The organism is Streptomyces griseomycini, from assembly GCF_014203535.1.
In the GTDB taxonomy this organism is placed as follows: Bacteria; Actinomycetota; Actinomycetes; order Streptomycetales; family Streptomycetaceae; genus Streptomyces; species Streptomyces griseomycini.
In genome coordinates, this window is the sequence record NZ_JACHJI010000004.1 from 345,851 (window position 1) to 403,521 (window position 57,671).

Here is a 57,671-nt window from a genome sequence, read left to right on the forward strand (position 1 = left end):
CGGCACGGCGGTGGTGGCCGTCGGCTGGTCCGGCTACATCCAGTCGCTCATGGGCAACGCGGGCTGGGAGATGCCCGAGGTGCTGGGCAGCCGGCAGGGCGCCGACGGCTTCGGGTTCGACATCCTCGCCGCCGTCCTGGTGCTGCTGCTCACCGTCATCCTCGTCCTCGGCATGAAGCTGTCCGCACGGGTCACCTCGGTCGTGGTCGCCATCAAGGTGACCGTCGTCCTCGTCGTGATCGTCGCGGGCGCCTTCTTCGTCACCGCCGACAACTACGACCCGTTCGTTCCGAAGGCGCAGCCGGTGGAGGCGGACCAGAGCCTGGACGCGCCGCTGATCCAGCTGATGTTCGGCTGGGCCCCGTCCAACTTCGGCGTGATGGGCATCTTCACCGCGGCCTCGGTCGTCTTCTTCGCGTTCATCGGCTTCGACATCGTCGCCACGGCCGCCGAGGAGACCAGGAACCCGCAGCGCGACATGCCCCGCGGCATCCTCGGCTCCCTGTTCATCTGCACCGCGCTGTACGTCGCCGTGTCCATCGTCGTCACCGGCATGCAGCACTACAGCGAGCTGTCCGTGGACGCCCCGCTCGCGGACGCGTTCAAGGCCACCGGGCACCCCTGGTTCGCGGGCTTCATCAGCTTCGGGGCCGCCGTCGGCCTGACGACCGTCTGCATGATCCTGCTGCTCGGCCAGACCCGCGTCTTCTTCGCGATGAGCCGCGACGGCCTGCTGCCCCGGTTCTTCTCCCGGGTCCACCCCCGGTTCAAGACCCCGCACCGGCCGACCATCCTGCTCGGTGTCGTCATCGCGGTCCTCGCGGGCTTCACCCCGCTGGAGGAACTCGCCGCGCTGGTGAACATCGGCACCCTGTTCGCCTTCGTGGTCGTCGCGATCAGCGTGATCATCCTCCGGAGGACCCGCCCCGACCTGCACCGCTCCTTCCGCACCCCCTGGGTGCCGTTCCTGCCGATCCTGTCGGTCGCCGCGTCGCTGTGGCTGATGCTGAACCTGCCCGCCGAGACCTGGGTCCGGTTCGCCATCTGGATGGCCATCGGCTTCGTCGTCTACTTCGCCTACAGCCGGGGCCACAGCCGCCTGGCCCGCGGCGAGGAGACGAAACCGGGGGAGGTCTTCAAACCGTCGGGCCCGGACTCACGTTGACGGACCCGTCCCCGGCACGGGCGTGCCGGGCCCGTCCTGCCGCCCTCCTCCGCCCCGGTCCGCCGGAGGTGCCCCGGCCGCCCACGGCGCGGGACGCGCACGGCGGGGAGCCGGTCGCCCCGACGCCGGTGGCCCGGCCCGCCCGCCACGTCGACGGCCGGGCCTGCCTGCCTGATCGCCGCTCCCGGGACGGCCGGGCCGTCCCGGCGGGCGGGGCCCGGCGCGCGGCCGGACACCCCGTGCCGCCGTGCACCCGCGCCCGTGTCGCGGGTCCGTACGCAGAGGCGCCGTGGGGCTCAGCGGGGCACGGACCGCGGGCCGGTGACGTCCGCTCCCAGGTCCGTCACCCTGCGGCGCAGTTCGCGGTCGGCCGTGACGACCAGGACGGGGCGCTCGCCGGCCCCGGCCACCAGGGCGACCATGTGGTCGTCGCCGCTGCCCGGGGCGGACTCCACCCGGACGCCCGGCACCGACTCCACCCCGCGGGCCGCGCCCTCGACCACCAGGACGATCTCCACCGGGCCGGGACGGCCGGGCAGACCGTCCGACGCCAGCCGGTCGCGCAGGCGCTCCGCGGCGCCCCGGCGGTCCCGCCACCAGCCGTCGGGCACCGACCCGACGACGTTCGCGGCGTCGACGATCACGAGCGGGGCGGTGGCGGCGTTCATCCCGCCAGGGTCCCACGGAAGGACCTGCGGCCGGGGCCCCGGGCCGTCGGACGCGGTTCCGCCTGCGTAGGGTGAAGCGGTGAACGGCGACTGGCTCCTCCGCGGCCGCGACGGCCGCCTCACCGTCTACCTGCCGTCGGACGACGCCGTCCTGTGCCGCGCGGAACTGGCCCCGGGCGGCCCCTGGGAGGCGCCGCGCAGGATCGGCGGCCCCCAGAAGCTGCGTCCGGGGACGGCTGTCGGCCAGGGCGCCGACGGCTACGCCCACCTCGTCGCCTGGCGGCCCACGGCGTCCGGCGAGTCGGACCTGGTGCACTCCACCCACTTCCGCCCGCGGCTCGCCCCCCTGGACTGGACCCCGGTCGGTCACCCCGACAAGAAGGGCGACCGCACCGGGACACCGGCGGTCGCCGTCGACGACCGGGGGCGCGCACACGTCTTCGTCCGCAACCGGGGCGGCGGGGTGAGCCTGCTGGCGCAGAAGGAGAAGGGCGGCTGGAACCCGTGGTGGGACCTCGGGGGAGAGGACGTCCGGGACGGACTCGCGGCCGTGACGGGGGAGTCGGGCCTGGTCGAGCTGTACGCGGCCGTCCCGGACGGGATCGCGCACTGGCGTCAGGAGGAGCCCGGCGGACAGCCGGTGCGGGGGGAGCGCGTCACCGTGCCCGTCCGGCCGGGCACCCTCCGCGCGCTGGCCACCTCCGCCGGGCACACCACCCTCTTCTTCACCGACGAGCGCGGGGAGTTGTGCGCCTGGCGGCCCGGCGGCGAGCCGGTGGCGCTCCTCGCCTCGGCAGGCCCCGGCCCGGTCTCCGCCGTGCGCTGTGCCGTCGAGGGCCACGACTGCACGGTGCTCGCCCAGCGTGCGGCGGACGGTCGTGCCGCCTTCGCCGCGTACCCCACCGAACAGGAGCAGGCCGGGGCCTGGTGGACCGAGTCGGGGCCCCGACTGCCCGCCGACGCCGTGGTGTCCGTCGCCCTCGACGAGCACGGGGAGGTCGTCGCGGCCGCCCTCTCCCCGTCCACCGGAGCGCTCCTCCTCACCCGTCGCAAGGACGAACCGGGCCTCGCCCTCCAGGCCTGGCGGGAGATCTGAAGGGCTCCCGCCGGGGGCGGGAACGCTCCCGGCGGGGCCGGCGGGGGAGCGCCGGGGCGACGTCAGGAAGTTCCGCCGCCCGCCGGGGACTTCTTCGCCGACTCCGGGATGTCCTGGTCGTTGCGGATCGCCTCCCACAGGGTCGACGCCTGCGGTTCGGCGGCCACCACCCGGTTCGGGTCGGTCTTGTCGTACGCGACCGGAAGCATGATCGTCTCCATGCCGGCCGGGTCGACGCCGTTCAGGCTGCGGCCGAAGTCCGTCAGCGCGGTGAGCGAGGCGAGCTCGGAGTCGGTGGTGAGGGCCGAGGTGAGGGTGTCCGCGATCTTGTACGTCTTGGTCGGGCTGCCCAGCAGGTCCTGCTTCTTGATCTCGCTCAGCAGGGCGACCATGAACTGCTGCTGGAGCCCGATGCGCCCGAGGTCGCTGCCGTCGCCGACGCCGTGCCGGGTGCGGACGAACTGCAGGGACTCGGTGCCGTTCAGGCGGTGGGTGCCGGCGGTCAGGTCGAGCCCGCTGGAGGGGTCGTGGATGTCCTGGTCGACGGTGACGGTGACCCCGCCTATCGCGTCCACCAGGTCCTTGAAGCCGGCGAAGTCGATCTCCACGTAGTGGTCCATGCGGACCCCGGACATCTTCTCCACCGTCTTGACCACGCAGGCCGGACCGACCTGGGAGTAGATGGAGTTGAACATCACGCGCTCGGCCGGGGCCACCTGGGAACCGTCCGCCTTGGCGCACTCGGGCCGGGTCACCAGGGTGTCGCGCGGGATGCTGACGGCGACGGCCTTGGTGCGGCCCTCGGGTATGTGCATCACCAGCGCGGTGTCGGAGCGCGCCCCCGCGACCCTGCCGGTGTTCAGCTCGGCGTTGTCGCCGGCGCGCGAGTCGGAGCCGAGGACCAGGACGTTCTGCCCGGAGGTGGGCAGCTTCTCCGGACGGTCGCCGCCGATCGCCTTGTCGATGTCGACGCCCTCGATGTTGCCGTCGAGGTCGTTGTAGAGCCAGTAGCCGGTGCCGGCCGCGGCGACGACGAGAACGGCCAGGGAGAGCAGGACCCACCGGCCGGTGCGCCGCCGGCGGCGGGGCGCGTCCTGCCGCGGGGACCGGTGGGATGGGCTCGGGCGGTCGATGGCCGGGGTCGTCATCGGGTGGGTGTCCTCGTCTGTGCGTGCTGCCGGATCTGCTCGTGCTGCTGGATCTGCTGGTGCTGCGTGCTCGGTGCTGCCCGGGTCCGCTGCGGCCCCGGCACGGACGTGCTCGGATGATCGGACAGACCTGCGACCCGCTCCTGGCGTTGTACGGCAGTGACCCACGTCACAAGTCACCCCGGACGAAGGGAGGGTGACGTCTCGTGAGGCCCGCTCTTCGCCGTGAGGTGTCGGGGGCGTGATCCCCGGACCCCCGGAGAGTGTATGCAGCGTGCATATCATGTGAGAATTCCAGGCCCCGTGTCCAGATCGGGTGAATTCTCCAGGGAGTCCGTCATGGTGATGCGGGACCGGTCCGCACGCGCGCCGCGGCGCAGCCGATCCGACGAGGTCGTCCCGGCCGCACAGCGTTCCCCCGTGACCGGTACCGCGGCGGGTTCCTGGCTGGTGCGCGGCAAGGACGGCCGACTCACCGCGTACGCCCCGTGCGGCGGCGGCCTGCTGCGCTGGACCGAAACCCGGCCGGGCGGTCCCGAATGGTCGGGCCCCGACTTCTTCCCCGTCGCGGACCTCACCCACCTGAGCGTGGCCCAGGGCGTCGACGCCTACGTCCACTTCCTGGGCCGGCGCGAGCGGCGCCGCGCGGACGGCACGGTCCAGGTCGACGTGGTGCACGCGATCCAGTACCAGACCGGGAGGCCCGTCACCGAGTGGCGCTCCCTGGGCAATCCGCACTCCGAGCCGGACCTGGCGGTGCGGTTCGGAGCTCCGGTGGCCGCGGTGGACGCGGCCGGCACCGTCCACGTCTTCGTGCGCAACGCGGGTGGCGGGCTGATGATGCGCCGGGAGGGGCGGGGCGGCAAGTGGGAGCCCTGGGCGGATCTGCGGGGCAGCGACCTCCAGGACGGTCTGGTCGCGACCGCCGTGTCCACCGGGCGGGTCGAGGTGTTCGCTCCGGCCGGCGGCGCGGCGCTGCACTGGGTCCAGCCGGAGCCGGGCGCCGCGCCGCAGCGCTCCCCCGATGTGCGGCCCGGCCCGCTGCCCGGGTCGGTCGCCGTGCTGGAGACGGCGCCCGGTCGGCTCACCTGGTTCTGGACCGACCCGGCCGGCGCCGGCCTGGTCTGCCACCGGCCCGGTGGCTGGTCCGTCCCGCTGGGCGGCACGCCCTCGGACGGGGCCAACGCGGTACTGCGCGCCTCCCTCGACGGCTACGACTGCACGGTGATCGCCCACCGCGGTGCGTCCGGCAGCCCGCTGGTCGGGGTCTGCGGTACGGAGGCCGAGGCGTCGGGGCTCTGGTGGGCGGACACCGGGCGGGCCTGCGCGGGCGATCCGGCCCTGGTGCACGACGCGCACGGCCGGGTGGTGCTCGGCGCCTTCGATCCCGACGGCGCCCTGTGGGTGGCGCGGCAGGAGTCCGGGCCGGGGCTGGCGTTCACGGACTGGCTGCGTGTCTGACCGTGCCATCGCGCCCGCGGAGTCGGCGATCGCCGAAAAGGTTGTGCGGATGTGTCGTGTGTGACAGATGGCCCCAGAAACCGATTACTCCTGGACATCTCGCGTGGTTGCGATGTAAACATTTTGTTCGATCGGTAAGCGTCAGGTGAACATCGGCCGTGTCGTCGGTGAAGGGGAGGGCGGTCGCGACCGGTCTCGGCGAACCCCGCGCGCGGTGGCGTGCTCGCCGGTCAGGGTGGGGATCAGTTGCCGGGGCGGTCCGCTCCGGCCTCGACGTGGATGGTGCGAAGTCTGGTGAGCCTCAACAATCCCGAGGCGAGCGCGCTCGTGTCGACCTATCGATCCCTGGTGCCCGTGGGGGCGCGGCGCCGGATCGTGCGTCGGGTGCCGGGGTCCCTGCGCAGCTCGGTGAAACGCTCGCTGGCGTCCGCCGACGCCGTGCGCTCCGCCGTGGTGGTCCAGGCGCTGGGCGGGAACCGGAAGGCCGGCAAGCACACGTCCGACCTGCCGGTGCGGGTCGTCCGTGCGGCCGGCCGGCACCTGCGGGCCGTGGAGGTGCCCGGAGCCACCGCCTGGGCCGCCCGCGCCCGCAACCTCCACATGCTCGTCTCCTTCCTGGAGGAAGCCGGGATCGACTACTTCTGCGTCCGCGGCACCGGCTCCCCGGCGCCCTGCGTGGCGGTCCCCGCACGGTGGCGTGCCGACGTCGAGGAACTGCTGCGGCTCGCCTGCGCGGACAACCCCGGTTACGTGGGTGCCGGCGCCCAGGGCCAGCCGCGTCCCGGTGCCTCCCCGGCCTGCTGGCGCGCGCTGCGCGGACGGTCCGTGCTGCGTGTGACCTGGGTCGTGTGCGACCCCACCGGGCACCTGGTGTTCGGCCCCGAGTACGGCTGCGACCTCGAGTTCTGGGCGGAGCAGGACGGCCGGCTCGTCGCGCCCCGCCCCAACAAGGTGGTGACCGACATCCCGGCGGACGCGGGTCGCTGCCAGGTGGAGCAGAAACGCTTCAGCCCCGTTCCGGCCATCTACAGCACCGGCCATGCCCGCACCCTGCCCGAGTTCGCCGCCGCGCTGCCCGACGACCACCTCTTCCCGATCGACGTCGTCTACACCTGGGTGGACGACTCCGACCCGGAGTGGCGGGCGAGCAGGGACACCGCACGGTGGCAGCTCACCGGGGCCTCGGGCGGCGGCCTGCACGAGCAGGCGGCCAACGACGCCCGCTACACCAGCCGCGACGAGCTGCGGTACTCGCTGCGCTCGATCCACCAGTACGCCCCGTGGGTGCGGAACATCTTCCTCGTCACGGCCGGACAGGTGCCCTCGTGGCTGAACACCGAGTTCCCCGGCCTCCGGGTGGTCGACCACCGGGAGATCTTCTCCGATCCCGGCGCGCTGCCGACGTTCAACTCGCACGCGATCGAGAGCCAGCTGCACCACATCCCCGAACTCGCGGAGCACTTCCTCTATTTGAACGACGACGTGTTCTTCGGCCGCCCCGTGCAGCCCGGGCAGTTCTTCCACGCCAACGGGCTGACCAAGTTCTTCCAGTCCAAGGCGCTGATCCCGTCCGGCCGGGCGAGCACCGAGGACCTGCCCGTCAACGCGGCCGGCAAGAACAGCCGCGGCCTGATCGCCCAGCAGTTCGGCACCGTCATCTCCCAGAAGATGAAGCACACCCCGCACGTCCTGCGGCGCAGCGTGCTCGCGGAGATCGAGCAGGTCTACGCCAAGGCGCACTGGGTGACCCAGCACTCCCGGTTCCGCTCGCCGAGCGACGTGCCCATCGCCTCCTCGCTGCACCACTACTACGCCTACCACTCGGCCCGCGCCACGGTCGGCGACATCCGCTACGTCTACATCGACCTCGCCGACGACCTGGCGCAGCGTCGGCTGAACAACCTCCTGGCCCGCCGCAACTTCGACACCTTCTGCATGAACGACACCGTCACCGCCCGTGACCCGGAGGCCCAGTCACGGATGGTCGCCGACTTCCTGAACGCCTACTTCCCGGTGCCCAGCCCCTTCGAGAAGGGCTCCGGCATCGCCGTACCACGCCGATCGGCCCGGTCGGCCGAACGTCTGGCCGAACTGGGGCACGCCGGCACATGAGCCCTCGAACCAAGAGCCCCGCCGCGGCGAGCGGCGGGGCGGGCCGCCCGCGCCGCGGTCTGCGCCCCCGCGCCGCCGCCCTGCGCAACCGGCTCATGCAGCGCTTCTTCCTGCCCCTGCGCCGCGGCCGCGCCGCCCGACTCCACTACGCCGCCATCCTCGACGGCCAGACCGTCAACCTGCACGCCCAGCTGCCCCCCTCCGTCCGGCTGCCCGAGCGCGCCGAGGTCGTCCTGCGCCGGGGCCGCCGCCGCTTCGCCACCGAGGCCCGCGTCTACGAGGGTCCGGCCGACGAGGTCCTGGTCGACGCCGTCGTCCTGCTCGGCGCGGACGTCGGCGGCGCACCGGTCGGCCAGGGCCGCTGGCGGCTGCGGCTGCGCCTGCACTCCGGGCGCCGCTCCCGCACCCTCCCCCTGCTGCTGTTCCAGCCGCCGGTGCCCTACGAGGGACCCACCAAGCCCATGACGGCCTCCCCGGTCACCGGCGAGCGCCACCGGATCGGCCGCTCCTTCCGCGGCAGCGCCCGCGTGATCAGCACCGGTGCCCGCCCCTCCGCCGAGGTGGCCAAGGTGCACCTGACGCACGCCGGGGTCACCGTCGACTTCCGGCTGCTGGGCACCCGGGCCGAGGAGCCGTGGGCCGAGTTCGTCGCCTCCGGGCGCCGGATCGAGCAGCCCGTCACCCCGCTGGCGGCGGACACCTACCGCGTGGAGGTCCCGCTCGACCAGATGCCGCCCCGCGGCTCCCGGCCCGACCACTGGGACGTCGTCCTGTGCGACCCCACCGGACTGTCGCTGCGGCTGGGGCGCCGGCTGCACGACGTGCGCAACCCGCTGCGCGTCTTCGCCATGCGCAGCCTCGCGATCACCCCGTCCGGCCGTCCCCCCATGATCGTCCAACCGCGCTACACCCCCGCAGGAAATCTCCGGGTCACCTGCACGCGCATGCCCGAGGCAGGCTGAACCGACCGATGAGAATCACGTTCCTGCTGACCACGGCCGACGCGGTCGGCGGCACCGAACGGGCGGTGTTCAACCAGGCGTCCGAGCTGGCCGCCCGGCACGACGTCCGGGTGCTCAGCGTCTTCAAGAGCAAGCGCGAGCAGTTCTTCACCCCGCACGAACGGGTCCGCCTCGACTACCTGATCGACCTCACCTCCGCCACCCCCCGCCCGCTGCGCCCGACCCGCGTCGACGACGCGGTGTGGCCGGGGCTGGCCGCGCAGCCCAGCCGGATCGTCGACCGCTCCTGGGAGGCGGCGTTCAACCGGCTCTCCGACCTCGAGCTCGAACTCGCCCTCCAGGACACCGACACCGACGTCCTGGTCACCACCACACCCGCCCTGATGGCGCTCGCCGTCGAGCTGGCCCCGGCGCACGTCATCACCGTCCACCAGGAGCACCGGGTCTCCGAGCTGCGCGGTACCAGCGGCGAACCGCTGCGCTCCCACGCGGCCCGGCTGGACGCGCTCGCCGTCCTCAGCGAGCGGACCCGGGACTGGTTCGCGGAGACCCTCGGCGACGCCGCGCCCCGTCTCGAGGTCGTGCCCAACGCCCTGCCCAGCGGCTTCCGGCCCCGCTCCACCCTGCAGACCCGCACGGTGGTGATCGCCGGACGGCTCGTCGCGGAGAAGCAGATCGACCACGCCGTGACCGCCTGGGCCACCGTGGCCCGGCACCACCCGGACTGGCAGTTGCGGATCTTCGGCGACGGACCGCTCAGCGGCGCCCTGCGCCGGCAGATCGACATGCTCGGGCTGCACGACTGCGTCCAGCTCAACGGCAACTCCAAGCACCTGGCGGAGGAGTGGGCCAAGGCCAGCATCGCCACGCTCACCTCGCGCAACGAGGCGTTCGGCCTGGTGCTCGCCGAGGCGCACGCGGCCGGCGTCCCGGTGGTCTCCTACGACTCGCCCAACGGCCCGCGCGAAGTGGTCATCGACGGGCAGACCGGGATCCTCGTCCCGCCCGGCGACACCGACGCCCTGGCCTCGGCCCTGATGTTCCTGATCCGGGACGCCGAAGCGCGGCGACGGATGGGCGCGGCGGCCCTCGCGTCCGTCAACCGCTTCTCGCCCGCCGTGGTGACCGCCACCTGGGAGCGGATCTTCCACGAGCTCGTGGCCGAACGCGACAGCGGACGCCGTGCCGCGGCCAAGGCCGAACGCCAGGCCGTGCACGCCTTCCACAGCGGCCCCGACGGCATGGTGCCCGCGGCGGCCGCCGCTCCGGCCACCACCGTGCGCTCCTCCGACCAACGCGCGCTGGAAAGGGAGCTGCTCAAGCGACGCGGCCTGGTGAGCGACGGCGGCCAGGTCTGCCGCCTGCTGGACTGGGAGTCCCCGTGGGACGTCGTCCAGCAGAACCTGGCGCTGGTGGCCGACGTGCTCGAAGCGGCCGGCATCCCCTACTTCGTGGTCCGCGACCACCTCGTACGGCACACCGTCGCCGTGCACGCCGTGTACCGGGAGGCGGTCTTCAAGGCCCTCGCCGAGCGGTACGCGCGGGAGCCGGTGTACGCCGCCGTGCTCAACGAGGGGCAGAAGACGGTGGCCACCGTCTTCGCCGGTCTCGTGGCGCCGTACGCCGACATCCCCTCCTCCGGCGTCCGGGTCTACCAGAACCTGGTCTCCCACTCGCGCACCCTGCGCCTCGGCGCCGTCTACGGCTGCACCGTCTCCTTCTGGGACACCGACCCCGACGACGAGAGCCAGTCCCACCTCAAGGCCCCCACGCGCACCCTCATCGGCGACCGGGTGCCGACCAGCGCCCTGCACCGGACCGCCCTCACCCTCGGCAACCGCCAGTACCCGACGATCAACGCCTTCCGGAACGTGCTGCACGGAGACGTCGGTTTTCCCGTGGACGCCGTCTACACCTGGGTGAACGGCGCCGACGTCTCCTGGCTGGAGCGCAAGAACGCCGTACTGGCCTCGATGGGCTTGGAGACCGAGGACGCGGCGACGAGCGCGGCACGCTTCCGGGACCGGGACGAACTGAGGTACTCCCTGCGCTCCATCGACATGTACGCGCCCTGGATCCGGAACATCTACATCGTCACCGACCAGCAGGTGCCCCACTGGCTGGACCTCTCCCATCCACGCGTACGCGTCGTGGACCACACCGAGATCTTCGGCGACCGCGGTGCGCTGCCCACGTACAACTCCCACGCCATCGAGAGCCAGTTGCACCACATCGAGGGCCTGGCCGAGCACTTCCTCTACTTCAACGACGACGTGTTCGTCGGGCGGACCCTCATGCCCAGCGTGTTCTTCCTGGGCAACGGGCAGGCGAAGCACTTCATGTCGCCCACCTCCATCCCGATGGCCCCGCCCTCCCACGAGGACGAGTTCAACATCACCGCCGCGAAGAACAACCGCGCCCTGATCGAGCGGGCCTTCGGGCAGACGCTGGTGCACTCGTTCCTGCACGCCCCGCACCCGCTGCGCCGCAGCGTCCTGGCCGACATCGAGGAGTACTACCACGAGGCGGTGGCGACCACCGCGGGCAACCAGCTGCGCAGCCGCAGCGACGTGTCGGTCGCCTCCTCGCTGCACCACTACTTCGGCTTCCACACGCAGCGCAGCGTGCCCGGCAGCATCTCGTGCGGTTTCGTCAACGTCGGCCTGAGCGAGCACGCCCCCCGGCTGAACCGGATCCTCACCGTGCGCCCGCACGACGTGTTCTGCCTGAACGACTACCACGACGGCGACGTGCCCGAGGACGAGCAGGACGCCATCCTCGCCGCGTTCCTGCCCAGCTACTTCCCGGTGCCGAGCCAGTTCGAGACCGGATCAGCGCGCAATCGGCAGGCCCACGCGGGCTACCTGCCGGATTGGCCGCTGTGACCACACCGCATCCCGCCGTCGGGAGGAGCAACACCGTGAACAGTCCCGCGTCCGTGCTGCAGATCGTGGCCCACCCGGACGACGACCTGTACTTCATGAACCCGGCCACGTTCCACGGGCTCAAGGCCGGTGCGCGCACCACCACGGTGTACCTGACCGCCGGTGACGCGCTCGGCAAGAACCCGAGGCCGTGGCAGACGGAGCCGGTCGCCGAGGATCGGGAGGCCTACGGCAAGGCACGGCAGAACGGCATCAAGGCCGCCTACGCGGCCATGGCGCTCGGCGACCGGACGGCGGCCTGGAAACCGGCCACCCTCTCCACGGTGGCCGGCACGGTCGCGGAGGCGTACTCGCTCGCCGACGCGCCCTGGGTGACGCTGATCTTCCTCAACATCCGGCAGCACGGCACACCGGAGGGGCCGGCCCGCAGCCTGCACGTGCTCTGGCGCAACGAGGTCGAGTCGGTGCCGACCCTGGTGCCCAGCGGCGGCCTGGTGCACGAGGCGTACGGGTACACGCGGACGGGCCTCGTCCAGACCATCGTGCAGATCATGGACCTGGTCCGCCCCACGCTGATCCGCACCATGGACCCGGACCCCGACCGGCTGGTGCACGACGACAAGTTCCCGCAGCGGCACGACTACGGCGACCTGTCCGACCACTGCGACCACACCGCCGCGGCCCTGTTCAGCGTGCTCGCCCTGGACCACTACCAGGGACCCGCCCAGAACGGCACCTACACCGTGGAGTCCTACCGCGGGTACTACAACGAACGCTGGCCGCACAACCTCGGCCCGCAGGCCGTGTCCCTCAAGGAGTTCTTCCTCAACGTCTACGGAGCGGCGGACGGCTACGACTGCGGCGATCCGGCGGGGAGCGGCGACTACTCGGTCGGCCTGAACTCCCGGGGGACCGGGTGGGTGCAGAGCACCGCGCCACGCCATCCGGTCGGCGCCCCCTGGCTGCTGGCCGACCGGCGGGGCCGGCTGGCGGCCTTTGCCGTGGTCGACCGGCAGTGCGCGGTGTGGCTGGAGGCGCAGCCCGGCAGCGACCAGTGGCGCGGCCCGTTCTTTCTCGGCGGTGGCCCTCTCGCCCCCGGCCTCGCCGTCGGTCTCACACCGGACGGCCGCTGGCAGATCTTCGCCGAGCGGTTGTCCCACCTGGCCGCGGACGACGGCCACGTCCGCGAGATCGTGCTGCTCGAACAGGCCGAGCCCGACGGGGCGTTCTCCGGCTGGATCACCCTGGGCAACCCCTCGGCGGGCGACCCGCGCCGGGACCGTCACCTCGGCACGCCGGTGGCGACCCGCGACGGCAGGGGCCGGCTGCACCTGTTCGTCCGCAACGCCGGTCAGGGGCTGCACAGCCGGATCCAGGAGACGGACGGCACCTGGGGCGAGTGGACCGACCTGCGCGGCTATGACCTCCAGGAGGGACTCGCCGCGCTCACCACACTCAACGGCCGCGTGGAGGTGTTCGGAGCCAGCCGTGAGGGCGTCTTCCACTGGGCCCAGGGGTCGCTCGACGAACCGCTCACCCGGGCCCCCAGGTTCCGGCTCGCTCCGTCCGCCGGCCCCGTCGCCGCGGTGCTCCAGCCGAGCGGCAAGGTCATGACCGTCTACCGGCAACCGGACACGGGCCGTCTGCTCATGGCGGAGGAGGACGCCCCGGGTGGTCGCTGGGCCCAGCCCGCGTCCTCGATCGGCGGACGCGGCGGCTTCGGCGCGGTCGGCCTCGCCGCGGGCCCGACGCCCGAGTCGGGCACCCTCGTCGCCTGCCGCAGCGACCTCGGTGGCGTGGCCTACCGTTTCCTGCCCGGCGACCAGCCCTGGCGGGAGCTGTCCGTCGCGCCCCTGGGCGGTACCTTCGCCGGCGCTCCCGCCGCGGCCTTCGACGCCCTGGGCCGCGCCACGATCGCGGTCATCGGCGCGGACGGACGTCTGGCCGTCGCCCGTCAGGCCGCCCCGGGATCCGCGGAGTTCGGGACCTGGACGATGGTCGGCTGAGTCGAGCGCGCGACCCGCGCCGGACGGGACGACGACGAGGAGGGCCTCCGCACCACGCGGAGGCCCTCCTCGCGCACCGGTTCGGCGTTCCGCGTCACGCCGGGAGGCCGACCGTGCCCGGGGCCGGGAACCGTTTGCCGTTCACGCGCCCGGGGACGCCCTCGCGCTCCGGGTACGGCAGGACGTCACCGGGGCGGAACGTCCGGCCGACGCCCGTGATCAGGCACAGCCCGGTGTCCTGGACATCGGTGACGACGCCCTCGTCGAGCACGAGCCCGACCTCCTGCGCCACCGCACCCGGCCTGCCGGCGGCCAGGCCGGCGAGCGCCTGGCCCTCCTGGATGAGCACGAGGAGACTGTCGCGGCCACTCTCCGACAACTCCCCTCGTCACAAGGGCGGGTGGGCACCGGGGCGGTGACGGGCCCACGAACCGCGCCGAGCACCGCGGGGATGCGCACGTGACAAGGCGCACGCGAGTGAGCGGGGTTGAAAAAGTGAGAATCCTGTTAACCTCCCGGGGGTCGTTCGTATTACTCGGGTGATGAGTGCTGCCCGGAACCGGCCCGTCCGGGCCGTGCAACGGGGGGCTGGGGGAAGGGTGCCGTGAACAAGTCCTCCACGGTGGATCTCGTCGTTGTCGGATTAGGCTACGTGGGGCTGCCCTTAGCGCGTTCCGCCGCTGCCGCCGGGTTACGTGTGGTGGGTCTCGACCGCAGCCGCACCGTCGTCGAGGGTCTGAACGGGGGCCGCTCCCACGTCGACGACATCACGGACGCCGAGGTCGGCGCGATGCTCGACCAGGGGTTCCGGGCGTCCGACGGCCCCGAGGTGATCGCGGACGCCGCCGCGGTCGTCATCTGCGTGCCCACCCCGCTCACCGAGCACGGCTCCCCGGACCTCGGCGCGGTGCACGCGGCGGTGGCGGACATCGCCGCCCACCTCACGCCCGGCACCCTCGTGGTGCTGGAGTCCACGACCTACCCCGGCACCACCGAAGAGGTCGTACGGCCCCGGCTGGAGGCCGGCGGCCTGAAGGTCGGCCGGGACTTCCACCTCGCCTTCTCGCCCGAGCGCATCGACCCGGGCAACGCCTCCTTCGGCCTGGAGAACACCCCCAAGGTCGTCGGCGGCGTCACCGCCGACTGCACCAAGGCCGCCCGCGCCCTCTACGAGCGCTTCGTGACCCGTGTGGTGGAGGCCAAGGGCACCCGCGAGGCCGAGATGGCCAAGCTGCTGGAGAACACCTACCGGCACGTCAACATCGCGCTCGTCAACGAGATGTCGATGTTCTGCCGGGAGATCGGCGTCGACCTGTGGGACGCGATCCGCTGCGCCTCCACCAAGCCGTTCGGCTTCGCGCCGTTCTACCCCGGCCCCGGCGTCGGCGGGCACTGCATCCCGATCGACCCCAACTACCTGTCGTACAAGGTGCGTTCGCTGGGCATCCCGTTCCGCTTCGTGGAGCTGGCGCAGGAGATCAACCAGCGCATGCCCGTGCACGTGGTCAACCGCGCGGCCGATCTGCTCAACGACGAGGGCAAGGCCGTGCGCGGCTCCCGCGTCCTGCTGCTCGGCGTCACCTACAAGCCGGACATCTCCGACCAGCGCGAGAGCCCGGCCCTGGCCGTCGCCCAGCACCTGCGCGCCCGCGGTGCCGAACTGGTCTACTTCGACCCCCACGTCGACGACTGGACGGTCGACGGCGCCCCGGTCGAGCGTGCGGACGACTACCTGGCCGCCGCCGAGACCGCGGACCTGACCGTCCTGCTCCAGCCGCACCGGGAGATGGACCTGGGCCTGCTGGCCGACCGCGCCCGCAAGCTCTTCGACACCCGAGGCAGGTCCGCCGATCACCCCCGGGTGGTCAAGCTGTGACGGCCCAGGGGACGTACATACCCGGAGCCGTCGACTCCGGCGGAGGCCGGGGGCACCGCAAACGACGGCACCTGAAGGTCTCGTACCTCTTCTTCGCCGCCATCGCCGCGCTCATCGCCACCCGGCTCGACTCCGACTCGCTGCACCTGTACTCGACGGGCGCCATGGGCCTGCTGGCCCTGAAGATGTTCGGCGCCCTGTTCTACCGCCCCGCCAAGGCGGGCCGGGAGGAACTGGAGTACCTGGAGCAGTGCTGGGTCACCGCGGTCATCCCGATCTACAACGAGGACCCGGTGATGTTCGAGCAGGGCATGCGCAGCCTGCTCGCGCAGTCCCGGCTCCCCAACGAGATCCACATCATCGACGACTGCAGCGCCGACCCGGGCGGCATCCGGGCGGCGAGGAGGCTGCGGCCCGAGTTCGAGGCGAAGGGCGTCAAGTACACCGTCAGCGTCCAGCCCGAGAACAAGGGCAAGCGCGAGGCGCTGGCGCGGGGCTTCGAGGCGGCGCCGTACTCCGACATCTTCCTGTGCGTGGACTCCGACACCGTGCTCTCCCGGGACACGGTCCGCGAACTGCTGCTGCCGATGGCCGACGAGAGGATCATGGCCTCCACCGGCATGGTGCTGGCGCTCAACCACGACAGCAACGTCTTCACCCGCCTGCAGGACCTGCGCTACGGCAACTCCTTCCTCTTCGAACGGGCCGCCTACTCGCGGCTGAGGTCCGTGCTGTGCTGCTGCGGCGCCCTGTCGGCGTACCGCGGCACACTGGTGCGCAAGTACCTGCCGGACTTCCTCAACCAGCAGTTCCTGGGCAAGCCGGCCGTCTTCGGCGACGACCGCCGCATGACCAACTACTGCCTGATGGAAGGCCAGGTGGTCTTCCAGGAGACCGCCGTCGGCTACACCGCCGTCCCCGAGAAGCTGCCGCACTTCCTGCGCCAGCAGGTCCGCTGGAACAAGTCGTTCTTCCGCGAGTCCCTGTGGGCCTTCCGGCACCAGAAGAAGTACCGGCCCGCGTTCTGGCTGACCTGCATGGAGCTCGGCCTGTGGCTGGTCTTCGGCTCGGCGATGTTCTACTCCATGGTCATCCTGCCGATCACGGAGCCGGCCCGGTTCCTCGACCACATCGGGGACTACGCGCTGTTCATGGTCCTCATGGGCTATCTGCGCAACGTCCGCTACCTCGACTTCCCGCGCCGCGGCATGGGCTTCGTCAAGCGGTTCGGCATGTTCCTGCTGGCCCCGCTGTACGGCCTGATCCAGCTCTTCCTGCTGACCCCGCTGCGCTTCTACGCCCTGCTCACCCTGCACAAGGGCAGCTGGGGCACCCGCCAGGCCGGTGTCGAGGTGTCCGTGGCCGGCGATCACGAGGCCGATGTGACGGAGATCTTCGAGGAGGAGGACCCGTACTCCGACAAGAAGGTCACCGAGACGCTCCAGCTGATGCGCCTCGAGGGCGTCGCCCTGCGCACGCGGCCCCGCACGGCCACCATCCCCAGCCGGCCGCAGCCGCTGCCCGGCTACGACGAGCAGCACCACCAGAACGTGCCCCAGCAGCCCGTGAGCTGGGGAACACCCGCACCCGCGCCCGCTCAGGCGCCGGCCGGTCACGGCGGGCAGCAGTGGTACGGCGGCGCACAGCAGCAGTGGCAGGGCGGCGGTCACGGCGACCCGTACCACCCGCAGCAGCAGCCGTACCCGCCGCAGCAGCAGCCGTACCCGCCGCAGCAGCCGTACCCGCAGGGCCACGGCCGTGACGGGTACCAGGGCGGCCACCCGGACCCCGGCCGGCCGGGGGACGGCCGGGGCGGCGGCCGGTAGGCACGCCGGCACGTGCGCGGGAGGGGGCGGCCGCACGGCCGCCCCCTCCCGCCGCGTCCCGCGGGCCTACTCGTAGTGGGCCATCGCCTCCTCGACCGTCACCACCGGGATGTCCCGGTCCGCGATCTCCCGCATCAGCGTGGTGAGGCCGGCCGTGCCGATCTCCGTGCTGGTCCTCGGGGTGCCGTCGACGATCCGGTGCAGACAGAGGATGAGCCGGTCACCGCTCTCCGCGCACCGGTCGAGCCTGCCGCCGTCCTCCGTCAGCCGCGTCAGCGGCGTACCGCCGATGCCCGTACCGTCGGTGATGCCGGTCAGCGACTTCAGGCGGTACGGGTCCGCCGGGGCGAACGACTCGATCGTCTCGGAGATGATCGACCGGGCCGTGGTGAAGTGCCGGCTCGCGATCAGGTCGACGGGCACACCGTCCGAGGTCTTCCGGAACGCCCCGTGCGGATAGGCGAAGTGCTCGCTGGTGAAGCCGTTGGGCACCAGCCGCTCCCGCAGCCTGCGGAAGTCCTCGTCGGCCTGCTCCGCGGTGAGCTGGGGGTAGCCGGCGGTGTGCGCGGCGTTCGCGTAGGCGTGACCGCCCACCTCCCGGCCGGAGAAGTTCTGCATCGAGCGCATCTGCTCGACCGTCATGAAGTTCCCGGTCCCGATGGCGTCGGCGATGTTGTACGACGTGCCGGGGAAGCCGGAGGAGTCCATCACCGGGCGGGCCGGGTCGTGGATCGACCTGTGGGAGTCGTCGAAGGCGAGGGAGACGACGCCCTTGGGGAAGACGTCGGAGGTGTCCGGTACCAGCTCGACCGCCCGGAGCCGGTGGGTCACCGGCCCGGCCGCGTCGTCGTGCACGGCGAACGACACGTCCGTGAAGCCCGTCGTGGTGGACGGCTCGCCGTCGGCGGAGATCGCGTACGTGCCGGACGCGCTCCTGACGTCGGCCCACTGCAGGTGGACCGTCACCCACTCCCCGGACCGGACGCAGTTGGCGGCGGTCTTCGAGTGGACGTGGAACGTCCAGGAGAAGTGGTTCCCGAACGAGCCGCTGCCCAGGTAGAAGACCATCCTGGACAGGTTCGCCACGTCGTCGACGCGGAAGAGCAGCCGGATCGTCTTGCCGGTCAGGTCCATCGCCGTCATACCGGACCTGCGGACGTACGACTGCTTGCCGGTGCCGTTGGTGGTCACCCGCACCGCTTGCGTGCCGCGCACGAACCGCGTCGCGTCGTTCGCCTCGGCCGACGCGGTCCCCGCGCCCCCGGCGCTCCAGCCGTGGGACGCCTGGAACTGCTGGGACCAGGTGGCCCGGCGGTTCTGGGGCCGGCGGCCCGACGGGGCGTAGGGCGGCGGCGGGCCGGGCGGCGACACCGCCCGGCCAGGCGCCCCCACCCGCCATCGCGACACCGCCCGTGGACAGCGCGGAGCGCCGGCTCACCGCCGGCTTGCCGCTCGCAGCGGCGCGGCCGTGCGCGCCGGACCGCCTCCTGCCCGCTCAGGATCCCCGGACCGTGTCGAAGTAGTTCATGCCCTCGTCGGTGAAGCCCTCGACCCGCTCCTGGACCTGTTCCGCCGACAAGGTGTCGTTCGCGTTGTAGTAGAGCCAGTCGACCTTCATGTCCCAGGCGCGGTCGCCCTTGAACGGCAGGTCCACGAACCAGTGGTTGAAGTTCACCGACATGTCCGTGCGCGGGGAGTACTTCCCGTTGCTGGCGAAGAGCTTCTCGCCGTCGAGCCAGTAGGAGACGGCGTCGTCCTTCACCCTGATCATCACGGTGTGCCAGCCGGCGAGGCTCTTGTCCGTGGTGGTGTAGACCCGGTCGTTCGTCCTGTGGTCGTACCAGGTCACGGTGTCGAGCTTCGGGCCGGGACGGCCCCAACCGCCGTTGGGCATGTACTCGTTGTCCAGTTCGCTGTACGCCGAGCCCTTGCCGCCGATGGTGTAGAAGGTCTGGTTGACGTGGTCGCCCTTCTCACCGGTCGTCGGCTCGTCGCTGAAGCGGATCCGGGCCGCGTAGGTCCCCTCGCGGAACTTGCTCGCGGCGGTGCCCAGGCTGGCCTGCCGGGTGCCCGCCTCGGTGCCGTCCGTGCGGGCGCGCAGCTGCAGCACCTGACCGCCCTCCAGGGCCTCCTCGTCACCGGGGAAGGTGACGCCGTCGGCCGACCAGGTGTCCTCGATGCCGGGGCCGCCCTCGCTGGTGCGGACCAGCCAGCCGTGCTTGAAGAGGGCGGGGTCCTTGGCGCCGAGGTAGTCGAAGGTGTCGAACAGCACGCCGTCGGGGGCGGCCGGCAGCGGGTCGGGGGCGGCGGCCCCCGCCCCCTTCCCGGCGTCGGCCGGCTCGGTGCCGTCCGGCTCCTCGCCCCAGGCGAGGACGCCCCGCTTGTACGCGGTGACCTTCTCCGCCTCCTCGTAGCTGGTCGTCCCCGCGTCGAAGGAGCGGTCGTCGGACTGCTCCAGCTCCTTGTGGTCGGTGCGGAACAGCTGGAGGTCGATGCCCTTGCTGTTGGCGCCGGGCTCCAGGGAGCCGGCGGCCTCGGAGAAACGGATCTCCAGGTAGTGGTCGGCGGTGTCGGTGGGCCGGTCCAGCTTCACCACGCGACCGGCGAGGTGCGAGCAGCCGAAGACGGCGTTGACGCAGTTGAAGGCGTACCCCGGGGAACCGGCGCCGTCGTCGGCGGTGAACCAGTACCGCAGCGAGACGTCGCTGAGCGGCAGCGGCTCGTCGGTCTTGTTGAAGACCTCCAGCGACGGCTTGGCCACCGCCGAGGTGGCGGGCGTGTCGGTCCGGTAGCGGACGAGGAGGTCGGGCGGATCCGGGTCCGCCGACTTCCAGACGGGGTAGAGCGCCGTGGCGCCGGCGGCGACCACGGCTGTCAACAGCAGCAGCCGGATCGTGGGCCATATCCGGCGTCGGGGCGGGCGGCGGCGGGTGGACGCCACGGGAACTCCTCAACGGGCCGGTGACACGCACCAGTGGACGAGTGGTCAGGTCGCGTGGAGATCCTATCGGTACGCCTGTGACGAAAGGGGGTGGGCGGCACGGATCGTTACCGTGCGGCCCACCCCCTCGTCAGGGACGGCCGGTCACGCCGGGACGCTCGCCACGCCCGGGGCCAGGAACCGCTTCCCGTTCACGCGCTCGGAGACGCCCTCGCGGTCCAGGTACGGCGTGATGCCGCCCAGGTGGAACGGCCAGCCGGCGCCGGTGATCAGGCACAGGTCGACGTCCTGGGCCTCGGCGACGACGCCCTCGTCGAGCATGAGCCCGATCTCCTGGGCCACCGCGTCCAGGACGCGGGTGCGGACCTGCTCCTCGGTGAGGACGGTGTCGCCCTGCTTCAGCAGCGCGGCGACCTCCGGGTCCAGCTCGGGCTTGCCGCTGTCGTAGACGTAGAAGCCGCGCTTGCCCGCCTCGACGACCGCCTTGAGGTTCGGGGAGACCGTGAAGCGGTCCGGGAACGCCCGGTTGAGCGTCTCGGAGACGTGCAGGCCGATCGCGGGGCCGACCAGTTCCAGCAGCACCAGCGGGGACATCGGCAGACCGAGCGGCTCGACCGCCTTCTCGGCGACCTCGACCGGGGTGCCCTCGTCGATGACGTTCTGGATCTCGCCCATGAAGCGGGTCAGGATGCGGTTCACGACGAACGCCGGGGCGTCCTTCACCAGCACCGCGGTCTTCTTCAGCTTCTTGGCGACGCCGAACGCCGTGGCCAGCGAGGCGTCGTCGGTCTTCTCGCCGCGGACGATCTCGAGCAGCGGCAGGACGGCGACCGGGTTGAAGAAGTGGAAGCCGACGACCCGCTCGGGGTGCTTCAGCTTCGAGGCCATCTCCGTCACCGACAGCGAGGAGGTGTTGGTGGCGAGGATCGCGTGCGCCGGGGCGACCGCCTCGACCTCCGCGAACACCTGCTGCTTGACGCCCATCTCCTCGAACACGGCCTCGATGACGAAGTCCGCGTCCGCGAAGCCCTCGGCCTTGTCCAGGACACCGGTCACCAGCGCCTTGAGGCGGTTGGCCTTGTCCTGGTTGATGCGGCCCTTGCCGAGCAGCTTGTCGATCTCGGCGTGGACGTAGCCCACGCCCTTGTCGATGCGCTCCTGGTCGATGTCGGTCAGCACGACCGGCACCTCCAGGCGGCGCAGGAACAGCAGCGCGAGCTGCGAGGCCATCAGACCGGCGCCGACCACGCCGACCTTGGTGACCGGACGGGCCAGGCTCTTGTCCGGGGCTCCGGCCGGGCGCTTGCCGCGCTTCTGCACGAGGTTGAACGCGTAGATGCCGGAGCGCAGTTCGCCGCCCATGATCAGGTCGGCGAGGGCCCGGTCCTCGGCGTCGTAGCCCTGCTGGAGGTCGCCGTTCTTGGCGGCGGCGATGATGTCCAGGGCGCGGTAGGCGGCCGGGGCGGCGCCGTGCACCTTGGAGTCGGCGACGAAGCGCCCCCTGGCGACGGCCTGGTCCCAGGCCTCGCCGCGGTCGATCACCGGACGCTCGATCTCGATCTCGCCCTTGAGGACGGCCGCCGTCCAGATCAGCGACTGCTCCAGGAAGTCCGCGCCCTCGAAGATCGCGTCCGCGATGCCGAGTTCGTGGACCTGCCGGCCCTTGAGCTGCTTGTTCTGGTTGAGGCTGTTCTCGATGATCACCGAGACGGCCTTCTCCGCACCGATCAGGTTCGGCAGCAGGGTGCAGCCGCCCCAGCCGGGGACCAGGCCGAGGAAGACCTCGGGCAGGGAGAACGCCGGGAGGGCCGCGGACACCGTGCGGTAGGTGCAGTGCAGGCCGATCTCGACGCCACCGCCCATGGCCGCGCCGTTGTAGTACGCGAAGGTCGGCACGGCCAGCTTCGACAGCCGCTTGAAGACGTCGTGGCCGCCCTTGCCGATGGCGAGCGCGTCCTCGTGCCGCTTGAGCAGCTCGACGCCCTTGAGGTCGGCGCCGACGGCGAAGATGAACGGCTTGCCGGTGACGCCGACGCCGACGATCTCGCCGTCCGCGGCCTCCTTCTCGACCTGGTCGATGGCGGCGTCGATGTTCGCCAGCGACTGCGGGCCGAGGGTGGTCGGCTTGGTGTGGTCGTGACCGTTGTCCAGCGTGATCAGCGCGAACCGGCCGGCGCCCAGGGGCAGGTCGAAGTGGCGTACGTGCGCGCTCGTGACGACCTCGCCGGGGAACAGCTCGGCCGCACCCTTCAACAGCTCTGCGGTGGTGCTCACTTGTCCCCCTCGAAGTGCGGGTTCTCCCAGATGACCGTCGCGCCCATGCCGAAGCCGACGCACATGGTGGTCAGGCCGTAGCGGACCTGCGGCTGCTCCTCGAACTGGCGGGCCAGCTGCGTCATCAGACGGACGCCGGAGGAGGCCAGCGGGTGACCGAAGGCGATGGCGCCGCCGTACTGGTTGACGCGCTCGTCGTCGTCGGCGATGCCGTAGTGGTCCAGGAAGGCCAGGACCTGGACGGCGAAGGCCTCGTTGATCTCGAACAGGCCGATGTCGGAGATGGACAGGCCGGCCTGGGCCAGCGCCTTCTCCGTCGCCGGGATCGGGCCGTAGCCCATGACCTCGGGCTCCACGCCCGCGAAGGCGTAGGAGACCAGGCGCATCTTGACCGGCAGCCCGTTCTCGCGGGCGAAGTCCTCGGAGGCGATGACCGAGGCGGTGGCGCCGTCGTTCAGACCGGCCGCGTTGCCGGCGGTGACCCGGCCGTGGACGCGGAACGGCGTCTTGAGGTTCGCCAGGTTCTCCAGGGTGGTGCCCGGACGCATCGGCTCGTCGGCGGTGACCAGGCCCCAGCCGGTCTCGCCGCCCTCGGGATTGGTGCGGCGCACCGAGACCGGCACCAGGTCGGCCTGGATCTTGCCGTTGGCGTACGCCTTGGCGGCCTTCTCCTGCGAGCGCACGGCGTACTCGTCGGCGCGCAGCTTGGTGATCTGCGGGTAGCGGTCGTGCAGGTTCTCCGCGGTCATGCCCATGAACAGGGCGGACTCGTCGACCAGCTTCTCGCTGACGAACCGCGGGTTGGGGTCGACGCCCTCGCCCATCGGGTGGCGGCCCATGTGCTCGACGCCGCCCGCGATGGCGACGTCGTACGCGCCGAAGGCGACGGAGCCGGCCACCGTGGTGACGGCGGTCAGGGCGCCGGCGCACATGCGGTCGATGGAGTAGCCCGGGACCGAGGTGGGCAGGCCCGCGAGGATGCCGGCCGTGCGGCCGATGGTCAGGCCCTGGTCGCCGATCTGCGTGGTCGCGGCGATGGCGACCTCGTCGATCTTCTTGGGGTCGAGACCCGGGTTGCGGCGCAGCAGCTCCCGGATGGCCTTCACGACGAGGTCGTCGGCGCGGGTCTCGTGGTAGATGCCCTTCGGGCCCGCCTTGCCGAACGGGGTGCGGACGCCGTCGACGAAGACGACGTCCCTGACGGTACGAGGCACGATGGCTCTCCTCCAGGGTGCGGGATGGCACTGCTGCGTTGCGCTGAGCGCGCGCTCAGGACCCATGCTACTTGTGGGTAACGTAACAGCCCAGTCCCCCCGCCCCAAGCGGCGAAGGTCACACCCCCGGCGTCACGCCCTCGACGTCACGCCTTCGGGGGAGCGGTCGAGCCGCGCGGGGTGAGCACCGGGGTCGGCACGGGGTGCGAACCGGGCCCCTCCCCGCTGATCACCCCGAACAGCGTGCGCGCCACGTCCGCGCCGAACCCGTGCACGTCGTGGCTCATCGCGGAGAGCGTCGGATGGGTCAGCCGGCACAGCTGGGAGTCGTCCCAGGCCAGCAGGGACACGTCGGCCGGGACCCGCAGCCCCATCTCCGCCGCCACCGAGAGACCGGCCACCGCCATGATGTCGTTGTCGTACACGATCGCCGTCGGCCGCTCCGGCGGCGCGGCGGCCAGCAGCGAGCGGGTCGCCCGCGCGCCCGCGTCCCCCGAGAAGTCGGTGGCCGTCTGCCAGGCCCGGGCGGGCGGCTCCAGCGCGCGGACCGCCTCGTCGAAGGCGGCCGTGCGGATCGAGGTGTGGCCGAGCGCCGCCGCGCCGCCCACCCGGGCGATCCGCCGGTGCCCGAGCGCCGCCAGATAGCGCACCGCCTCGGTCACGGCCGTGGCGTCGTCGGTCCACACGGAGGTCAGCCCGCCGGTCAGCGAGGGGTGCCCGACGGCGACCGCCGGCAGCCCGAGCCGCCCGGCCGCCGCCGGGCGGGGGTCGTCGGCCCGGAAGTCGACCAGGATCGACCCGCCGATCTGCCGCCCCCGCCACCACGACTCCAGCAGCCTCACCTCCTCGTCCTGGCCGCGCACCAGCCGCAGCAGCAGCGAGCAGGACCGCTCGACCAGGACGCTCTCCACGCCGGAGACGAACTCCATGTAGAAGGGCTCCAGGCCGAGCAGCCGGGCGGGCCGGCACACCGCGAGACCCACCACGTCCACGCGCGAACCGGCCAGCGTCCGCGCCGTCGAGCTCGGCGCCCACCCCAGTTCCCGCGCCGCCCGGAAGATCCGCTCCCGGGTCGCCTCCGACAGGCCCGGCTTACGGTTGAAGGCCAGGGACACGGCCCCTTTGGACACGCCGGCGCGCGCGGCGACGTCCTTGATGGTGACGCGGGGCGTCGGGGTCGCCGTCATCGGGTGGGCTCCACGCAGTACAGGGCGCGGCGGGCGCTGTCCGGGTCCGGAGTCTTCCAGCCCCGGACCCCTATCGTCACCCGTTCCCCGGGCAGCAGGGTCACCAGCCCCCGGTCGGCCCGGGCGTCCGGATCCAGCCGGTCGGCCTGGAGCAGCAGGTCCCGCACCAGGGTGCGGGCCGTCACCGTGATCCCGCCCGGCGCGAGGGCGACCTCGAACTCCGGCCGGGGGTAGGCGACCTCCCGGTCCGGCACGGGGAAGTGCAGCGCCCGCAGCCCGTCCGTGTCCGCGTCGGCGACCAGGAACTCCTCCGGGCCGGCCGGCACCAGCCCCCCGGGGACCGGGATCTCGGCCACGGTCCGCCCCCCGGCGGCCAGTGCCGGACTCGCCTCCGCGATCACCGTGCCCCCGACCGACATCCGGCGCAGCCGCAGCGTGCCGTGCCAGCCCTCCGCGGACTGGTTGACCGCGGCCAGCGTCAGACCGTCGGCGTGCGCGCGCAGGGTCAGCAGCCGGTCCGCGTACAGCCGCCGCAGCTCGTGGTACAGCGGCTTCTCCCGTCCGTCCCCGTCGATCGCGGCCCAGGACGTCACCGGCCAGCAGTCGTTGAGCTGCCAGACCACCGTGCCCGCGCACACCGGCCAGTGGGAGCGCCAGTGCTCGATCCCGGCGGCGACCGCACGGGCCTGGTTGACCTGCGCCAGGTAGTGCCAGCGGTCGAAGTCCCCCTCCGGCACGGCGAAGTGGCGGCCCAGGCCGCGCTCCAGCTTGCCGTTGCCGTCGTCCGCCTTCTGGTGGTGCAGCATGCCGGGGGAGTCCGGTGCGAGCTCCTCCCCGGGCAGCGCCCGCCGCAGCGTGGCGTACGCGGGCGGCGCCTGCCAGCCGAACTCGGCGACGAAGCGCGGCACGTGGAGCCGGTAGTCGGCGTAGTCGGCGCGGTTCCACACCTCCCAGGAGTGATGGGTGCCGTGCGCCGGGTCGTTCGGGTGGTGGCGCCAGGACCCGGACCAGGGGCTGCCCGCCGTGTACGGCCGCGTCGGGTCCAGCTCGGCCACCACGCGCGGCAGGACGCCCAGGTAGTACCCCTCGCCCCAGGAGTCCCCGGCCAGCCCAGGCTCCCAGTCCCAGTCCCGGAAGCCCCACAGGTTCTCGTTGTTGCCGTTCCACAGCACCAGCGAGGGGTGCGGCATCAGCCGCACGACGTTCTCCCGGGCCTCCGCCTCCACCTCCCCGCGCAAGGGCTGCTCCTCGGGGTAGGCCGCGCACGCGAACGGGAAGTCCTGCCAGACCAGCAGCCCCAACTCGTCGCAGGCGTCGTAGAAGTCCTCGCTCTCGTAGATCCCGCCGCCCCAGACGCGGACCAGGTCCACGCCCGCGCCGGCCGCCTGCTCCAGCCGCCGCCGGTACCGCTCGCGGGTGATCCGGGACGGGAAGACGTCGTCCGGGATCCAGTTGACGCCCCGGGCGAACAGCCGCTCACCGTTGACGACCAGGGCGAAACCGGTGCCGTGGGCGTCGGGCGAGGTGTCCAGCCCCACGGTGCGGAACCCGATCCGGCGCCGCCACCCGTCCAGCGGCTCCTCGCCGTGCAGCAACGTCAGCTCGAGGTCGTACAGCGGCTGTTCGCCGTACCCGCGGGGCCACCACAGCCGTACGTCCGGCACCTCGAGGCGTACGGTCCCGTGCGTCCCGTCGATCCCGGCGCGCACCCGCACCCCGCCGACGCTCGCCTCGACGGTGAGCGGCGCCTCGATCCGGGCGCGCTCCACCTCGACCGCCAGCTCCACCCGGCCCGCGCCGCCCTCGACCGTGACGAGCGGGCGCACCCGGGCGATCCGGGCCGTGGACCAGTGCTCGAGCCGCACCGGCCGCCAGATCCCCGCCGTCACCAGCGTCGGCCCCCAGTCCCAGCCGAACGAGCAGGCCATCTTGCGCACGTACGGGTAGGGCTCGGCGTAGGCGCCGGGCCGCTCGCCCAGTCTGCCGCGCACCGCCTCGGCCTCGGCGTAGGCGGAGGCGAACCGCACGGCGAGCCGGCCGCTCAGCCCGGTCACGTCGAAGCGGTAGGAGCGGTGCATGTTGCGCACCCGGCCCAGCGGCCGGCCGTCGAGCAGGATCTCGGCGACGGTGTCGAGACCGTCGAAGACGAGGTCCGTCCGCTCGTGCGCGCCCGGTCCCGCGGCCAGCTCCGTCTCGTAGGTCCAGTCCCGCCGGCCCACCCACGCCACCTCGGCCTCGTTCCGGCCGAGGAACGGATCGGGTATCAGCCCGGCCGCCAGCAGATCGGTGTGCACACACCCCGGCACCACGGCGGGGAGCGGGTCCCCCGTGCCGTCCGGATCGCGCAGAACCCATCCGTCGGTGAGCGGTGTGACCTGACGCATGCACACTCCCTAAACCGGTCGACCCAGCTCCTGGGCAACCTTTCGGCATCCTTGGCGCAATAGAGACTTTACCGGTTCAGTAGGGGGTGTCAGAGTGCCGAACCAGCCAACCCACTCGTGCTCGACCGCCCCGTGAACGGAGCTGGTGCACATGAACCGCCGCACGGCACTCGCCGGACCGATCGCCGTCCTCGCCCTCCTGGCCTCCGCCTGCACGGGCACAGGGGGCTCCTCGAAGGGCGCGGACGCCGAGGCGCCCGACGACCCCTCCGGGGTCAGGGGTTCCCTCACGGTCCTCACCCACCGGACCGACCTGGTCCAGGACGGGACGATGAAGAAGTACGCCGCCGAGTTCAACAAGACCTACCCCGGGGTGAAGGTCGAGTTCGACGCCCTCACCGACTACGAGGGCGAGGTCAAGATCCGGATGAACACCGAGAACTACGGCGACGTCCTGATGATCCCCGCGGTGATCGAGAAGAAGGACTACCCGAAGTTCTTCGCCTCCCTGGGCAGCGAGGCGGAGCGCAGCGCCAAGTACCGCTTCACCGACTACGCCACCGTCGGCGGCAAGGTCTACGGCCAGAGCCCGATCGGCGTCGTCCCCGGCTTCATCTACAACAAGAGGGTGTGGAGCGAGGCCGGCGTCACCGACTGGCCCACCACCCCCGACGAGTTCCTCGACGACCTGAAGGCGATCAGGGCGAGGACCGACGCGGTGCCGTACTACACCAACTTCAAGGACATGTGGCCGCTGACCCAGTGGACCAACGTCAACGGCTCCGTCGGCTGCGACCCGGACGCCACCACGCGACTCGCCGAGGGCGACCCGTGGGCGGAGGGCGCCGACCTGCGCGTGGCCGACACCCTGCTGTACGACATCGTGCGCGGCGGCCTCGCCGAGAAGGACCCGACCACCACCAACTGGGAGGCGTCCAAGCCGAGGCTGGCCAAGGGCGAGATCGCCACCATGTGGCTCGGCTCCTGGGCGGTCGTCCAGATGCAGGACGCCGCGAAGCAGGCCGGCACCGACCCCGCCGACATCGGCTTCATGCCCTTCCCCGCCCAGAAGGACGGCGCGTTCTGCGCGGTGACCTCCCCCGACTACCAGCAGGCCGTCAACGTCCACTCCGACGACAAGGCCGCCGCCCGCGCCTGGATCGACTGGTTCACCGACGAGTCCGGCTACGCGCAGGCCAATCTGGCGCTCTCCCCGCTCAAGGACGCCCCGCTGCCCGAGGTGCTGAAGCCCTACGGGGAGAAGGGCGTGAAGCTGATCGACCTCGACGACGCCAAGGGCGGCGAGGTGAAGACCATCGACAACCAGTCCGAGGTCGGCATCTACAAGCCCGACTACCGCCAGGAACTCGTCGACCTGGCCCGCGGCGCGCGCAAGGGCAGCCTGGACGACTTCCTGGGCGACCTCGGCGAGCGGTGGGCCGAGGCGCGCGACTCCCTGGGGTCCTGATGACGGACACCACCCGCAAGGCGACGCGGCCGGCGCCCCCGGCCGCGCCCGCCGGGCCGGAACGGGCGCCCGCCCCGCGCACCGCACGGACCCGGCGCCGCCTCACCCCCTGGCTGTTCCTGATCGCACCGCTGGCCCTGCTGCTGACCTTCACCTACGCGCCGATCGCCAACATGGTCGCGTACAGCTTCACCGACTGGGACGGCGTGAGTCCGGAGCTGAACTACACGGGCACCGGGAACTACACCGAACTCCTCACCCGGTCCGAGCTGTTCGAGGTGTTCTTCGTCAGCGGCTACTACCTCGTCGCGTCCGTGGTGCAGATCGTCCTCGCCCTCTACTTCGCCACGGTCCTGAGCTTCAACGTCCGCTTCCGGAACTTCTTCAAGGGCGTGCTGTTCTTCCCGTACCTGATCAACGGGGTGGCGATCGGCTTCGTCTTCCTCTACTTCTTCCAGGACGGCGGCACCCTCGACTCCGTGCTGCGCCTGCTCGGCGCCGAGACCGACCACGCCTGGCTGGGCACGCCGTTCTCCGCGAACACCTCGCTCGCCGGCGTCTCCGTCTGGCGCTACCTGGGCCTGAACTTCGTGCTGTTCCTCGGCGCCATCCAGTCCGTCCCGGGCGAGCTCTACGAGGCGGCCGAGATCGACGGCGCGAGCCGCTGGCAGCAGTTCCGGCACATCATCGCGCCCGGCATCCGGCCCGTCCTGGGCCTCAGCGTGATCCTGTCCGTCTCCGGCTCGCTGTCCGTCTTCGAGATCCCGTACATCATGACCGGCGGCGCCACCGGCACCGAGACCTTCGTGATCCAGACGGTGAAGCTGGCCTTCCAGTTCAACAAGACGGGGCTCGCCTCGGCCGCCGCCGTCGTGCTGCTGCTGATCGTCCTGGCGGTCACCTGGGTGCAGCGGCGCATCGTCCCCGACGAGAAGGTGGACCTCGTATGACCCGCCGCACCGTGGCCCGCGCCCTCGTGTACCTGTCGCTGGTCCTCGCGACACTGGTCGTGCTGCTGCCGCTCACCGTGGTCTTCCTGACCTCGCTGAAGTCCTCGGAGGAGATGGCGAACGGCAGCGGGGCGCTCGCCCTCCCCGACGACCCGCTGAACTTCGGCAACTACGTGACGGCGTTCCGCGACGGCCAGATGCTCTCGGCCTTCGGCAACACGGCGGTCGTCCTGGTCGTCGCCGTCGGCGGCACGATCCTCATCGGCTCGATGACGGCGTACGCGATCGACCGGTTCCACTTCCGCTTCAGGAAGCTGGTCGTCGCCCTGTTCCTGGTCGCCGCACTGGTCCCCGGGGTGACCACCCAGGTGGCGACCTTCCAGATCGTCAACAGCTTCGGCATGTTCGACAGCCTGTGGGCGCCGATCGCGCTCTACATGGGCACGGACATCGTGTCGATCTACATCTTCCTGCAGTTCATCCGCTCCATCCCGATCTCCCTGGACGAGGCGGCCCGCCTCGACGGCGCGGGCGCCTTCACCGTCTACCGCAAGGTGATCCTCCCGCTGCTCAAGCCGGCGATCGCGACGGTGGTGATCGTGAAGGGGATCAACGTCTACAACGACTTCTACATCCCCTTCCTCTACATGCCCTCCGAGGATCTTGGCGTGATCTCGACGTCGCTGTTCCGCTTCAAGGGCCCGTTCGGGGCGCACTGGGAGACGATCTCGGCGGGCGCGGTCCTGGTCATCCTGCCCACCCTGATCGTCTTCCTGTTCCTCCAGCGCTTCATCTACAACGGGTTCATGCGGGGGGCGACGAAGTGACGGCAGGCCCCCGGAGCGGGCCGCGGACGGCCGTGACCGCCTACGCGCGCCAGTAGCCGCGGCGGAACAGCACCGCCAGGGGAACGATCTCGACGCGACCGAGGAGCATGAGGACGGTCAGGATCGCCTTCGACGCCCCCCCGAGCGGTGCGTAGGACCCGAACGGGCCGAGCTCGCCGAACGCCGGGCCGACGTTGCCGAGGCAGGCCGCCGCGGCGCCGAGCGCGGTGAACACACCGGTTCCGGCCGCGCCCGCCTCCGCGTCGAGGGCGAGGCCGAACGTCCCGAGCGCGAGGGCGAGCAGGTAGAGGAGGGCGAACAGGAGCACCGAGCGGAGCACGGGGTTGTCGACCACCCGGCCGCTCACCCGCACCGTGAGAACGGCGTCGGGGTGGACGGCCTGCTCCAGCTCGTGGCGGACGAAGCGGACGAGGACGAGATGGCGGACGACCTTGATCGAGCCGCTCGCCGACCCGGCGCAGGCCCCGACGAACATCAGCGCCAGCAGGGTGAGCGTCGCGAGCGTTCCCCAGTCCGACCAGTCCAGCGTCGCGAAGCCGGTGGTGGTCATCACCGAGACCGTCTGGAAGGCCGCGTGCCGGACGGAGCCGAGCCCGGTCACCGCGCCGGCGGCGAACAGCTCGACGGCCATGACGGACGTGCCCACGACGAGCAGGCCGAGGTACAGGCGCAGCTCCTCGTCGCGGGACACGGCCCGGATCTGACGCAGTGCGGCGAGGCGGTACAGCCGCAGCAGGTTCACCCCGGCCACCACCATCAGCCCGCACAGCACCCACTGCGTCACCGGCGCGAGGCCCCGGGCCGAGTCGGCCTCCGGAGCGAACCCGCCGAGGGCCACGGCGGACGTCGCGTAGGAGAACGCCTCGAACAGGCCCATCCGCCGGTCCAGCCCGGCCCACCCCAGGGCGGCCAGGACCAGGAAGCCGACCGCCGTCACCACGAGGTAGACCTTCCAGAGCCGTCGGGCGGTTCCGCGGACGGTCGCGCCGAGCGACTCCATCTCGACCGGTCCCGGCAGCTCGGAGCGCAGGAGCTCGCGGCCCCCGATGCGCAGCCGGGGCAGCACCGCGAGCGCGAGCACGATGATCCCCAGACCCCCCAGCCAGTGGGTGGCCTGGCGCCAGAACAGCATGTCGGGTCCGAGCGCGTCCACGTCGGTCAGGACCGTCGCGCCGGTGGCGGTGAACCCCGACACCGCCTCGAAGTAGGCGTCGACCGGGTGATCGAGCTGCGGGACGCGGCCGAGCACGAACGGCAGCGCGCCGAACGCGGGCACGAGCAGCCAGACGGCGACGACGACGAGGAACCCCTCCCGGACGCCCAGCGGGGGCCGCCTGCCCGTCAGGCGCTTGAGCGCCAGACCCGTCGCGGCCACGGCGAGCCCGGTGACGGGGAAGGGCCACGGGGGCTCGCCGGCGGCGAGCGCGACGGCCGTCGGCGCGACGAACGCGACCGCGAACCACGCGAGCAGGGCACCGACGACGCCCAGCGCGGTCCGCACGTCGACGCCGGTCCTCCCGCGCGGACGCCACCGGCGCGGACGGACCGGCGTCGAGCGCGACGGCCTCACAGGTCGCGCTCGATCGCGGGGACGTGCTCGGGCTCGGTGAGGAGGACGGCGCGGTCCCCGGGGCGCAGTTCGTCCTTCCCGTCGGGGAAGAACACGGCGCCGTCGCGCACGATCGCGCCCACAGCGGCCCCGGGAAGCGCGTCGACCGGGCCGTGCGCGAACCGGCTGCCGGGCCGGACGGCGATGTCGAGCACCTCGAAGCGGTCGTCCTCCAGCATCGCCATCTGGTGGGTGCGCTCGTCGAACGTGAAGCGGGCCATCTTCTCGGCGGTCTCGTCGCCCGGGTCGATCGTCACGTCGACGCCGACGGCCTCGAAGACCTCGGCGGCGGCGGGGTCGTCGAGGACCGTCATCGTCAGCCCGACCCCGTGGAGCTTCGCGAGCACCGCCGCGTGCAGGTTGCGCGAGTCGTCCTTGCCGGCGAACACCGCCGCTCCCGCCGTGTCGATGCGCTCGCGGTGCAGGAACGCCGGATCGAGGCCCGTCGCGTGGAACACCCGCGCCCGGTCGAGGGCGTCGGCGGCCGCGCGCGCCCGTGCCGCGTCCGGCTCGACGATCCGCACGGAGACGCCTCTGTCGAGCAGCACCCGGGCAATGGCCGTCCCCATGCGCCCGGCGCCGAAGAGCGCGACGTCGTCGACGGGGTCGGCCCCGGTGACCAGACGGCTCCACGCGCGCGCCGCCGCGGGCGACGCCATCACGATGGCCTCGTCACCGGGCCGTACCACCTCGTGCGCGGTCGGTCTGATCCAGTTCCCGTCGCGCACGACGGCGACCACCCGCGAGGCCGCGGGCAGGCCCGCCTCACGCAGGGGGCGGCCGGCGAGCCACGGCGACTTAGCCTCACGGACGTCGATGCCGAGCACGACCACCTCGCCGCGGGCGAAGAGGTCCACGTGCCGGGCACCCGGCACGTGGAGGACCCGTTCGACGGCGCTCGCGGTCTCGAACGCCGTCGAGACGAGGAGGTCCACGTCGAGATCGCCCGCCCGCCAGGCCTCCAGGTACTCCGTTCCGGTGGCCCGCACGACCGTCCGCGCCGATGACAGCCGGCGGGCGAGCATGGCGGTCACCAGGTTGACCTCGTCCCGCGACGTGCACGCCAGGACGAGCTCGGCGTCGGCCGCACCGGCTTCGAGGAGCGTCTCGCGGCGGGTGCCGCTGCCCCGCGTGATCCGCACGTCGTAGGCGTGCGACACGGCCTGCAGACGCGCCTCGTCGACGTCGATCACCGTGCACTCGTGCGCCTCGGCGAGTGACTTGACCACGGTGTGACCGACCTGGCCCGCACCCACCACGACGACCCGCATACCGGCATCGTGGCACGCGGGCCGGGCGTTCGCCCGGCACCCGCACGCGCGCCGGCACCGAACCCGGCCGCCCCGCCCCGGGCCTGTCGACGGGCCGGGACGGGCGCCGCCCCCGGGGCGGGGCGCGGCCCCGACCGGGCCGTCCACCGCATCGAGCACTGGCGCGGCACCCCCGCCCGTCACGACGGGCGGCCCGGCCGCTCCCTCGCCGTCGTCCCTCCGGTCGGCTCGACGCCTGAGCGTCAGGACGCCGTCCGGGGCCTTTCGTCCGGATCGGGCCGGATCGGGGAGCGGGGTCCGGTGCCGTGCGTCGCGAGGCGGAGGAGGTCGGCCGGGCGGGGCCGGGCGCGGGGGAGCGGTGCCGGGGCCCGCGGGCCCGGCATGAGCCGACCCCGAAGGACCCTAGGCGCCCTGGCCGGCGGCGGAGGCCAGCGCGGCGACCAGGACCGGCGTCACCTGCTCGACCTGCCAGGCCCGCGCCCCGTACCCCGTCAGCACGGCGGCGACCGACTGCGCGTCGGCCGGCCTCGGCGGCTCCCAGCACACCCGGCGCACCGTGTCCGGTGTGATCAGGTTCTCCGGCGGCATGTTCAGCTGCTCGGCGAGCGCGTTGACCCCCGTCCGGGCCGCGGAGAGCCGGGCGGCGGCCGCCGGGTCCTTGTCGGCCCAGGCGCGCGGTGGCGGGGGACCGGTCACCGGCTGGCCGGGCTGGGGCAGCTGGGACTCGCTCAGCGCCTTCGCCCGGTCGACGGCCGCCTGCCACTGCTCCAGCTGGCGCCGCCCCGTGCGCTGCCCGAACCCGTTCAGCGCGGCCAGGGCGTGGACGTTGGCCGGCAGGGCGAGCGCGGCCTCCACGATGGCCGCGTCCGAGAGCACCTTGCCGGGGGAGACGTCCCGGCGCCGGGCGATCCGGTCGCGGGCCTGCCACAGCTCCCGTACGACGGCCATCTGCCGGCGCCGGCGCACCTTGTGCATGCCGGAGGTGCGCCGCCAGGGGTCCTTGCGGGGCTCCGGCGGGGGCGCCGAGGCGATCGCGTCGAACTCCTGCCGGGCCCACTCCAGCTTGCCCTGCCGGTCCAGTTCCTTCTCCAGCGCGTCCCGCAGGTCGACCAGGAGCTCGACGTCGAGGGCGGCGTAGCGCAGCCAGGGCTCGGGCAGCGGGCGGGTGGACCAGTCGACGGCGGAGTGCCCCTTCTCCAGCACGTAGCCGAGCACGTTCTCGACCATCGCGCCGAGGCCGACCCGGGGGAACCCGGCCAGGCGTCCGGCGAGCTCGGTGTCGAAGATCTCGGTGGGCACCATGCCTATCTCGCGCAGGCAGGGCAGGTCCTGGGTGGCGGCGTGCAGCACCCACTCGACGCCGGACAGCGCCTCGCCCAGACCGGACAGGTCGGGGCAGGCCACGGGGTCGATCAGCGCGGTCCCGGCGCCCTCGCGGCGCAGCTGGACGAGGTAGGCGCGCTGCCCGTAGCGGTAGCCGGAGGCGCGCTCGGCGTCCACGGCGACGGGGCCGGTGCCCGCGGCGAAGGCCGCGACCACCTCGGCGAGGGCGGCCTCGTCCGCGATCACGGGCGGGATGCCCTCGCGCGGTTCGAGCAAGGGGGTCGGCGCCTCCGTAGCAGAAGATCCGCCGTCGTCCGGAGGGGCGCCTCCGGTGGTTCGCAGTGAACTGTCTGCTGCGGTGTCGTGGGCGTCGGTCACCTGTCAAGGGTATCCGTGCCGCGGAGGCGCCCGCCGACGGAACGTTCCGTCGGCGGGCGTCGGGGGGTCGTGAATCGGTCAGGACGGTGAGGGACCGGGGCCGCTGACCCGTGGGAGAGCGGGCCGGGAGCCGCGGCCGTCCCGTTCACGGCGGTGAATCGTCCAGCGGGGACGCGGGACGAGGGGAATGGGGCGATGGAGTGACGGGGCGATGGGATGACGGGTGATGGGGTGACGGGCGAGGGGGTGACGGGCGAGGGGGAGGTCAGTGGATGATGCCGGTGCGCAGGGCCACCGCCACCATTCCGGCGCGGTCGCCCGTGCCGAGCTTGCGGGCGATGCGGGCGAGGTGGCTCTTGACGGTCAGCGCGGACAGGCCCATCGAGACGCCGATCGCCTTGTTCGACTGGCCCTCCGCCACCAGCCGCAGCACCTCGACCTCACGGCCGGACAGTTCGCGGTAGCCGCCCGGGTGGCTCGGAGCACCCGGGGGGCGGCGGTGCAGGCGCGCGGCGGCGGCGCCGATGGGGGCGGCACCGGGTCGGGTGGGGAGCCCGAGGTTGGTGCGGGTGCCGGTGACGACGTAGCCCTTCACCCCGCCGGCGAGGGCGTTGCGCACGGCGCCGATGTCGTCGGCGGCGGACAGGGCGAGGCCGTTGGGCCAGCCCGCGGCGCGGGTCTCCGACAGGAGGGTGAGGCCGGAACCGTCCGGCAGGTGGACTTCGGCGACGCAGATGTCGCGGGGGTTGCCGATGCGGGGACGAGCCTCCGCGACGGACGAGGCCTCGATGACATCGCGCACACCGAGCGCCCACAGGTGGCGGGTGACGGTGGAACGGACGCGGGGGTCGGCCACGACCACCATGGCGGTCGGCTTGTTCGGGCGGTAGGCGACCAGGCTTGAGGGCTGCTCGAGGAGAACGGACACCAGGCCTCCTGGGGTGCGGGACGGGGCCGGCTCGTGGGGGGTGAAGCCGGGACTAACCGTGCTTTCAAGGTCACAGTCGTCTTCGGCAGCAAACCTGGTGTCCTTTAGGGAATGATCACGATCTGGTGAGTAACAATCCGTACAATTCGGACGCGCGATCGATCATTCGAAGACCGAACGGTTTCGGTCTGCGTCGCAACGCTTCCGAAAGTGGCCGTATCGACAAAGAGATCGGCAAGGAGGCCGGCGTCGACGACCGCCGGGAACCCCGGAGGGGGCTCACCGCGACTGCGGCCCCCTCCGCTGCGGCAGCGTCACCACGGAGGCGTCCCCCGGGGAGGCCGGCGGCAGCCCCGCGACCTGGGCCAGCAGATCGCACCACGCGGCCAGGTGGGCGGCCGTGTCCGGCGCCCCGCCCAGCCCCTCCCGGGGCGTCCAGGACGCACGGATCTCGATCTGCGAGGCGGCCGGCCGCTCCGACAGCCCGCCGAAGTAGTGGGAGCTCGCGCGGGTCACCGTGCCGCTCGGCTCGCCGTACGTCAGCCCCCGTGCCGTGAGCGCGCCGGTCAGCCAGGACCAGCACACGTCCGGCAGCAGCGGATCCGCCGCCATCTCCGGCTCCAGCTCCGCCCGCACCAGGGTCACCAGGCGGAAGGCGCCCTGCCAGGCGTCGTGTCCGGCCGGGTCGTACAGCAGCACCAGCCGGCCGTCGGCCACGTCCTGCTCGCCGTCGACGACCGCCGCCTCCAGCGCGTACGCGTACGGCGCGAGCCGCTTGGGCGCGGGGGCCGGCTCCACCTCGATCTGCGGCCGCAGCCGCGCGCCGCACAGCGCGTCGACAGCGGTCCGGAAGGGGGGTGGGGGCGCGCCCCCGTGCCCGGGATCCGTCCCGGTCTCCTTCGGTTCGTCCATTCCGCCAGCGCCGTCCGACAGTCGTCCCTGAGCCGCAGCCATGCGGGGAAGATTAAGCGGAACGGGCGCCCGGCGCGGGGAGGGACACCCGTGCCGCCCCGCGGTGTCCGGATCGTGTCCCGCGGGCCCGGTGCACCGGATGCCCTGCGGTGCGGGGGGCGCCGGCGGACCGTGCGAGACTTGCCGGTGTGAGTGCCAACGTGAGCCCGACGGCGGGGATGCAGCCGACCGCGACGTACGACAGTGCCTTCCTGAAGGCGTGCAGGCGCGAGCCCGTGCCGCACACCCCGGTGTGGTTCATGCGGCAGGCCGGACGCTCACTGCCGGAGTACCGCAAGGTGCGCGAGGGCGTCGGGATGCTCGAGTCCTGCATGCGCCCCGAGCTGGTCACCGAGATCACGCTCCAGCCGGTGCGCCGCCACCAGGTGGACGCGGCGATCTACTTCAGCGACATCGTCGTCCCCCTCAAGGCCATCGGCATCGACCTCGACATCAAGCCCGGCGTCGGCCCGGTCGTCGAGCAGCCGGTCCGCACCCGCGCCGACCTCGCCCGGCTGCGCGATCTCACCCCCGAGGACGTCTCCTACGTCACCGAGGCGGTCGGCCAGCTGACCCGCGAGCTCGGGTCCACCCCGCTGATCGGCTTCGCGGGCGCCCCGTTCACCCTCGCGAGCTACCTCGTCGAGGGCGGCCCGTCCCGCACGTACGAGAACGCCAAGGCGATGATGTACGGCGACCCCGAGCTGTGGGCCGACCTGCTCGACCGCCTCGCGGACATCACCGCCGCGTTCCTCAAGGTCCAGATCGAGGCCGGCGCCTCGGCGGTCCAGCTGTTCGACTCCTGGGCCGGCGCGCTCGCCCCGGCCGACTACCGGCGCTCGGTGCTGCCCGCCTCGGCGAAGGTGTTCCGCGAGGTCGCCGGCTACGGCGTCCCGCGCATCCACTTCGGCGTCGGCACCGGCGAGCTCCTCGGCCCGATGGGCGAGGCCGGCGCGGACGTCGTGGGCGTCGACTGGCGCGTCCCGCTGGACGAGGCCGCCCGCCGCGTCGGTCCCGGCAAGGCGCTCCAGGGCAACCTCGACCCGACCGTGCTGTTCGCCGGTCGCGAGGCCGTCGAGGCCAAGGCCCGGGAGGTGCTGGAGCAGGCCGCCGACCTGGAGGGCCACGTCTTCAACCTCGGTCACGGCGTGATGCCGTCCACCGACCCGGACGCGCTGACCCGCCTCGTGGAGTACGTCCACACGCAGACCGCGCGCTGACCCGCGCGCACGCGCCGCCGCGCGTCGGAACCCGGGTGCGGGGTACTGGGCATACGCTGCCCACCACGTCCGCTCCCGGGTCCGGCCAGGTGGAGGCCTCATGCGGCTCGAAATGTTCGACCCCGCCCCGATCGGCGTCGTGTTCACCGAGGGGCCGGAGCACCGGCTCGCGTACACCAACGAGCTCTACCGCAGGACCTTCGGCGACCGTCCGCTGGGCCGCCCCGTCCGCCAGGCCTTCCCCGACCTCGAGCAGTCCGGCTACTTCGAGATCTTCGACCGGGTCTTCGCCACCGGGAAGGCCGAGGTGCTCACGGCCGTGCCCATCGACCTGGCCTTCCCGCACCCGGCGCACGCGGGAACGCGCTACTTCACGTTCAGCATCTCCCACGCCACGATGAGCGACGGCCGGCCGGGAGTGCTGGGCGTGATCGTGGAGGTCACCGAGGAGGTGACCGCCGCGGAACGGATCCGCGTCCTGTCCGAGGAACGCCGCCGTGCGCTGCTGCGCTACCGCAGCCTGGTGAACGCCGGATCCCAGATGGTGTGGGTGACCGCGCCCGGGGGCGGGGTCACCGAGCCGAGTCCCGGCTGGCAGCGGGTGACCGGGCAGAGCTGGGAGGAGTTCCGGGGCGACGGGTGGATCGACGCGGTCCACCCCGACGACCGCGCCGCCATCGTCGAGGAGTGGCGCCGGGCCCTGGACGAGGTGAAGCCGCTGTTCACCCACACCTACCGGCTGCGGCTGGCCACGGGCGGCTACCGCCACTTCGCCGTCAACGCCGCACCGGTCCGCGACGGCGACACGGTCGTCGAGTGGGTGGGCATCTGCCGGGACATCGAGCAGGAGTGGCAGGACGCCCGTCGCGAGGAACTGCTGGCCCGCGCGACCGCCGTCACCGCCGACACCGTGCGGCCGGACGAGATGCTCGCCGCCCTCACCGGGGTGATCGTGCCCGACATCGCCGACAGCTGCGCCATGTACCTCCTCCCGCAGGCCCTGCACCGCACGCCGGGGACCGCGCTGACCGCCGAACGCGTCGCCGCCCTCACCCGCGAGGGCCACCCCGACCTGCCCCCGCACCACGCGGAGCACCTGGGGCCGGGCAGCCCGCTCGCCCGCGCCGCCGACCGGCGCAGCCCGGTCCACGCCGTCTTCCCGCCCGGCTCGCCCCCGCCGGACCTCGCCCCGCCCGGCGCCGAGCCCTGGCTGGCCCCCGACGCCAACAGCGTCGTGCTGCTCCCCGTCGTCGTCGACGGCACCACCGCCGCCCTGGTCGCCGCCTCCGTCTGCGGTGACCGGCCGCCCCTGGGCCGGCCCGAGATCAGCCTGCTGCGGACCCTCCTGGAACGCGCCCACGCACCGATCGGCAAGGCCCTGGAGTACCAGCGCACCCGGCAGGTGGCACTGGCCCTCCAGCACAGCCTGCTCACCGATCCGCCGGACGTGCCCGGCCTCGGCATCGCCGTCCGCTACCGGCCCAGCACCTCGGCCGCCGAGGTCGGCGGGGACTGGTACGACTCCTTCGTGCTGCGCGACGGCGCCACCGTCCTCACCATCGGCGACGTCTCCGGCCACGACCTGCCCGCCGCCGTCACCATGAGCCAGCTGCGCAACATGCTGCGCGGACTCACCCTGGACCGCCAGGAGCCGACCGGCACGATCCTGCGCCGCCTGGACGTCTCCGTGCAGACCCTCTACCTGGAGTGCACCGCCACCTGCGTCCTGGCCCGGGTCGAACCCGCGGAGCCCGGCCGTTTCCAGCTCCACTACTCCGTCGCGGGACACCCCCCGCCGCTGCTGGTCGAAGCGGACGGCACCGCGCGCTTCCTGACGAGGGGCCGCTCCCCGATGCTCGGGCTCGTCCCGCACCCCGAGTACGACAGCGCGGTGGAGCCACTGCCTCCCGGCTCCACCCTGCTGCTCTACACCGACGGGCTGGTGGAGCGCCGCGAGGAGGACATCACCACCGGGCTGGAGCGGCTGCGCCGCCACGCGTCGGTCGCCGTCCGGCGCCCGCTGGAGGCCTTCTGCGACGAGCTGCTCACCGGTCTGCCGGCCGCCGGCGACGACGACGTGGCCCTGGTGGCCCTGCGACTGCCCGCGCCCCCGGCCGGGAGCCACGGGCCCGCGGCACGGGAGTAGCGGACGCCCCCTGCCGTTCCGGCCGTGCGGGCCGCCCGGAGAGCACGCCGCGCGGCCCGGGCGGGGCGGCGTGCGCGGACGCAGCGGCCGGGCGGGCAGCCGTGCCCGAGCAGGTGCGGCTGAGGCCGGCCGACCCGGGGTGCGCGTCCGCCGGGACCGCCTCAGGACCGCCCTCCCCGCGCCAGGAGCAGCAGGTCCGCGGTGACGGCGGGATGCGGACGGGGGGAACGCGGGGGCTCCCGGTGCCCGCACGGCGCGGCCGGACCGTGCCCGGCGCGCCAGGTGGTCGGTCCGATCCGGTGGGCACAGCGCGTCGTCCTCTCCCGCCACGACCGTGACCGGGCAGGTCACCGCCGGCAAGACCTCCTCGGGGCTGTCCGCCCGGGCGGATCGGATGCAGTTCGGGAGCCGTCGGGGACCGGCCTTCAGGTACGAGGGCGACAAGGCCGGCACGACGCCCGGGTCGTCACGGGCGGCCGTACGGGTGAGCGCGCCGAGCAGTGGCCGCAACCGCCGCAGGTGGGGCGGGAACGTGGGGGGCCGGCAGGACGAGGGCCCGGACACGTCCGGGCACGCGCACGGCCGCGTGCAGCGCCACCCGGGCACCGGTGGAGTGACCGGCGAGGACCACCGGCCCCGGCGGGACCGTGGCCAGCCACCGCGCCACCGTGTCCGCGAGTGGACCGAGCGTCTCCGGGCAGGCCGGTCCCGAGGGGTCACCGGACCCCGGAACGCCCAGCAGACGTACCGGCCCCGACTGTGCGAGGCGTTCCGGGGTCCGCAGGAGACACCCGGGCGCTCCCGGGCCCGGCACCAGGACCACGGGAGTGTTCGGCTCGTCCAGGCGCGGCGTCCCCAGGCCGCGCACCATTGCCCGTCCGGCGCGGTCGTGGCCGACGTGCGGAGGGGAGACCCGGCGCTGCGGCATGACGGGCGAGTACCCGGCCGCGCCGGGGGACGGACAGGACCACCGGCGGCCACTGACGGGGGCGGAACCGCTCGGCGCCCCCTGCGAGTGCGTCCCGGTCACCGTCGCTGCTGTGCCTCCCTCCGCGGGGGACGCGCCGCGCGCGGTGGCCGGAGCGGGTGGGCCGACGACCGCGGGTCGACGGTGACAGCGCATCCCAGGGGTGAGGTGAGGGAGCGCAGCGCGGTGGCGGAGAGCCTGATCCAGTGGTGGTCCCGGCCGAGGGTCGCCAGCAACTGCACGGAGGTGGTGAAGGCGACGGCCGTACGGCGCCCGGAGGGAGTGCGGAAGAAGCAGGTCACGAGACAGCCGCGTCCCGGACGGACGGGTACGTACAGCGGACCGTCCCGCACGCCGGGCGTGGCCTCGGGGTCGCCTCGGTGGTCCGTCACGCTTCACCTCACCGGTGTGAAGTCCCGCGCTCCGATGAACGCGGGCCGTCGTGCCGGGGCTGCGAAGGGTTCCTCCGCCGTGTTCTCCACGCTGTTGAAGACGATGAAGACGTTGCTGCGCGGGTAGGGCGTGATGTTGTCGCCGGAGCCGTGCATGGCGTTGCAGTCGAACCAGGTCGCCGAGCCGGCCCTGCCGGTGAACAGCCTGATGCCGTGCTCGCCCGCCATCCTGGTCAGCGCCTCGTCGGACGGCGTGCCCACGTCCTGCATCCGCAGCGACCTCTTGTAGTGGTCCTTCGGCGTCCTGCCCGCGCAGCCCAGGAAGGTCTTGTGCGAGCCGGGCATGATCATCAGACTTCCGTTGGTGTCGTGGTTGTCGGTGAGCGCGATCGACACCGACACGGTCCGCATGCGCGGCAGGCCGTCCTCCGCGTGCCAGGTCTCGAAGTCCGAGTGCCAGTAGAAGCCGCTCGCCCCGAAGCCGGGCTTCACGTTGACGCGGGACTGGTGGACGTACACGTCCGAGCCGAGGATCTGGCGGGCCGCTCCCACCACACGCTCGTCGCGCACGAGCGAGGCGAACACCTCGCTGATCCGGTGCACCTCGAAGACCGAGCGGATGTCCTGCGACGTGGGCTCGACGACGGCGCGCTCGTCGGCGCGGACCGCCGGGTCCCGGATCAGTCCGTCCAGTTCGGTCCGGTAGAGGGTCACCTCGTCCGGGTCCAGCAGTGCGTCCACGGTCGTGAAACCGGTGTGCTCAAAGCCCGGCAGCTCGCCCTGCCGGAGGGGACCCGGCGTGTCGGGCGTGGACCACACCACGGGATCCCGGCGCGGCACCATGGCCTCGGTCCTGCCACGGGTGGGGTACAGGTCGGTGGTCCGACGGGGGTTGGACAGAGTCGTCATGGCGTCCTCACGTCTCCTCGGTCTGGATGCCCGCGGTCTCGGGTTCCGTCAGCTCCCGGTCTCCTGCCGGGCAATCGGTTCCGGGGGAGGGTAGGCGCCGTTCCGGTCGTGGTCCTCCAGACCCGTCACGGGCGGGTTGAAGACGCACACGCAGCGGAAGTCGGTCTTGGGCCGCAGGGTGTGCCGCTCGTGCCCGTCCAGCAGGTACATCGTTCCCGGCGTGATCCAGTGCCTCTCGCCCGTCTCCTCATCGGTCAGTTCGGCCTCGCCCTCGACGCAGAGCACGGCCTCGACGTGGTGGGCGTACCACATCGTGGTCTCCGTCCCGGCGTACAGCGTCGTCTCGTGCAAGGAGAAGCCGACCTGCTCCCTGGCCAGCACGATGCGCTTGCTCTCCCAGGTGCCGGAGGCACCCACGACGTGCCGGTCGGTGCCCTCGATCTCCTTGAAGGAACGCACGATCACGGTGGTGTCACCTTTCTCCCGCGGGCGGGACCGATCGCCTGTGCGGCCCGTAGCGCTGCGCGCGCTCAGCGGCAGGAGCCCGCGGCGAAGGCTCGGTCTCCTGCACCGCGCGGGCGAACAGCGCGACTCCTTCCTCCAGTTCCTCGTCGCTGATGGTCAGCGGCGGGAACAGTTTCGCGACTTCGCCGTCGGCGCCCGACGTCTCCAGGAGCAGCCCCAGTTCGAAGGCGCGGGCGCAGACGAGGGAGGCGCGTGAGGTGTCGGCGAACTCCACACCCCACGCCAGGCCCCGGCCGCGCACACCGGGGGCGTGGGCCGGCCCGTCGTCGGCGACGGTGTCCAGGGCCTGCCTGATCTCCTCGCCGCGGGCCAGGGTCTGCTTCTCCAGCCCGCCGTCGCGCCAGTACTCCTCCAGCGCGGCGGTGGCCGTCACGAAGGCCGGGTTGAAGCCGCGGAAGGTGCCGTTGTGCTCCCCCGGCTCCCAGACGTCCAGTTCGGGACGGAACAGGGTCAGCGCCATCGGCAGTCCGTACCCGCTGATGGACTTCGACAGCGTGACGATGTCCGGCGTGATGCCGGACTCCTCGAAGGAGAAGAACGCACCGGTGCGGCCGCAGCCCATCTGGATGTCGTCGACGATCAGCAGCATGTCGCTGCGCCGGCACAGTTCGGCGAGCTCACGCAGCCACCCGGCCCGCGCCACGTTGATCCCGCCCTCGCCCTGCACCGCCTCCACGATCACGGCCGCGGGGGTGTCCAGGCCGGAACCCCTGCCCTCCAGCAGCCGCTCGAGCCACAAGAAGCCGGACGTCCGGTCGTCCAGGGGGTCGTCGAAGGGCATGGGGGTGGCGTGCACCAGTGGAATGCCCGCGCCCGCCCGTTTGAAGGCATTGCCGGTGACGGCGAGGGAGCCCAATGACATGCCGTGGAAGGAATTGGTGAAGAAGACGACGGGTTCCCGGCCCTTCACCTTGCGGGCCAGCTTCAGGGCCGCCTCGACGGCATTGGTGCCGGCGGGACCCGGGAACATCACCTTGTACGGCAGCTCGCGCGGCTCCAGCACGATTTCCCGGAAGGTCTCGAGGAAAGTCCTCTTGGCGACCGTCGACATGTCGAGGGCGTGAGCGACGCCATCCTTCTCGAGGTAGTCGAGAAGTGCCCGTTTGAGGACCGGGTTGTTGTGCCCGTAGTTCAGTGCGCCCGCACCGGCGAAGAAATCCAGGTACGGTCGGCCGTTCTCGTCGTGCAGTCGGCTTCCGTTGGCGCGGTCGAATACCGCGGGCCAGCTGCGGGAATAACTGCGCACCTCGGACTCGAGCGTCTCGAAGACGTTCCGGTCGAAACTTCCAACTGGCATGGGGGCCTGCTCCTCCGGAGAAGAAAGAGAAAGGAAACGGGATGCCGGTTCCGTCGGTCACGCCGACTGTCGGCACAGCGGGCCGATGCGGTACAGGAACTCGTCCTCGTGGGCCTCGGGAAAAAGCTCCGAGGGGAACAGCATGTCCCTTCCGAGCGGTGCCGCATGCCGCTCGGCGAACGACCGGAACAGCCTGTCCGACGCGGTGTTGTCCGGACTGATGGTCGTCTCCAGATACCGGAGGGCGCCGACGGCCGCCAACCGGACGGCGAGGTGGTCCAGCATGGCGCTGGCGATGCCGTGCCCCCGCTGCTCCCGATCCACGGCGATCTGCCAGACGACGAGGGTGTCGGGCTGCTCGGGACGGTGGAACCCCGTGACGAATCCGACCGGATCTCCACCGCTCCGCAGAGCCACCGCGGACGTACGGGCGAATTCCCTGAACCACAGCAGATAACTGTAGGAGGAGTTCACGTCGAGCACCCCGGAATCGCGGGCGATGCGCCACGCCGCGGACCCGTTCTCGACCGTAGGGGCTGTCATGACCAGTGTGCCCATGAAACACACCTCGCTCTCCCCGCGCGAACCGAACCGCGCGGTTGAGTGCGCCCGGATTGACCCGCGTGTCTTCCGTGTCTGCCGGGATTACCCGCTCCGACGGGGGTGTGCCCCGTGAGGAGCGCATCCGTCTCGGCTGTCCGCATGAGAACGCAGGTCGAACACTTCCGACTCGATGCTACGCCCGTGAGGCTGTGGAAGGCCAGGCGGGCCGGCCTGTTTGAATGCGAAAAGGAGGGAAATTCCCTCGCTGGTAGCGGGGAAACCAGAACCGCGCGGATTGTTCCACGAGTGATTTCCGTGGAGGGCGACGGAATTTTATCAATCGGATCCCGGCCCGGCGAACCGGTACGGCTCCGACTCGGGGCGGGGAGGCCCGTCACCGGGCCGGCCGGCCCACCCCGGGCCGAGCGTCGAGGCCGGCCGACCTGCCCGGTCGGCCGGCGCCGGCCGCACCGGGGGCTGGTGATCGTCGGTCGGCGGGCGTGCGGACGCCCGTGAGAACGCCGCCGCGAGGGCGGAAGGCGTGCGGGCCGTGTCCGGTGAAGGCGACGGTGCCGGTGTCGTCGACGGCCGCGGGCGCGTGCACGGCAGAGGGGTGAGCGTGCCGCCTCAGTGCCGTTTGCGCCGCACCGCGACGGCCGCGAGCGCGGCGACGAGGACCCCGGCCAGGCCGGTGAGCACCTTCCTGACCACGGCGGGGCTGCCGAGGCCGAGGGCGTCGCGCACGCGGTCGTAGACGCTGAGCGGCACGCCGAGGAGCGCGTTGCCGGGGGGACGCCGCGGGACGACGGGGTGGGGGTGCGTGGGGGCGGTCTGCCGTACCGCCTCCCAGGCGGTGCCGAGTCCTCGCAGCCGAGGGGGGTCCACCGCCTCCTGCAGCCGGGGCAGGAGAAGGTCCTCCTCGTCCCTGATGTCCTGCCGTATCAGCTCGAAGGCCCGCCGCACCTTGTCCTCGCGCTCGGGGTCGCCGGGAGGAAGACGTTCGATGTCCGCCACGAGATCGTTGATCTGCTGGTGCTCCTCCTCGACCCGGGCGGTCAGTTCCTCGCCGTCCGGCACCGAGCGCCGTACGGCCGGCCACAGCACGGTCTCCTCCGCGAAGGCGTGGCTGAAGACCAGCTGGACGACCTGCTTCAGGACCTGTTCGCGCCGGGGGCCGTCGTCGAGGGCCCGGTACTGGTCCATCAGCCGGTCCATCTCCACGTGCTCGCGGCGCTGCCGCGCCAGGACGCTGCTGCGGCCCCCCAGCTGCTCGACGGTCTGGTCCTTGATGGTCCTCGGCATGGATCGCTCCCGTTCGTGCGCCGGAGAGGAGACCGGTGTCACACCCGTGCGGTCTTTCGGGTCTCTCTGGTCGGTCCGGGTACCCCGGCACGGCCCGGCACACCGCAGAACGGCGTTCACCGGACGCGGCAGGACCGGACGCGGCCACCACGGGCGACGGCATCAGGCGGTTCAGCGCACACGCGCCTCCCGTCCCCGGCCGTGCGGAGTTTGCGGCGAACCGGTCGCGGCACTCGGATGCACCCGACAACGCGCGCCTCCGTGGAGGTGGTCATCGCCGTGAGGGGTGTCAGGCAGGTCATCGCGAGCCGGATCACGGCATCGGGCGGAACAGGGGACGGCCGATGACGACCATCGGGGTGGAAGAGGAGTACCTGCTGGCCGATCCCGTGCTGGGTCTTCCGGTGCCGCAGGCGGAGAAGGTGCGCGTGTCGGCGGGCCTGACGGATCTCGTGGGCGGTCAGGAGGTGCAGTTCGAGCTGCTGCAGGCGCAGCTGGAGGTGGCCACCCCGGTGTGCGTCGGTCTGGAGGAGGTCGGAGGACACCTGCTGCGCCTGCGGCATGCCCTCGGGACGGCCGCCGAGGCGCACGGCTGCCGGATCGCGGCCTGCGCGACACCGCCGCTGCGCGACGTGTGTCCGGTGGCCGTCACCGACCGGTCCCGTTACCGGACCATGCTCGCGCAGGCTCCCCAGCTGGTGGCGGAGCAGCTGGTCAACGGCATGCACGTGCACGTCTCGGTGCCCGGTCGTGAGGCGGGCGTGCAGGTCCTGAACCGGCTGCGGGCGTGGTTGCCGACGCTGACGGCGATGTCGGCGAACTCCCCGCTGTGGGACGGCCACGACACCGGTTTCGCCAGCTGGCGCACCGTGATCTTCAGCCGCTGGCCCGTCGCCGGGCTGCCGCCGTACTTCCACGACGCCGCGGACTATGACCGGCGCGTGCGCCGGCTGCTCGAATGCGGTCTGATCGCGGACACCGGGCAGCTGTACTGGCAGGCCCGCCTCTCGGAGCGGTATCCCACCGTGGAGGTGCGGTGTCCGGACGTCCAGCTGCGCGTGGACGACGCGGTCATGCTCACCGGGGTCGTCCGGGCACTCGTGGAGACCGCTCTGGGGGAAGCAGCCGCGGGAGCGCCCGTACCGGACTGCGCTCCCGAACTGCTGCAGGCCGGCATGTGGCACGCGGCCCGCCATGGCCTGAGCGACTCCCTGATCGACCCCGGAGGCCGACGGCGCCGCGCGGATGACGTGGTGGGCCGGCTCCTGCGGTACGTCGCCCCGGCCCTCGACGTCTCCGGCGACACCGACGAGGTGACGGCTCTGGTCCACCGGCTCCTGCGACACGGCACCGGCGCGGACCGGCAGCGCGCCGCCCTCGCCGCAGGGGGCCTGCGCGCGGTCATCGATCTGATCACCAACGACAGCACCGTGCCGTGACCCGTGGGAAGAGAGCGAAGACGACGCCAGACCGACGGGGTGCTGTCGGAGCACCGCCGCGCGTCCGTCCGAAGCGGGCACGAGTGTCCCGTTCCGCCCGCACGGGTGACCCCGGTCGGTCCGTCCCGGTGTCCGGCGGACCTTCTTCCTGCCGGGCGAGCAGGCGCCAGGGCCCCGATCGTGGACGACGAGTCGGTGTTCGTCGTGCCGGAGCCGTAGGGGATCTGCTCGGACACGGGCGGCAACCGATCACGGGTTTCTCGTCGGTGCTGGGGCATGTACGGCTGCCGGGGGGTACTTGGGAGTTCCGTCGCCCTCCCGGCCGCGCGGAAACCCTCCTGCGGACAGAGGGGCCGGCTTCCCATCGAGGCACCGGACCCCGGCCCGGAGTGCACGGCCCTCGGCAGGAACGGAGACGATCATGCCAGGCACATGGCTGACCGGTGAGCATCCCGGAGCGAGGACCCGCGCGGATGACCCGGGACTGCGGCAGTGGCGGGCGGTCCTGCTCGGGCTCACGGGCCCGGACGGCTCCGGCTCTTCCGGCGGGGGGTCCCTGGACGAGCTGGAGAGCCTGGCCGCGACCGACGGCATCGGTGTGGCGGACCGGATGGTGCAGGTGCGCGACCGTCCGGACCCGGCGACGTACTTCGGCTCGGGCAAGGTGCGCGAACTCGCGGAGCTGGTCGAGACCCGGCACGCGGATGTGGTGATCGCCGACGGCGAGCTGACTCCGGCGCAGGTGCGCGGCCTGGAGGACGGCACCGGGGTACGGGTGGTGGACCGCACCGGGCTGATCCTGGACATCTTCGCCGAGCACGCCCGCAGCTCCGAGGGCAAGGCACAGGTGGAGCTGGCACAGCTCGCCTACGAGCTGCCGCGGCTGCGCGGCCACGGCCGCGAGATGTCGCGCATCGGCGGCGGCCGGATGGCCGGCGGCGCGGGTGTCGGAGTCCGCGGACGCGGCGAGATGCGGCTGGAGATCCAGCGCCGCCATCTGCGCCGGCGCATGCGGACCCTGCGCGAGCAGGTGCGGCGCACCGCCCGCCGACGGGAGGTGACGCGGCGGCGCCGGACCCGTGACCGCGTCCCCTCCGTGGCGATCACCGGTTACACCAATGCCGGGAAATCAGCTCTGCTGAACCGGCTGGCGGGAGCGGACGCCGAGGTCGCCGACGTCCTGTTCGCCACCCTCGACCCACTCGTGCGCCAGGTCCGCACCCCCGACGGGCTGACGTACACCCTCACCGACACCGTCGGTTTCGTCCGCCGCCTCCCCCACCAGCTGGTCGACGCCTTCCGCTCGACGCTGGAGGAGGTCACGCAGGCGGACCTGGCCCTGCACGTCGTCGACGCCTCCTCCCCGCAGGCCACGGAGCACATCGCCACCGTCCGCGGGGTCCTGAGGGACATCGGCGCGCAGGGCGTGCCGGAACTGCTGGTGCTGAACAAGGCCGACCGCGCGGAGCCCGAGCACATGGCCGTGCTGCGGCGCGACCACCCCGGCGCAGTCGTCGTGTCCGCCCGCACGGGCGAGGGGCTGGACGACCTCCGCGGCGCCCTGCGCGACCGGCTGGAGGCGCCGTCCCCGTATCCCCGGACCGGCAGGCCCGCCGAGACCGAAGGAAGCTCCTGATGCAGGAACCCGAACCCGCCGTCCACGACTACCTGCACGGCCGCGCCGACACGCTGCTGGACGACCTGGCGGCCTGGGTCCGCATCCCGTCCGTGTCCGCCGATCCCGCCCACGAGCGGGACGTGATGCGGTCGGCCCGCTGGCTGCAGGCCCATCTGCTGGAGACCGGCTTCCCCGACGTGGAGGAGTGGGACACCGACGGCCTGCAGACCGTGTTCGCCCACTGGCCGGCCGAGGATCCCGACGCGCCGACGGTGCTGGTCTACAGCCATCACGACGTCCGTGCCGTCAAGGACCAGGAGTGGCAGGAGGTGGCCCCCTTCGCGCCGGCCCTGCGGCAGGGACGGATGTACGGGCGCGGCACCTCGGACGCCAAGGGGCAGGTGCTGACCCACATCTGGGCCCTGCGCGCCCATCTGGAGGCCACCGGCCGCACCGCCCCCGCGGTCACCCTCAAGTACCTGATCGAAGGGGAGGAGGAGGTCGGCTCACCGCACCTGGCCGACCTGGTGCACGAGCACGCCGACCGGCTCGCGGCCGACGTGGTCGTCGTCTCCGACACCATGCTCTGGTCCCTGGAGGAGGCCGCGGTCTGCACCGGTGTGCGCGGCTCGGTCAACGCCCACCTGGAGGTGCGCGGACCGCGCCGGGACGTGCACAGCGGCGTCGTCGCCGGGGCCGCCCCCAATCCCCTGACCGAGATCTGCCGCCTGGCCGGCCGGCTCCACGACGACCGGGAGCGGATCACCCTGCCCGGCTTCTACGACACGGTCGCGGAACCGTCCGCCGAGGAACGCCGGGGCATGGCCGCGATCGCCTTCGAGACGGACGAGTGGCTGGAGCGCACCCGCAGCCGCAGCGTGCAGGGCGAGGCCGGCCACAGCGTCCTGGAACGCGTGTGGACCCGCCCCGCCGCCGAGGTCGTCACCCTGCTCGGCGGCGACCCCGACGATCCCGCCCGCGGCGTCATCCCGGCGGTCGCCTCCGCCGACATCACCCTGCGCCTGGTACCCGACCAGAGCGCCGAGCAGGTCATGAAGCAACTGCGGCACTGGGTGGCCGAACAGATCAGGGACGGCTTCGAACACGAACTGACCACCTCCACCACCAACCAGGACCCCTACGTCACACCCGCCGACCACCCGGCCCTGTCCGCGCTCGAAGACGCCATGAGCCGGACCCTGCAACGCCCGGCGCTGCGCATCCGCAACGGCGGCGGAGCCCCCGCCGCCCTCCTCGCCGAGACACTCGGTGCCACCGCGCTGTTCCACGGCACCGGCCTGCCCGAGGACCACTGGCACGACTCCGACGAGAAGACCGAGGTGCAGGCACTGCTCCAGGGTGCGGAAACACTCGCCTACCTGCTCGAGGACCTCCCCGGCCGCCTGCGCACCTGAACGGCGACGGACACGTGGCCGGTGGTCCCGTCGCCGTCCCCGGCCTCTTCCGTCTCCGGCCGCAGGAGCAGGCGGGGCGCGGAAAGCACTCCATCGGCGGCGGGCTGATGCCGGACCGTGGCCTCACCCCCGCGCATCGACCGGCTCCCTCTTCGTCCCGCCCGCTGGTGCGGCGGGTCCTTACCGGGCCTGCCGCCCGAAGAGCACACCGCGCGGTCCGGGCGGGGGCGGCGTGCCCGGACGCAGCGGCCAGGCGATCAGCATGCCGGTGACGAAGCCGACGACGTGCGCCGCGTAGGCCACGGTCCCGGCGTCGGCGACGCCCCCGCCGGACGAGTACACCGCCTGCAGCACGAACCACAGGCCCAGCACGGTCCAGGCCGGCAGGCGCAGCGGCAGGAAGATCAGGAACGGCACCAGCACCCACACGCGTGCCTTCGGGTACAGCACCAGATAGGCGCCCAGCACCCCCGCGATGGCCCCGGAGGCGCCGATCAGCGGGGCGCCGGAGTCGGCGTTGAGCAGCGCGAACCCGTACGCGGCCGCGTAGCCGCAGACGAGGTAGAACAGCAGGAACCGCACGTGCCCCATCCGGTCCTCGACGTTGTTGCCGAAGATCCACAGGAAGAGCAGGTTGCCCAGCAGGTGCAGCCAACCGCCGTGCAGGAACATCGACGTCAGGACGCTCAGCTCCGGGACCTTGTCGTAGCCCGGCGGCCCCACCACGCACCCCGGCCCCTGCGGTCCCACCCCGGTCCCACCGGTGGGCACCAGGCGGGGCATCCGGTGGTGGATCAGCTCCTGCGGCACCACCGCGTACCGCTCCAGGAACGCCTGGAGGCCGCACAGCTGCGCGAGACCGCCCTCGCCCGTCAGCGAACCGGAGACACCGGGGGTGAGGAACACGAAGACGGTGAGGTTGGCGGCGAGCAGCGCGTACGTCACCCAGGGGGTGCGCCGCGCGGGGTTCACGTCATGGACGGGGATGACCACGTCCCCCAGGTGCCCGGGCGGCGGCCGGTGAATCCGCGGCGGCGCTGAACACCGCCGTCCGGCCGTGCGTATCTCCCGTCAACCGCCCGCGGCGCGGGGAAGGGGCCGCGGGGCCGACGTGAGGAACAGGCGATGAACGACCGAGTGACCCCCGTGATGCACGCGCTGCCCGACGGCGAGGCCGAGCTCACGCTCGTGGTGCGCCTGCCCTGGGAGGACATCGCCCGGCTGGGCCAGGAGGCGGGGCGGCTCGCCTCCCAGATGCAGCGGCCGGTCACGCTGGACGAGGCGGTGAGCCACCGCCTGCGCAGGGCCGCCGCGCACGCCCGGCCGGCGGGGGAGCAGCCGCCGGCCGTGGCGCCCGCGGCGCCGGCGTCGGTGTCGTCCCTGCCGGCCCGCCCCCCGGCCGAGCAGGCGCGCCAGGCGATCGACCGGATCAACGGGACGGCGTAGCCGCACGCCGGCCCCGGTTCACCCGGCGTCCCGGACCTTCGCCGCCGCCTTGCGGGCCGCCACCAGGACCGGGTCCCAGACCGGGGAGAAGGGCGGCGCGTAACCCAGGTCCAGGGCCGTCATCTGCTCCACCGTCATGCCGGCCGTGAGGGCGACCGCGGCGATGTCGACCCGCTTGCCCGCGCCCTCGCGGCCGACGATCTGGACGCCGAGGAGGCGGCCGGTGCGCACCTCGGCGAGCATCTTCACCGTCATGGGGGAGGCGTTCGGGTAGTAGCCCGCGCGGCTCGTCGACTCGACGGTGACGGCCTCGAACCGCAGGCCCACGCGGCGGGCGTCCTTCTCGCGCAGGCCGGTGCGCGCGATCTCCAGGTCGCACACCTTGCTGACCGCCGTGCCGACCACGCCGGGGAAGGTGGCGTAACCGCCGCCGACGTTGGCGCCGATGACCTGGCCGTGCTTGTTGGCGTGCGTGCCGAGGGGGATGTGCCGCTGCTGCCCGGAGACCAGGTCGAGCACCTCCACGCAGTCGCCGCCGGCCCACACGTCCTGCTGCCCGCGCACCCGCATCGACCGGTCGGTCAGCAGCCCGCCGTGCTCGCCCAGGGGGAGTCCCGCCGCCCGCGCGAGGGCCGTCTCGGGCCGCACCCCGATGCCGAGCACGACGACGTCCGCCGGGAACTCGGCGTCCTCGGTGACGACCGCCCGCACCCGGCCGTCGTCCCCCACGCGCAGCCCGGTGACCTCGGTGCCGTTGACCATGGTGATGCCCATGCCCTCCATGGCCCTGTGCACCAGGCGCCCCATGTCGGGGTCGAGGGTGGACATGGGCTCCTCGCCGCGGTTGACGACCGTCACCTCGTAACCGCGGTTGATCAACGCCTCGGCCATCTCCACGCCGATGTAACCCGCCCCGACGACCACCGCGCGCCCACCACGCGTGCGTGCCAGCGTGTCGAGCAGCGCCTGCCCGTCGTCCAGGGTCTGCACGCCGTGCACCCCGGCGGCGTCCATGCCGGGCAGCCCCGGACGGATCGGCCGCGCGCCGGTCGCGATCACCAGCTTGTCGTACGACGTCCAGGACTCGGCGCCGGAATCCACGTCACGCGCGCGGACGCGCCCCCGGCCGAGGTCGAGCTCCGTCACCTCGGTGCGCAGCCGCAGGTCGATGTCCCGCGCGCGGTGCTCCTCGGGCGTGCGGGCGATCAGCCGGTCCCGTTCGGGGACGTCGCCGCCCACCCAGTACGGGATGCCGCACGCCGAGTAGGAGGTGAAGTGGCCGCGCTCGAACGCCACGATCTCCAGCTCGTCCGGACCCTTCAGCCGACGGGCCTGTGACGCCGCGGACATCCCCGCGGCGTCACCGCCGATCACGACCAGGCGTTCCCTCGCACCCCGCGCATCGCTCATGCTCATGCGAACACGCTACGGGGGCGGGGCATTTCGAGCCCGCCCGAGAGCCCGTCAGGCGTTCCCGTCCCCCTCCGTGCCGTCGGGCGCCCGCCCGGGTGCGGGCCGCGCCGCCGGCAGCGGGCCCAGGGCGCTCGTCGCGGGGGCCCGCTCCGGCCGGCGCGGCAGCCGGGGACGCACGGCCTTCAGCCACAGCAGGACGAGCAGGACGCCCACCGCCGCGAACGGCAGCACCGCGCCGATCGCCACCGCCAGCCAGCGCAGCATCGTCACGAACGCGTCCCAGCCGCCCGCGAGCGCGTCCACGAAGCCGGGGTCGTCGTCCTTCGCGGCCTTCTCCACCGGCGTCTCGGACAGGGACAGGGTGACGGTGGCCAGGCTCGTACGGTCCTCCAGCGACTCCTGACGGGCGAGCAGGGCCTCCAGATCGGCCTGACGGGTGCTCAGTTCCCCTTCCAGGGTCACCACGTCGCTGAGCCTGGTCGCCTGGTCCATCAGTTCGCGGATCCGGGCCACGCTGGCGCGCTGCGACCTGATCCGGCTCTCCACGTCGACCACCTGGTCGGTGACGTCCTGCGCCTTCGCGCGGCGTTCGAGGAGTTCGCCCGCGCCCTCCAGGTCGGCGAGGACCTCCTCGTACCGCGCGACGGGCACGCGCAGCACCACGCGCGTGTGCTCGTGGCCCTCCTCGTCCCGGGTGGTGGTCTCGTCGCCGACGTAGCCGCCCGCGTTCTCCGCGGTGGCGCGGGCCTCGTCCAGGGCCTTCGGGGCGTCCTTCACCCGCACGGTCAGCGAGGCGGTGCGGATGACGTGCTGCGCGGGGGCCTTCGGCGGCGTGGTCGCCCGCGGCGCCCCGTCCGCGCCGGAACCGGGCGCGCCCTGCTTCGCGCCCTCCGGCGCCGCCGCCTGCGCGTCCTCCTGGGACGCGGCCTTGCCGTCGGCGGCCGCGGAGCCGCCGGAGGCGTCGTCCGCGCCGCTGCACCCGGCGACCGCGAGGGCCGCGGACAGCAGGACCACGGCCAGGGCGTGGGCCGGTCGTACGGATCGTCGTGTGCGCATCTGGGTCTTCCCCCCGGGATCGTGACGACTGATGCTCCTACGACGCCGAAGGGGCGGGGGACGTTGGCGCGGAACGGTTCCGATGCGGTCACGGTAGGGACTCGGCGGGGACGGGACGGGGACCGGTCGGGGCCGGACGGCCCTGGTGGGACCGCCGGAGGCGTCTGAGAGGGTGGAGTCATGAGCGGATCACATACGGGCGCCGGCCGGCGGGTCGTCGTCGTCGGAGCCGGTGTCGCCGGGCTGGCCGCCGCGCACCGGGCGCTGGAGCGCGGGGCGCGGGTGACGGTGCTGGAGGCCTCGGACCGGGTCGGCGGCAAGCTGCTGCCCGGCGAGATCGCGGGCGTGCGGGTGGACCTCGGCGCGGAGTCGATGCTGGCCCGCCGCCCCGAGGCGGTGGCCCTCGCCCGCGAGGTGGGCCTCGCCGACCGCCTCCGGCCCCCGGCCACCGCGACGGCCTCGCTGTGGACCCGCGGTGCCCTGCGCCCCATGCCCAAGGGCCACGTCATGGGCGTGCCCGGCACCGCCGACGCCCTCGCCGGCGTGCTGTCCGACGAGGGGCTCGCCCGGATCGGGCGCGACGCCGACCTGCCGCGCACCGAGGTCGGCGACGACGTGGCAGTCGGCGAGTACGTGGCGGCCCGCATGGGCCGCGAGGTCGTCGACCGCCTCGTGGAACCCCTGCTGGGCGGGGTGTACGCGGGCGACGCGTACCGCATCTCGATGCGCTCGGCGGTCCCGCAGCTCTTCGAGGCCGCCCGCACCCACACCTCCCTGACCGAGGGGGTCCGCGAGATCCAGGCCCGGTCCGCCGCCTCCCCGCAGACCGGTCCCGTGTTCATGGGCGTCGAGGGCGGGGTGGGCACCCTCCCGCTCGCCGTCGCCGAGTCGGTCCGGGCACGCGGCGCGGAGATCCTCACCGGCACGCCGGTCACCGGGCTGCGCCGGACCCCCGAGGGCGGCTGGCGGGTCGTCGCCGGGGACCGGACCCTGTCCGCCGACGCGGTCGTCGTCGCCGTCCCCGCCCCGGCCGCCGCCGGCCTCCTGCGCGCCGAGGCCCCCCGGGCCGCCGCCGAACTGGCCGGGGTCGAGTACGCCTCCATGGCGCTGATCACCCTCGCCTACCGCCGCGCGGAGACCGGCCTGCCCGAGGGCAGCGGATTCCTGGTGCCGCCGGTCGACGGCCGCACGATCAAGGCGGCCACCTTCGCCTCGAACAAGTGGGGCTGGATCGCCGACGAGGACCCCGGCCTGGTCGTCCTGCGCACCTCCGTCGGCCGCCACGGCGAGACCGAGGTCCTCCGCCGCGACGACGCCGACCTCGTGGAGGTCTCCCGGCACGACCTGAAGGCGGCCACCGGCCTGGACGCCGCCCCCGTCGCCACCCGCGTCACCCGCTGGGACGACGGCCTGCCCCAGTACCCCGTCGGCCACCACGCGCGCGTGGCCCGCGTCCGCGAGCACCTCGCGGGCCTCGCGGGGCTGGCCGTGTGCGGCGCGGCCTACGACGGCGTCGGCATCCCCGCGTGCGTCGCGAGCGCGTACGCGGCCGTCGACCAGATCCACGGTGACCCGCACGGTGTGCAGGAGCTCACCGCCCACCCGGTGCAAAGCCTTCACGGAGGAGCAGGAGAATAAGGGACATGAGTGACGACGCCACCACCCCCGCCCCCGACCGGATCCCGAACAAGGGCAAGCTGGCCAAGGACCTCAACGAGGTCATCCGCTACACCCTCTGGTCCGTCTTCAGGCTGAAGGACGTGCTGCCCGAGGACCGCGCCGGGTACGCCGACGAGGTCCAGGAGCTGTTCGACCAGCTCGCCGCCAAGGACGTCGTGATCCGCGGCACCTACGACCTGTCGGGCCTGCGCGCGGACGCCGACCTCATGATCTGGTGGCACGCCGAGACCGCCGACCAGCTCCAGGAGGCGTACAACCTCTTCCGCCGCACCAGGCTGGGCCGCGCGCTGGAGCCGGTCTGGTCGAACATGGCGCTGCACCGGCCCGCCGAGTTCAACCGCTCGCACATCCCGGCGTTCCTCGCCGACGAGACGCCCCGCGACTACGTGAGCGTCTACCCCTTCGTGCGCTCCTACGACTGGTACCTGCTGCCCGACGAGGACCGCCGCCGCATGCTCGCCGACCACGGCAAGATGGCCCGCGGCTACCCCGACGTGCGCGCCAACACGGTCGCCTCCTTCTCCCTCGGCGACTACGAGTGGATCCTCGCCTTCGAGGCCGACGAGCTGCACCGCATCGTCGACCTCATGCGCCACCTGCGCGGCTCGGAGGCCCGGATGCACGTCCGCGAGGAGGTCCCGTTCTTCACGGGCCGCCGCAAGGACGTCGCGGAACTGGTCGCCGGCCTGGCCTGATCAGGCGGCCGGGCGGGCGGCGGGCCGGGTGGTGGGCACCTTCCGGGCGGACCCGCCCGCCGGCTCCGGCTCCGGGCGCGGTGCGCAGGACGCGCGCCGTCCCGGCACCCGCCCCTCGAGCAGATACGCCTCCAGGTGTCCGTTCACGCAGGCGTTCGGCCCGCCCGCGACGCCGTGGGTGCCGGCGTCCCGCTCGGTCACCAGCACCGAACCCGCCAGCCGGCGGCGCAGCTCCAGGGCACCGTCGTACGGAGTGGCCGCGTCCCGCTCGGCCGCCAGGATCAGCGTCGGCGGCAGCTCACCGCGCCCGGCGCGCACGTCCAGCGGCCGCTGCCGGGGCGCCCGCCAGGAGGCACAGGGCAGATTGGTCCACACGTTGCTCCAGGTCTCGAAGGGCGCCCGGCGCGCGAGCCGGGTGTTGTCCCGGTCCCACACCGCCCAGTCCGTCGGCCAGGGCGCGTCGTTGCACTCCACGGCGAGGTAGACCGCCCGCGCGTTCTCCTCCTCCGCCGCCGCCTCCGGGTACGCCCGGGCCTGCTCGACCAGCGGCCGGGGGTCGCCCCCCAGGTACGCCGACAGGGCGTGCGCGCGCTGCGGCCAGAGGTCGTCGTAGTACCCGGCCTGCAGGAACGCCGCCTGCAGCTCCCCCGGCCCCACCTTCCCGCCGGCCGGCTCCT

Annotated in this window: 43 protein-coding genes and 2 pseudogenes (2 of these 45 running past the window's edge); 20 read left to right on the forward strand and 25 right to left on the reverse strand. The window is 72.8% G+C overall.

Annotated features, from left to right (window positions below):
* On the forward strand, window positions 1-1,165 hold the 3' portion of the coding sequence (locus FHS37_RS13335; RefSeq protein ID WP_184820587.1) for an amino acid permease. Its footprint begins 359 nt before the window's first position; 1,165 of the gene's 1,524 nt are visible here — the last part of the coding sequence; its start codon lies beyond the left edge, outside the window; its stop codon occupies window positions 1,163-1,165.
* A gap of 296 nt (window positions 1,166-1,461) precedes the next feature.
* On the opposite strand, the gene FHS37_RS13340 is transcribed toward FHS37_RS13335, so the two are convergent.
* The gene (locus FHS37_RS13340; protein WP_184820589.1) at window positions 1,462-1,833 is read right to left on the reverse strand and encodes a PIN domain-containing protein; all 372 of its coding nucleotides are present in this window, start codon (window positions 1,831-1,833) and stop codon (window positions 1,462-1,464) included.
* 79 nt (window positions 1,834-1,912) lie between these two features.
* Here FHS37_RS13340 and FHS37_RS13345 point away from each other — a divergent pair, with 79 nt between their 5' ends.
* Window positions 1,913-2,929: a PLL family lectin gene (locus tag FHS37_RS13345; protein WP_184820591.1), complete on the forward strand. Its 1,017-nt coding sequence runs from the start codon at window positions 1,913-1,915 to the stop codon at window positions 2,927-2,929.
* 62 nt (window positions 2,930-2,991) lie between these two features.
* Here FHS37_RS13345 and FHS37_RS13350 read toward each other — a convergent pair whose 3' ends face one another.
* The gene (locus FHS37_RS13350; protein WP_184820593.1) at window positions 2,992-4,077 is read right to left on the reverse strand and encodes an LCP family protein; all 1,086 of its coding nucleotides are present in this window, start codon (window positions 4,075-4,077) and stop codon (window positions 2,992-2,994) included.
* Between the two features lie 345 nt (window positions 4,078-4,422).
* On the opposite strand from FHS37_RS13350, the gene FHS37_RS13355 reads away from it, so the two are divergent.
* The 5 genes from FHS37_RS13355 (at window position 4,423) to FHS37_RS13375 (ending at window position 13,503) form a co-directional block, all read left to right on the forward strand.
* On the forward strand, window positions 4,423-5,538 hold the full coding sequence (locus tag FHS37_RS13355; RefSeq protein WP_373304241.1) for a DUF8189 domain-containing protein: 1,116 nt from the start codon (window positions 4,423-4,425) through the stop codon (window positions 5,536-5,538).
* 291 nt (window positions 5,539-5,829) lie between these two features.
* The gene (locus tag FHS37_RS13360) at window positions 5,830-7,650 is read left to right on the forward strand and encodes a stealth family protein (RefSeq protein ID WP_229889857.1); all 1,821 of its coding nucleotides are present in this window, start codon (window positions 5,830-5,832) and stop codon (window positions 7,648-7,650) included.
* Window positions 7,647-8,612: a hypothetical protein gene (locus tag FHS37_RS13365; RefSeq protein ID WP_184820599.1), complete on the forward strand. Its 966-nt coding sequence runs from the start codon at window positions 7,647-7,649 to the stop codon at window positions 8,610-8,612. The genes FHS37_RS13360 and FHS37_RS13365 overlap by 4 nt, the downstream gene beginning before the upstream one ends.
* Window positions 8,613-8,620: 8 nt before the next feature.
* On the forward strand, window positions 8,621-11,497 hold the full coding sequence (locus FHS37_RS13370) for a stealth family protein (RefSeq protein ID WP_184820601.1): 2,877 nt from the start codon (window positions 8,621-8,623) through the stop codon (window positions 11,495-11,497).
* Window positions 11,498-11,532: 35 nt separating this feature from the next.
* Window positions 11,533-13,503 carry a PIG-L family deacetylase gene (locus FHS37_RS13375; protein WP_184820603.1) on the forward strand — a complete coding sequence of 657 codons (1,971 nt, stop codon included), beginning with the start codon at window positions 11,533-11,535 and terminating at the stop codon, window positions 13,501-13,503.
* A gap of 94 nt (window positions 13,504-13,597) precedes the next feature.
* Here FHS37_RS13375 and FHS37_RS13380 read toward each other — a convergent pair.
* Window positions 13,598-13,798 (reverse strand): annotated as a pseudogene (locus FHS37_RS13380) (hypothetical protein); the annotation flags it as partial.
* A gap of 309 nt (window positions 13,799-14,107) precedes the next feature.
* Here FHS37_RS13380 and FHS37_RS13385 point away from each other — a divergent pair.
* Entirely contained in the window at window positions 14,108-15,379 is a 1,272-nt protein-coding gene (locus tag FHS37_RS13385) for a nucleotide sugar dehydrogenase (RefSeq protein WP_184820612.1), read from the forward strand.
* Entirely contained in the window at window positions 15,376-17,205 is a 1,830-nt protein-coding gene (locus tag FHS37_RS13390) for a glycosyltransferase (protein ID WP_184820614.1), read from the forward strand. The genes FHS37_RS13385 and FHS37_RS13390 overlap by 4 nt, the downstream gene beginning before the upstream one ends.
* A gap of 66 nt (window positions 17,206-17,271) precedes the next feature.
* Here FHS37_RS13390 and FHS37_RS13395 read toward each other — a convergent pair whose 3' ends face one another.
* The 6 genes from FHS37_RS13395 to FHS37_RS13420 all read right to left on the reverse strand — a co-directional run bounded on the left by FHS37_RS13395 (window position 17,272) and on the right by FHS37_RS13420 (window position 27,205).
* Window positions 17,272-18,597, reverse strand: coding sequence for a polysaccharide deacetylase family protein (locus tag FHS37_RS13395; protein WP_229889845.1), 1,326 nt, complete (start codon window positions 18,595-18,597; stop codon window positions 17,272-17,274).
* Between the two features lie 103 nt (window positions 18,598-18,700).
* A complete protein-coding gene (locus FHS37_RS13400; protein ID WP_184820616.1) occupies window positions 18,701-20,146 on the reverse strand; it encodes a cellulose binding domain-containing protein in 1,446 nt (481 codons plus the stop codon).
* Between the two features lie 144 nt (window positions 20,147-20,290).
* A complete protein-coding gene (locus tag FHS37_RS13405; protein ID WP_184820618.1) occupies window positions 20,291-22,420 on the reverse strand; it encodes a 3-hydroxyacyl-CoA dehydrogenase NAD-binding domain-containing protein in 2,130 nt (709 codons plus the stop codon).
* Window positions 22,417-23,634 carry a thiolase family protein gene (locus FHS37_RS13410; protein WP_184820620.1) on the reverse strand — a complete coding sequence of 406 codons (1,218 nt, stop codon included), beginning with the start codon at window positions 23,632-23,634 and terminating at the stop codon, window positions 22,417-22,419. Before FHS37_RS13410 ends, FHS37_RS13405 begins: the two co-directional genes overlap by 4 nt.
* A gap of 146 nt (window positions 23,635-23,780) precedes the next feature.
* The gene (locus tag FHS37_RS13415) at window positions 23,781-24,821 is read right to left on the reverse strand and encodes a LacI family DNA-binding transcriptional regulator (protein WP_184820622.1); all 1,041 of its coding nucleotides are present in this window, start codon (window positions 24,819-24,821) and stop codon (window positions 23,781-23,783) included.
* On the reverse strand, window positions 24,818-27,205 hold the full coding sequence (locus FHS37_RS13420; RefSeq protein ID WP_184820624.1) for a glycoside hydrolase family 2 protein: 2,388 nt from the start codon (window positions 27,203-27,205) through the stop codon (window positions 24,818-24,820). The genes FHS37_RS13415 and FHS37_RS13420 overlap by 4 nt, the downstream gene beginning before the upstream one ends.
* Before the next feature lie 151 nt (window positions 27,206-27,356).
* Here FHS37_RS13420 and FHS37_RS13425 point away from each other — a divergent pair, with 151 nt between their 5' ends.
* Genes FHS37_RS13425 through FHS37_RS13435 form a run of 3 tightly spaced genes read left to right on the forward strand, consistent with a single transcriptional unit; the run spans window position 27,357 to window position 30,450 of the window.
* Complete coding sequence (locus FHS37_RS13425; RefSeq protein WP_184820626.1) at window positions 27,357-28,673, forward strand: ABC transporter substrate-binding protein; 1,317 nt, start codon at window positions 27,357-27,359, stop codon at window positions 28,671-28,673.
* Window positions 28,673-29,623, forward strand: coding sequence for a carbohydrate ABC transporter permease (locus FHS37_RS13430; RefSeq protein ID WP_184820628.1), 951 nt, complete (start codon window positions 28,673-28,675; stop codon window positions 29,621-29,623). Before FHS37_RS13425 ends, FHS37_RS13430 begins: the two co-directional genes overlap by 1 nt.
* Window positions 29,620-30,450 (forward strand): carbohydrate ABC transporter permease, encoded by an 831-nt coding sequence (locus FHS37_RS13435; RefSeq protein ID WP_184820630.1) that lies wholly within the window; start codon window positions 29,620-29,622, stop codon window positions 30,448-30,450. Before FHS37_RS13430 ends, FHS37_RS13435 begins: the two co-directional genes overlap by 4 nt.
* A 40-nt stretch (window positions 30,451-30,490) precedes the next feature.
* Here the strand turns inward: FHS37_RS13435 and FHS37_RS13440 are convergent, their stop codons facing one another.
* The 5 genes from FHS37_RS13440 to FHS37_RS13460 form a co-directional block, all read right to left on the reverse strand.
* Window positions 30,491-31,972, reverse strand: coding sequence for a TrkH family potassium uptake protein (locus FHS37_RS13440; RefSeq protein ID WP_229889844.1), 1,482 nt, complete (start codon window positions 31,970-31,972; stop codon window positions 30,491-30,493).
* Between the two features lie 65 nt (window positions 31,973-32,037).
* The gene (gene trkA, locus FHS37_RS13445) at window positions 32,038-33,351 is read right to left on the reverse strand and encodes a Trk system potassium transporter TrkA (protein ID WP_184820634.1); all 1,314 of its coding nucleotides are present in this window, start codon (window positions 33,349-33,351) and stop codon (window positions 32,038-32,040) included.
* 402 nt (window positions 33,352-33,753) lie between these two features.
* Window positions 33,754-35,052 carry an HRDC domain-containing protein gene (locus FHS37_RS13450; protein ID WP_184820636.1) on the reverse strand — a complete coding sequence of 433 codons (1,299 nt, stop codon included), beginning with the start codon at window positions 35,050-35,052 and terminating at the stop codon, window positions 33,754-33,756.
* Between the two features lie 265 nt (window positions 35,053-35,317).
* Window positions 35,318-35,980 (reverse strand): helix-turn-helix transcriptional regulator, encoded by a 663-nt coding sequence (locus tag FHS37_RS13455; protein WP_006130493.1) that lies wholly within the window; start codon window positions 35,978-35,980, stop codon window positions 35,318-35,320.
* Between the two features lie 279 nt (window positions 35,981-36,259).
* Window positions 36,260-36,892: a DUF3000 domain-containing protein gene (locus tag FHS37_RS13460; protein ID WP_229889843.1), complete on the reverse strand. Its 633-nt coding sequence runs from the start codon at window positions 36,890-36,892 to the stop codon at window positions 36,260-36,262.
* 188 nt (window positions 36,893-37,080) lie between these two features.
* Between FHS37_RS13460 and hemE the strand changes: the two genes are divergently transcribed.
* Together hemE and FHS37_RS13470 are read left to right on the forward strand one after the other, a co-directional pair.
* Window positions 37,081-38,151 (forward strand): uroporphyrinogen decarboxylase, encoded by a 1,071-nt coding sequence (gene hemE, locus FHS37_RS13465; protein WP_184820640.1) that lies wholly within the window; start codon window positions 37,081-37,083, stop codon window positions 38,149-38,151.
* A 100-nt stretch (window positions 38,152-38,251) separates the two neighbouring features.
* Window positions 38,252-40,297, forward strand: a complete 2,046-nt coding sequence (locus FHS37_RS13470) for a SpoIIE family protein phosphatase (protein WP_184820642.1) — start codon at window positions 38,252-38,254, stop codon at window positions 40,295-40,297.
* 466 nt (window positions 40,298-40,763) lie between these two features.
* Here FHS37_RS13470 and FHS37_RS41025 read toward each other — a convergent pair whose 3' ends face one another.
* From FHS37_RS41025 to FHS37_RS13500, 7 genes and pseudogenes are all read right to left on the reverse strand, one after another.
* Entirely contained in the window at window positions 40,764-41,420 is a 657-nt protein-coding gene (locus FHS37_RS41025) for an alpha/beta fold hydrolase (protein ID WP_375372301.1), read from the reverse strand.
* A complete protein-coding gene (locus tag FHS37_RS13475) occupies window positions 41,324-41,656 on the reverse strand; it encodes an SAV_915 family protein (RefSeq protein WP_184820644.1) in 333 nt (110 codons plus the stop codon). Before FHS37_RS13475 ends, FHS37_RS41025 begins: the two co-directional genes overlap by 97 nt.
* A gap of 3 nt (window positions 41,657-41,659) precedes the next feature.
* Entirely contained in the window at window positions 41,660-42,565 is a 906-nt protein-coding gene (thpD, locus tag FHS37_RS13480; protein ID WP_184820646.1) for an ectoine hydroxylase, read from the reverse strand.
* A 48-nt stretch (window positions 42,566-42,613) separates the two neighbouring features.
* On the reverse strand, window positions 42,614-43,030 hold the full coding sequence (locus FHS37_RS13485) for an ectoine synthase (RefSeq protein ID WP_184820648.1): 417 nt from the start codon (window positions 43,028-43,030) through the stop codon (window positions 42,614-42,616).
* Between the two features lie 94 nt (window positions 43,031-43,124).
* Window positions 43,125-44,387: pseudogene (ectB, locus tag FHS37_RS13490) on the reverse strand (diaminobutyrate--2-oxoglutarate transaminase); the annotation flags it as partial.
* A gap of 57 nt (window positions 44,388-44,444) precedes the next feature.
* Entirely contained in the window at window positions 44,445-44,945 is a 501-nt protein-coding gene (ectA, locus tag FHS37_RS13495; protein WP_184820652.1) for a diaminobutyrate acetyltransferase, read from the reverse strand.
* Window positions 44,946-45,557: 612 nt separating this feature from the next.
* Complete coding sequence (locus FHS37_RS13500; RefSeq protein WP_184820654.1) at window positions 45,558-46,232, reverse strand: hemerythrin domain-containing protein; 675 nt, start codon at window positions 46,230-46,232, stop codon at window positions 45,558-45,560.
* 344 nt (window positions 46,233-46,576) lie between these two features.
* On the opposite strand from FHS37_RS13500, the gene FHS37_RS13505 reads away from it, so the two are divergent.
* The 3 genes from FHS37_RS13505 (at window position 46,577) to FHS37_RS13515 (ending at window position 50,704) form a co-directional block, all read left to right on the forward strand.
* Window positions 46,577-47,671, forward strand: coding sequence for a carboxylate-amine ligase (locus FHS37_RS13505; protein WP_184820656.1), 1,095 nt, complete (start codon window positions 46,577-46,579; stop codon window positions 47,669-47,671).
* Window positions 47,672-48,092: 421 nt separating this feature from the next.
* The gene (hflX, locus tag FHS37_RS13510; RefSeq protein WP_184820658.1) at window positions 48,093-49,307 is read left to right on the forward strand and encodes a GTPase HflX; all 1,215 of its coding nucleotides are present in this window, start codon (window positions 48,093-48,095) and stop codon (window positions 49,305-49,307) included.
* Entirely contained in the window at window positions 49,307-50,704 is a 1,398-nt protein-coding gene (locus FHS37_RS13515) for a M20/M25/M40 family metallo-hydrolase (protein ID WP_184820660.1), read from the forward strand. The genes hflX and FHS37_RS13515 overlap by 1 nt, the downstream gene beginning before the upstream one ends.
* A 180-nt stretch (window positions 50,705-50,884) precedes the next feature.
* Here FHS37_RS13515 and FHS37_RS13520 read toward each other — a convergent pair whose 3' ends face one another.
* Entirely contained in the window at window positions 50,885-51,697 is an 813-nt protein-coding gene (locus tag FHS37_RS13520; protein ID WP_184820662.1) for a rhomboid family intramembrane serine protease, read from the reverse strand.
* A gap of 132 nt (window positions 51,698-51,829) precedes the next feature.
* Here FHS37_RS13520 and FHS37_RS13525 point away from each other — a divergent pair, with 132 nt between their 5' ends.
* On the forward strand, window positions 51,830-52,150 hold the full coding sequence (locus FHS37_RS13525; protein ID WP_184820664.1) for a hypothetical protein: 321 nt from the start codon (window positions 51,830-51,832) through the stop codon (window positions 52,148-52,150).
* 18 nt (window positions 52,151-52,168) lie between these two features.
* On the opposite strand, the gene FHS37_RS13530 is transcribed toward FHS37_RS13525, so the two are convergent.
* Window positions 52,169-53,566, reverse strand: a complete 1,398-nt coding sequence (locus FHS37_RS13530) for an FAD-dependent oxidoreductase (protein ID WP_184820666.1) — start codon at window positions 53,564-53,566, stop codon at window positions 52,169-52,171.
* A 48-nt stretch (window positions 53,567-53,614) separates the two neighbouring features.
* Window positions 53,615-54,619, reverse strand: coding sequence for a DUF4349 domain-containing protein (locus FHS37_RS13535; RefSeq protein ID WP_184820668.1), 1,005 nt, complete (start codon window positions 54,617-54,619; stop codon window positions 53,615-53,617).
* 180 nt (window positions 54,620-54,799) lie between these two features.
* On the opposite strand from FHS37_RS13535, the gene hemG reads away from it, so the two are divergent.
* Together hemG and hemQ are read left to right on the forward strand one after the other, a co-directional pair.
* Window positions 54,800-56,257 carry a protoporphyrinogen oxidase gene (gene hemG, locus FHS37_RS13540; protein WP_184820671.1) on the forward strand — a complete coding sequence of 486 codons (1,458 nt, stop codon included), beginning with the start codon at window positions 54,800-54,802 and terminating at the stop codon, window positions 56,255-56,257.
* 5 nt (window positions 56,258-56,262) lie between these two features.
* Window positions 56,263-56,994: a hydrogen peroxide-dependent heme synthase gene (hemQ, locus tag FHS37_RS13545; protein ID WP_184820674.1), complete on the forward strand. Its 732-nt coding sequence runs from the start codon at window positions 56,263-56,265 to the stop codon at window positions 56,992-56,994.
* Here hemQ and FHS37_RS13550 read toward each other — a convergent pair whose 3' ends face one another.
* Window positions 56,995-57,671, reverse strand: partial view of an alpha/beta hydrolase gene (locus FHS37_RS13550; protein ID WP_184820676.1) — the final stretch only. The gene runs 988 nt beyond the window's last position; 677 of the gene's 1,665 nt are visible here — the last part of the coding sequence; its start codon lies off the right edge, out of view; the stop codon is at window positions 56,995-56,997.

Excerpts from the sequence above, each read along its gene's own strand:
- FHS37_RS13340 (WP_184820589.1), bottom strand. The coding sequence starts at position 1,833 with ATGAACGCCGCCACCGCCCCGCTCGTGATCGTCGACGCCGCGAACGTC.
- FHS37_RS13350 (WP_184820593.1), bottom strand. The coding sequence starts at position 4,077 with ATGACGACCCCGGCCATCGACCGCCCGAGCCCATCCCACCGGTCCCCG.
- FHS37_RS13355 (WP_373304241.1), top strand. The coding sequence starts at position 4,423 with ATGCGGGACCGGTCCGCACGCGCGCCGCGGCGCAGCCGATCCGACGAG.
- FHS37_RS13365 (WP_184820599.1), top strand. The coding sequence starts at position 7,647 with ATGAGCCCTCGAACCAAGAGCCCCGCCGCGGCGAGCGGCGGGGCGGGC.
- FHS37_RS13370 (WP_184820601.1), top strand. The coding sequence starts at position 8,621 with ATGAGAATCACGTTCCTGCTGACCACGGCCGACGCGGTCGGCGGCACC.
- FHS37_RS13415 (WP_184820622.1), bottom strand. The coding sequence starts at position 24,821 with ATGACGGCGACCCCGACGCCCCGCGTCACCATCAAGGACGTCGCCGCG.
- FHS37_RS13420 (WP_184820624.1), bottom strand. The coding sequence starts at position 27,205 with ATGCGTCAGGTCACACCGCTCACCGACGGATGGGTTCTGCGCGATCCG.
- FHS37_RS13425 (WP_184820626.1), top strand. The coding sequence starts at position 27,357 with ATGAACCGCCGCACGGCACTCGCCGGACCGATCGCCGTCCTCGCCCTC.
- FHS37_RS13430 (WP_184820628.1), top strand. The coding sequence starts at position 28,673 with ATGACGGACACCACCCGCAAGGCGACGCGGCCGGCGCCCCCGGCCGCG.
- FHS37_RS13435 (WP_184820630.1), top strand. The coding sequence starts at position 29,620 with ATGACCCGCCGCACCGTGGCCCGCGCCCTCGTGTACCTGTCGCTGGTC.
- trkA (WP_184820634.1), bottom strand. The coding sequence starts at position 33,351 with ATGCGGGTCGTCGTGGTGGGTGCGGGCCAGGTCGGTCACACCGTGGTC.
- FHS37_RS13460 (WP_229889843.1), bottom strand. The coding sequence starts at position 36,892 with ATGGACGAACCGAAGGAGACCGGGACGGATCCCGGGCACGGGGGCGCG.
- FHS37_RS13470 (WP_184820642.1), top strand. The coding sequence starts at position 38,252 with ATGCGGCTCGAAATGTTCGACCCCGCCCCGATCGGCGTCGTGTTCACC.
- FHS37_RS41025 (WP_375372301.1), bottom strand. The coding sequence starts at position 41,420 with ATGCGCTGTCACCGTCGACCCGCGGTCGTCGGCCCACCCGCTCCGGCC.
- thpD (WP_184820646.1), bottom strand. The coding sequence starts at position 42,565 with ATGACGACTCTGTCCAACCCCCGTCGGACCACCGACCTGTACCCCACC.
- ectA (WP_184820652.1), bottom strand. The coding sequence starts at position 44,945 with ATGGGCACACTGGTCATGACAGCCCCTACGGTCGAGAACGGGTCCGCG.
- FHS37_RS13500 (WP_184820654.1), bottom strand. The coding sequence starts at position 46,232 with ATGCCGAGGACCATCAAGGACCAGACCGTCGAGCAGCTGGGGGGCCGC.
- FHS37_RS13505 (WP_184820656.1), top strand. The coding sequence starts at position 46,577 with ATGACGACCATCGGGGTGGAAGAGGAGTACCTGCTGGCCGATCCCGTG.
- hflX (WP_184820658.1), top strand. The coding sequence starts at position 48,093 with ATGCCAGGCACATGGCTGACCGGTGAGCATCCCGGAGCGAGGACCCGC.
- FHS37_RS13515 (WP_184820660.1), top strand. The coding sequence starts at position 49,307 with ATGCAGGAACCCGAACCCGCCGTCCACGACTACCTGCACGGCCGCGCC.
- FHS37_RS13525 (WP_184820664.1), top strand. The coding sequence starts at position 51,830 with ATGAACGACCGAGTGACCCCCGTGATGCACGCGCTGCCCGACGGCGAG.
- FHS37_RS13530 (WP_184820666.1), bottom strand. The coding sequence starts at position 53,566 with ATGAGCATGAGCGATGCGCGGGGTGCGAGGGAACGCCTGGTCGTGATC.
- FHS37_RS13535 (WP_184820668.1), bottom strand. The coding sequence starts at position 54,619 with ATGCGCACACGACGATCCGTACGACCGGCCCACGCCCTGGCCGTGGTC.
- hemG (WP_184820671.1), top strand. The coding sequence starts at position 54,800 with ATGAGCGGATCACATACGGGCGCCGGCCGGCGGGTCGTCGTCGTCGGA.
- hemQ (WP_184820674.1), top strand. The coding sequence starts at position 56,263 with ATGAGTGACGACGCCACCACCCCCGCCCCCGACCGGATCCCGAACAAG.